Genomic DNA, 56,816 nt, shown 5'->3' with positions numbered 1-56,816 from the left:
TCGTAACGACGGCCCGCAATCGCACCTGTCCAAATCCGGCACCCCGACCATGGGTGGCGCACTGATCCTGTCGGCCATCGGCATCAGCACCCTGCTGTGGGCCGACCTGACCAACCGTTATGTCTGGGTGGTGCTGATCGTCACCCTGCTGTTCGGCGCCATCGGCTGGGTCGATGACTACCGCAAGGTGATCGAGAAGAACTCGCGCGGCCTGCCGAGTCGCTGGAAGTATTTCTGGCAGTCGGTGTTCGGCCTGGGCGCGGCGATCTTCCTTTACATGACCGCGCCGACCAGCGTCGAAACCACCCTGATCGTGCCGATGCTCAAGGATGTCACCATCCCGTTGGGTATCGGTTTCGTCGTCCTGACCTACTTCGTCATCGTTGGCTCGAGCAACGCGGTGAACCTCACCGACGGCCTCGATGGCCTGGCGATCATGCCAACAGTCATGGTCGGCGGCGCCCTGGGCATCTTCTGCTACCTGTCGGGTAACGTGAAATTCGCTGAATACCTGCTGATCCCTTATGTACCGGGCGCAGGCGAACTGATCGTATTCTGTGGCGCGCTGATCGGTGCCGGCCTGGGCTTTTTGTGGTTCAACACCTATCCGGCCCAGGTGTTCATGGGCGACGTCGGTGCCCTGGCACTGGGCGCCGCACTGGGCACGATCGCGGTGATCGTGCGCCAGGAAATCGTCCTGTTCATCATGGGCGGTGTGTTCGTCATGGAGACCCTGTCGGTGGTGATCCAGGTGGCCTCCTTCAAGTTGACCGGCAAGCGCGTGTTCCGCATGGCGCCGATTCACCACCACTTTGAACTCAAGGGTTGGCCCGAGCCTCGGGTGATCGTCCGCTTCTGGATTATCACCGTGATTCTGGTGCTGATCGGCCTTGCCACCCTGAAACTGAGGTAGAAACGCGTGTCCTTGATCGCTTCTGACCACTTCCGCATCGTTGTCGGCCTCGGCAAGAGCGGCATGTCCCTGGTTCGCTTCCTGGCGAACCGGGGCATTGCCTTTGCGGTTGCCGACACCCGTGACAACCCTCCGGAACTGGACACCCTGCGCCGTGATTTCCCGCAGGTGGAAGTGCGCTGTGGCGAGCTGGACGTCGAGTTTCTCTGTCGCGCCGACGAGCTGTATGTCAGCCCCGGCCTGGCCCTTGCCACCCCGGCCCTGCAACAGGCCGCTGCCCGCGGCGTGAAGCTGTCGGGCGATATCGAACTGTTCGCCCGCAACGCCAAGGCGCCGATCATTGCCATCAGCGGCTCCAACGCCAAAAGCACTGTCACCACCCTGGTTGGCGAAATGGCCGCCGCGGCAGGCAAACGTGTGGCGGTCGGCGGCAACCTCGGTACCCCGGCGCTGGATTTGCTCAGCGACGACGTCGAGCTGTACGTGATGGAGCTGTCGAGCTTTCAGTTGGAGACCACCGACCAGCTCAACGCCGAAGTGGCCACCGTGCTCAACGTCAGCGAAGACCACATGGACCGCTACAGCGGCCTGCCGGCCTATCATCTGGCCAAGCACCGGATCTTCCGTGGTGCGCGCCAGGTGGTGGTCAACCGCCAGGATGCCCTGAGCCGGCCTCTGTTGTCTGAAGGCCAACCGGTATGGACCTTTGGTCTGAATGCGCCCGACTTCAAGGCCTTCGGTCTGCGCGAAGAGAACGGCGAGAAGTACCTGGCGTTCGAATTCCAGAATCTGATGCCGGTGCGCGAGCTGAAGATTCGCGGCGCCCACAACCAGTCCAACGCCCTGGCGGCCCTGGCCCTGGGCCATGCGGTCGGTTTGCCGATGGACGCCATGCTCTCCAGCCTGCGCACCTTCGCAGGCCTTGCCCACCGTTGCCAGTGGATCCGCGAGCGTAACGGCGTGAACTGGTATGACGACTCCAAGGCGACCAACGTCGGTGCCGCCCTGGCGGCGATCGAAGGCCTGGGCGCCGATATCGACGGCAAGCTGGTGCTGGTCGCCGGCGGCGATGGCAAAGGTGCCGACTTCAGCGCCCTGCGCGCACCGGTTGCAGCCAACTGCCGCGCCGTTGTGCTGCTTGGCCGCGATGCCGAGCGCCTGGCGCAAGCCCTGGGCGACGACGTGCCGCAGATCCGGGTGAACACCCTCGATGAAGCCGTGCAGCAATGCGCCGAACTGGCCCAGCCTGGCGATGCCGTGCTGTTGTCGCCGGCCTGCGCGAGCCTGGACATGTTCAAAAACTTCGAAGAGCGTGGGCGCCTGTTCGCCCAGGCCGCAGGAGGGCTGGCATGATCTTCGGCATCATCAAGCCTTATCCATCGCCGCTGATCAGCGGTCGCGGCATCGACCTCGATTTCGCCATGCTCGCCGGCTGCCTGGCGCTGCTCGGCCTCGGCCTGGTGATGATCACCTCGGCGTCCTCGGAAGTCGCCGCGGCGCAGTCGGGCAACCCGCTGTATCACATGTTTCGCCACCTGGTGTACGTGGCCATCGGCGTCTTTGCCTGCATCGTCACCATGATGGTGCCGATCGCCACCTGGCAGAAGATGGGCTTCACCATGCTGGTCGGCGCCTTCGGCCTGCTGGTGCTGGTACTGGTGCCGGGCATCGGCCGCGAAGTGAACGGCTCGATGCGCTGGATCGGCTTCAGCTTCTTCAACGTCCAGCCCTCGGAAATCGCCAAGGTCTTCGTGGTCATTTACCTGGCCGGTTACCTGGTGCGTCGCCAGCAGGAAGTGCGCGAAAGCTGGATGGGCTTCTTCAAGCCGTTCATCGTGCTGTTGCCAATGGCCGGCCTGCTGCTGATGGAGCCGGACTTCGGTGCCACGGTGGTCATGATGGGCGCGGCGGCAGCGATGCTGTTCCTTGGTGGCGTCGGTCTGTTCCGTTTCAGCTTGATGGTGGTGCTGGCGGTGGCGGCGGTGTTCATCCTGGTCCAGGCCCAACCCTACCGGATGGCACGTTTGATCACCTTTACCGACCCCTGGTCGGATCAGTTCGGCTCCGGCTACCAGCTGACCCAGGCGCTGATCGCCTTCGGTCGCGGCGAGTGGCTGGGTGTCGGCCTGGGCAACAGCGTGCAGAAGCAGTTCTACCTGCCCGAAGCGCACACCGACTTCGTTTTTTCGGTACTTGCCGAAGAACTGGGCGTGGTCGGCTCGCTGGTCACCGTGGCGCTGTTTGTGTTTGTCACTGTGCGCGCGCTGTACATCGGCCTGTGGGCTGAAAAAGCCAAGCAGTTCTTTGCCGCCTACATGGCTTTCGGCCTGGCCTTCCTGTGGATTGGTCAGTTCCTGATCAACATCGGCGTGAACGTCGGCCTGCTGCCGACCAAGGGCCTGACCCTGCCGTTCCTCAGTTACGGCGGTAGCTCGCTGGTGATCTGCTGCGCCTGCGTCGGCTTGCTGCTGCGGATCGAGTGGGAGAGCCGCACGCACCTGGGCAGTGAAGAACACGAATTCGATGAAAGCGATTTTGCCGAGGAGCCGAATCATGGCCGCTAACGGCAAGAACGTATTGATCATGGCCGGCGGCACCGGGGGCCACGTGTTCCCGGCGCTGGCCTGCGCCCGTGAGTTCCAGGCGCGCGGCTTCAGCGTGCACTGGCTGGGCACCCCTCGCGGTATCGAGAATGAACTGGTGCCCCAGGCAGGCCTGCAATTGCACCTGATCCAGGTCACCGGCCTGCGCGGCAAGAGCAAGCTGTCGTTGCTCAAGGCGCCGTTCACCCTGGTCAAGGCGGTGCTGCAGGCGCGGCGGGTCATTCGTCAGCTCAAGCCGGTGTGTGTGGTCGGCTTCGGTGGCTACGTGACCGGCCCCGGTGGCGTAGCCGCCAAGCTCTGCGGCGTGCCGGTGGTGATTCACGAGCAGAACGCCCGCGCCGGTACCGCCAATCGGCTGCTGGTGCCCTTGGCTGGCCGAGTCTGCGAAGCTTTCCCCGACACCTTCGCAGCGTCGGACAAACTGCGCACCACCGGTAACCCGGTGCGCAGCGAACTGTTCATGGAAACCCTGCGCGAGCCCCTGGGCGCGCGCAGGCCTCGCTTGCTGGTACTCGGCGGAAGCCTGGGTGCCGAACCACTGAACAAGCTGCTGCCCCAGGCCCTGGCCCAGGTGCCTCAGGAGATTCGTCCCGAGGTGTTCCACCAGGCTGGCAAGCAGCACGACCAGATTACCGCCGAGCGTTATCGCCAGGCGGGTGTCGAGGCTCAGGTAGAGCCGTTCATCAAGGACATGGCCCATGCCTATGGCTGGGCTGATCTGGTGGTCTGCCGCGCGGGTGCGCTGACTGTCAGCGAGCTGGCTGCGGCCGGCTTGCCCTCGATGCTGGTGCCCTTGCCCCATGCCATCGACGACCACCAGACCCACAACGCCCATTATCTGGCCCGTGAAGGCGCTGCCTTCCTGATGCCACAAGCGACAACTGGCGCAGCGCAACTCGCTGAACGCCTGAACGAGGTGCTGATGCAACCGGAAAAACTCACCACCATGGCCGCCACTGCCCGGCGCCTGGCCAAGCCCGCTGCCACCCGCACCGTGGTCGATATCTGTCTGGAGGTGGCCCATGGTTGAGAATCAAAAAGCCATGCCACAACCGGAAATGCGCCGTATCCGTCGCATCCACTTCGTCGGTATCGGCGGCGTGGGCATGTGCGGTATTGCCGAAGTGCTGCTGAACCTGGGTTACCAGGTGTCGGGCTCCGACCTCAAGACCTCGCCGGTCACCGAGCGTCTGGAATCCTTCGGTGCGCAGATCTTCATCGGTCACCGTGCCGAGAACGCCGCCAGCGCCGATGTGCTGGTGGTCTCGAGCGCCATCAACACCGCCAACCCGGAGGTCGCCACCGCCCTTGAGCGGCGCATTCCGGTGGTGCCGCGGGCCGAGATGCTCGCCGAGCTGATGCGCTACCGCCACGGCATCGCCGTTGCCGGTACCCATGGCAAGACCACCACCACCAGCCTGCTGGCCTCGGTATTCGCCGCCGGTGGCCTGGACCCGACCTTCGTCATCGGTGGCCGCCTCAATGCAGCCGGCACCAATGCCCAGCTCGGCACCAGCCGCTACCTGATCGCCGAAGCCGATGAAAGCGACGCCAGCTTCCTGCACCTGCAGCCGCTGGTGGCGGTGGTCACCAACATCGACGCCGACCATATGGCGACCTACGAAGGCGACTTCAACAAACTGAAGAAAACCTTCGTCGAGTTCCTCCACAACCTGCCGTTCTACGGGCTGGCGGTGATGTGCCTGGACGATCCGGTGGTGCGCGAGATCCTCCCGCAGGTCAAGCGTCCGGCGGTCACCTATGGCTTCAGCGAAGAAGCCGACGTGCGCGCGATCAATGTCCGCCAGTCGGGCATGCAGACCCACTTCACCGTGCTGCGCCGCGATCGCGAGCCGCTGGACGTGTCGGTCAACATGCCGGGCAATCACAACGTGCTCAACGCCCTGGCGACCATCGCCATTGCCACCGACGAGGGCATCAGCGATGAAGCCATTGTCCAGGGCCTTTCGGGGTTCCAGGGGGTAGGGCGGCGCTTCCAGGTCTACGGCGAACTGCCGGTAGAGGGCGGCAGCGTGATGCTGGTCGACGACTACGGCCACCATCCGACCGAAGTCGCGGCGGTGATCAAGGCCGTGCGCGGTGGCTGGCCTGAGCGGCGCCTGGTGATGGTTTACCAGCCGCACCGTTACAGCCGCACCCGCGACCTCTACGACGATTTCGTCCAGGTCCTGGCCGACGCCAACGTACTGCTGCTGATGGAAGTCTACCCGGCCGGCGAAGAGCCGATCCCCGGTGCCGACAGCCGTCAGCTGTGCCACAGCATCCGCCAGCGCGGCCAGCTCGACCCGATCTACATCGAGCGCGGCATCGAGCTGGCGCCGCTGGTCAAGCCGCTGCTGCGCGCTGGCGACATCCTGCTGTGCCAAGGTGCCGGTGACATCGGTGGCCTGGCCCCGCAATTACTCAAGAGTCCGTTGTTCGCTGGTGCTGTTGCCAGTCAGGGGAAGTCGAAATGACTGATAACGCATACGCCACTTTGCACTCGACCATCGACCCGAAAGCCTTCGGCCGCGTTGCCGTGCTGTACGGCGGCAAGAGCGCCGAGCGCGAGGTTTCGCTGAAGTCCGGCGCCGCAGTCATCCAGGCGCTGACCAGCGCCGGTGTCGATGTGGTCGCCATCGACGTCGGTGACGATCTGCTGCAGCGCCTGCTGAGCGAGAAGATCGACCGCGCCTTCATCATCCTCCACGGCCGTGGCGGTGAAGACGGCAGCATGCAGGGCTTGCTGGAGTGCCTGGGCATCCCTTATACCGGCAGCGGCATCCTCGCTTCGGCACTGGCCATGGATAAGCTGCGGACCAAGCAGGTCTGGCACAGCCTGGGGATTCCGACCCCTCGTCACGCCGTGCTGAGCAGCGAAGCCGACTGTATTTCTGCAGGTGCGGAACTGGGCTTCCCTTTGATCGTCAAACCGGCCCATGAAGGTTCCAGTATCGGTATGGCGAAAGTGCAGGGTGTCGACGAATTGATCGCCGCCTGGAAGGACGCCGCTACCTACGATTCGCAAGTGTTGGTCGAACAATGGATTCATGGTCCGGAGTTCACCGTCGCGACCCTGCGTGGCCAGGTGTTGCCGCCGATTGCCCTGGGCACGCCGCACACCTTCTATGACTACGACGCCAAGTACATTGCCAACGATACCCAGTACCGCATCCCGTGCGGCCTGGACGCGGCCAAGGAACAAGAGCTGATCGACCTGACTGCCCGTGCCTGCGACGCCATCGGCATCGCCGGCTGGGGCCGCCTGGACGTGATGCAGGACGAGCAGGGGCGTTTCTGGCTGCTCGAGGTCAACACCGCACCAGGCATGACTGATCACAGCCTGGTCCCGATGGCGGCACGCGCGGCCGGCCTGGACTTCCAGCAGTTGGTGCTGGCGATCCTGGCGGCAAGCGTCGAGGCGCGAGGTTAAGCCCATGCAAGGCGCGATGTTACGTCATCAGCAACCCGCCCCCGGCCGTAACAAGCCGGTGCCGCGTGGTGCCAGCCGGATGGTGGCCAAGGAGCCACTGTCGGCGCGCCTGCCCAAGGCCAACTTCAGCGTGTTCAAGCGCCTGCTGTGGCCGGTGCTGCTGGTCGTCGCAGGTTTTGGCGCCTACGAAGGTGCCCAGCGCCTGATGCCGTACGCCGATCGGCCGATTACCAAGATCGCCGTACAGGGCGACCTCAGCTACATCAGCCAGCAGGCGGTGCAGCAACGGATCGCCCCCTACGTAGCGGCGAGCTTCTTCACCGTCGACCTGGCGAGCATGCGCGCGGAACTGGAGCAGATGCCCTGGATCGCCCACGCCGAAGTGCGCCGGGTGTGGCCGGATGAAGTGGTGATCCGCCTGGAAGAACAGTTGCCGGTCGCGCGCTGGGGTGACGAAGCCTTGCTCAATAACCAGGGCCAGGCCTTTACCCCGCGTGAACTGGCCAACTACGAGCACCTGCCGCAGCTGTTCGGGCCGCAGCGGGCGCAGCAAAAAGTAATGCAGCAATATCAGGTCCTGAGCCAGATGTTGCGGCCGATGGGCTTTTCGATTGCCCGGCTGGAGTTGCGCGAGCGCGGCAGCTGGTTCCTGACCACCGGTGCCGGTAGCGCCGGGCCAGGTATCGAACTGCTGCTGGGACGCGATCATCTGGTGGAAAAGATGCGCCGCTTCATTGCCATTTACGACAAGACACTCAAAGAACAGATCACGAACATCGCCCGCATCGATCTGCGTTATGCCAATGGCCTGGCTGTTGGCTGGCGGGAACCGAATGCACCGACGACGGCCCAACCCGCCGTTGCGAAGAATTAGAGAGAGGCAGGACCCATGGCAAATGCGCATAGCGGCAAAATGATCGTCGGGCTGGATATCGGCACCTCCAAGGTCGTGGCACTGGTGGGCGAAGTCGCCGCCGACGGCACCCTGGAAATCGTCGGTATCGGCACCCACCCATCGCGCGGGCTGAAGAAGGGCGTGGTGGTCAATATCGAGTCCACCGTGCAGTCGATCCAGCGTGCGGTCGAAGAGGCCCAACTGATGGCCGGCTGCCGGATCCACTCGGCGTTCGTCGGTGTGGCCGGCAATCACATCCGCAGCCTGAACTCCCACGGCATCGTCGCCATCCGCGACCGTGAAGTCAGCGCCGCCGACCTTGAGCGCGTGCTCGACGCCGCCCAGGCCGTGGCCATTCCGGCCGACCAGCGGGTCCTGCACACCCTGCCGCAGGACTACGTGATCGACAACCAGGAAGGCGTGCGCGAGCCACTGGGCATGTCCGGCGTGCGTCTGGAAGCCAAGGTCCACGTGGTCACCTGCGCCGTCAATGCCGCGCAGAACATCGAAAAGTGCGTGCGTCGCTGCGGCCTGGAAATCGACGACATCATCCTCGAGCAACTGGCCTCGGCCTACTCGGTGCTGACCGATGACGAGAAAGAACTCGGCGTGTGCCTGGTCGACATCGGTGGCGGCACCACCGACATCGCCATCTTCACTGAAGGCGCGATCCGTCACACCGCGGTGATCCCGATTGCCGGCGACCAGGTGACCAACGACATCGCCATGGCCCTGCGTACCCCGACTCAATACGCCGAAGAGATCAAGATCCGTTACGCCTGCGCCCTGGCCAAGCTGGCCGGCGCCGGTGAAACCATCAAGGTGCCGAGCGTCGGCGACCGTCCGCCGCGCGAACTGTCGCGCCAGGCCCTGGCCGAAGTGGTCGAGCCGCGTTACGACGAGCTCTTCACCCTGATCCAGGCCGAACTGCGTCGCAGCGGCTACGAAGACCTGGTACCGGCGGGCATCGTCCTGACCGGCGGTACCTCGAAAATGGAAGGCGCGGTAGAACTTGCCGAGGAAATCTTCCACATGCCGGTACGCCTGGGCGTGCCGCACAGTGTTCGCGGCCTTAGCGATGTGGTGCGCAACCCGATTTATTCCACCGGTGTGGGCCTTTTGACCTACGGCCTGCAGAAGCAGTCCGACGGCTTGACCCTGACCGGTATCAGCAGCAGCAACAACGGCTATGGCGATGAACCGAAGGCTCCAGCGTTCGAACGCTTCAAACGCTGGGTCCAGGGCAACTTTTAAAGTTTCAAAGCAGTAGTAGTAGGCGCAAAAACTAGAGAACTGTAAGGAGAGGGAAAATGTTCGAGCTCGTAGACAACGTCCCGCAAAGTCCGGTCATCAAAGTGATCGGCGTCGGTGGCGGCGGTGGCAACGCCGTCAATCACATGGTCAAGAGCAACATCGAAGGCGTCGAATTCATCTGCGCCAACACCGATGCTCAAGCGCTGAAAAACATCGGCGCGCGCACCATCCTGCAACTGGGTACCGGCGTGACCAAGGGCCTGGGTGCCGGGGCCAATCCGGAAGTCGGCCGCCAGGCCGCGCTGGAAGACCGTGAGCGCATCGCTGAAGTGCTGCAAGGCACCAACATGGTGTTCATCACCACCGGCATGGGCGGCGGTACCGGTACCGGTGCGGCGCCAATCATCGCCGAAGTGGCCAAGGAACTGGGCATCCTCACCGTTGCCGTGGTGACCCGGCCGTTCCCGTTCGAAGGCCGCAAGCGCATGCAGATTGCCGACGAGGGCATCCGTGCACTGGCTGACAGCGTCGACTCGCTGATCACCATCCCCAACGAGAAGCTGCTGACCATCCTCGGCAAGGACGCCAGCCTGCTGTCGGCGTTCGCCAAGGCTGACGACGTACTGGCCGGTGCCGTTCGCGGTATCTCCGACATCATCAAGCGTCCGGGCATGATCAACGTCGACTTCGCCGACGTGCGTACCGTGATGAGCGAGATGGGCATGGCCATGATGGGTACCGGCTGTGCCAGCGGTCCTAACCGTGCACGTGAAGCGACCGAGGCAGCCATCCGCAACCCGCTGCTCGAAGACGTCAACCTGCAGGGCGCTCGCGGCATCCTGGTGAACATCACCGCAGGTCCTGACCTGTCGCTGGGTGAGTACTCGGACGTCGGTAGCATCATCGAGGCCTTCGCATCCGATCACGCCATGGTCAAGGTCGGTACCGTTATCGATCCGGACATGCGCGACGAGCTGCACGTTACCGTGGTTGCCACTGGCCTGGGTGCGAAAATCGAGAAGCCGGTCAAGGTTATCGACAACACCATGCAGACCGCTGCGGCGCAGACCCCGGCTCCGGCCCCTGTACGCAACGAGTCGTCGGTTAACTACCGTGACCTGGAGCGTCCGACCGTGATGCGCAACCAGGCCCACGCCGGTGCTGCGGCGGCTGCAAAACTTAATCCGCAAGACGATCTGGACTACCTGGACATCCCGGCATTCCTGCGTCGTCAGGCCGATTAATGAAATTTATCAGGGGTATAAGGGTGATTGGTGTTCAGCAAAGGCCGGGTCTGGTATTATCCTCAGCCTTTGTTGATACCAGTTCGCAATTTGCGCTGAAGCGGCCAATGCCATGATTAAACAACGCACCCTGAAGAATATTATCCGTGCCACAGGTGTCGGCCTGCACTCCGGGGAAAAGGTTTACCTGACCCTCAAACCTGCACCTGTGGATACCGGCATCGTATTTCGCCGTGCCGACCTCGACCCCGTGGTGGAAATTCCCGCCCGCGCGGCCAACGTCGGCGAGACCACCATGTCGACGACACTGGTCAACGGCGATACCAAGGTAGACACGGTTGAGCACTTGCTCTCGGCCATGGCTGGCCTGGGCATCGATAACGCCTACGTCGAGCTCTCCGCGTCCGAAGTGCCGATCATGGACGGTAGCGCTGGGCCCTTTGTATTCCTGATTCAATCTGCCGGCCTGGAAGAACAGGACGCAGCCAAGAAGTTCATCCGCATCCTGCGCGAAGTGACAGTGGAAGACGGCGACAAGCGCGCTACTTTCCTGCCATTCGACGGGTTCAAGGTGAGTTTCGAGATCGATTTCGATCACCCGGTGTTCCGCAACCGGACCCAAAGCGCCAGCGTGGACTTTTCCAGCACCTCGTTTGTGAAGGAAGTCAGCCGCGCCCGTACCTTCGGGTTCATGAGTGACATCGAGTACCTGCGCAAGCACAACCTCGCACTCGGTGGCAGTGTGGAAAACGCCATCGTGGTCGACAAGGACGGCGTGCTCAACGAAGACGGTCTTCGCTACGAAGACGAATTCGTCAAGCACAAGATCCTCGACGCCATCGGCGACCTCTACCTGCTGGGCAACAGCCTGATCGGCGAGTTCAAGGGCTACAAGTCCGGACACGCGCTGAACAACCAGCTGCTGCGCAAGCTGATCGAGGAAACAGACGCCTGGGAAGTGGTGACTTTCGAAGATGCCAGCACGGCACCGATCTCTTACATGCGTCCGGTTGCGGCAGTGTAAGTACGAACACTCTCTTCTTTAGTTTTTTTCGGCCACCTTCGGGTGGCCTTTTTTATGCCTGAAGCCCCTGTAGGAGCGGGCATGCCCCGCGATAGCAGGTGCAACGGGGGCAAGTCGAGTCATACCCTCAAGAGTCCGCCGCATCCTTATCCCGCGCATGGCTGGCCAACCGCTCCAGCGCCGCCCGCAGCTTCGGATCGCTGATGCCTTCAGCCGTCGCCTGAATACTTTCGGCCGCCCGGCTCGACAGGTCGGCGGTGTGCCCGGCCGCGCGGCTCTGGGTGGTCGGTGGCTGTACCTTGAACACAATCCGCGTCAGGCTGGCAAAGGCTTCCAGGGTCTGCAACTGGCGTTGCAGGCGTTTTTGCTGGTAACGCAGGCGGGTGGCCCAGTGGCCGTCGGTGACGATCAACAACAGCGTGCCCTCGCGCCAGGAAGCGAGGTGGCAATGTTCGCGGGCCGCCGGCTGCAGCTGGCTGTCGAGCAGCTTCTGCAGTTGCGCCAGGCGCTGGGCCTGGCTGAACAGGGCTTTGAGCGGCCGGGCTTCGCGCAGAAGGACAGCGGGAGCGCGGGCTGGCGAGGGGCGAAAAGCCATGAAGGGACACCTGAAGTTACAGAGCTGCCATCTTAGCAGATCGCCACAGGCAGGCCCTGTTTGCGCTGCGAGGGTAAAACTTCATGTTGCAATGGCTTGAAGTTGGCGAAAAAGGCCTTATTTTAACCATGCCCCGTCAAAGCGCTGTGCCAGCATCGTGGAAATCCGCCACTTTCCTCACCATCGTTTCCGGGTAGAATGCTCGTTCGCATGCGGCCATTAGGGCTGCACGGGCGACTTACGGGGCCGCCCTCCATCCCCACGTGTGGAAGATCCTGCCGATATGTTTGCGCCTTTGTTAAAAAAACTTTTTGGAAGCAAGAACGAGCGTGAAGTCAAACGCATGCTCAAGACGGTACAGATCGTCAATGCCTTCGAAGAGCAGATGGTGGCCCTCTCGGACGAGCAGCTGCGCGCCAAGACCGCAGCGTTCAAAGAGCGCCTGGCCAAAGGCGAGACCCTCGACCAGCTGTTGCCTGAAGCCTTCGCGGTCGCCCGTGAAGCGGGCAAGCGGGTCATGGGCATGCGTCACTTCGATGTGCAACTGATCGGCGGCATGACCTTGCACGAAGGCATGATCGCAGAAATGCGTACCGGTGAAGGCAAGACCTTGGTCGCAACCCTGGGCGTGTACCTCAATGCCTTGTCGGGCAAAGGCGTGCACGTGGTCACGGTGAACGACTACCTGGCCCGCCGCGATGCCAACTGGATGCGTCCGCTGTACGAATTCCTCGGCCTGACCGTCGGTGTCGTCACACCGTTCCAGCCGCCGGAAGAGAAGCGTATTGCCTATGCCGCCGACATCACCTACGGCACCAACAACGAATTCGGTTTCGACTACCTGCGCGACAACATGGCCTTCAGCATGGAAGAGAAATTCCAGCGCGAGCTGAATTTCGCCGTGATCGACGAAGTCGACTCCATCCTCATCGATGAAGCCCGTACCCCGCTGATCATCTCCGGCCAGGCCGAAGACAGCTCCAAGCTGTACATCGAGATCAACAAGCTGATCCCGCGCCTCAAGCAGCACATCGAGGAAGTCGAGGGCCAGGTTACCCAGGAAGGCCACTACAGCATCGACGAGAAGAGCCGTCAGGTTGAACTCAACGAAGCCGGCCACCAGTTCATCGAAGAGATGCTCACCCAGGTCGGCCTGCTGGCCGAGGGCGAGAGCCTCTACTCGGCGCACAACCTGGGCCTGCTGACCCACGTCTACGCCGGCCTGCGCGCGCACAAGCTGTTCCATCGCAACATCGAGTACATCGTCCAGGACGGCCAGATCCTGCTGATCGACGAACACACCGGGCGTACCATGCCGGGCCGTCGTCTGTCCGAAGGCCTGCACCAGGCGATCGAAGCGAAAGAGAACCTGAACATTCAGGCCGAGAGCCAGACCCTGGCCTCGACCACCTTCCAGAACTACTTCCGCCTGTACAACAAACTGTCGGGCATGACCGGTACCGCCGACACCGAAGCGTTCGAGTTCCAGTCGATCTACGGCCTCAACGTGATGGTGATCCCGCCGAACAAGCCGTTGGCCCGTAAGGACTTCAACGACCTGGTGTACCTGACCGCCGACGAGAAGTACCAGGCGATCATCGCCGACATCAAGGAAAGCATGACCCAGGGCCGTCCGGTCCTGGTGGGCACCGCGACCATCGAAACCTCCGAGCACATGTCCAACCTGCTGCAGAAGGAAGGCATCGATCACAAGGTCCTGAACGCCAAGTACCACGAAAAAGAAGCCGAGATCATTGCCCAGGCCGGTCGCCCGGGTGCGCTGACCATCGCCACCAACATGGCCGGTCGCGGTACCGACATCCTCCTGGGCGGTAACTGGGAAGTCGAAGTCGCCGCCATGGACAGCCCGACCGCCGAGCAGGTCGCGCAGATCAAGGCCGACTGGCAGAAGCGTCACCAGCAGGTGATCGAGTCCGGTGGCCTGCACGTGATTGCTTCCGAGCGTCACGAATCGCGCCGTATCGACAACCAGCTGCGTGGCCGTTCCGGTCGTCAGGGCGACCCGGGTTCGAGCCGTTTCTACCTGTCGCTGGAAGACAGCCTGATGCGTATCTTCGCCTCTGACCGGGTGAAGAACTTTATGAAGGCCCTGGGCATGCAGTCCGGTGAAGCCATCGAACACCGCATGGTCACCAACGCCATCGAAAAAGCCCAGCGCAAGGTCGAAGGCCGCAACTTCGACATTCGCAAGCAGTTGCTCGAGTTCGACGACGTCGCCAACGAACAGCGTAAAGTCATCTACCACATGCGTAACAGCCTGCTGGCAGCCGACAACATTGGCGACACCATCGCCGACTTCCGCCAGGAAGTGCTCGACGTCACCGTCGCCCAGCACATTCCGCCGCAATCGCTGCCCGAGCAGTGGGACGTGGCCGGCCTGGAAGCGGCCCTGGCCAGCGATTTCGGGGTCAAGCTGCCGATTCAGCAATGGCTCGACGAAGACGACCACCTGTACGAAGAATCCCTGCGTGCCAAGCTCATGACCGAGCTGCTGGCGGCCTACAACGAGAAGGAAGAGCAGGCCAGCGCCGAAGCCCTGCGTACCTTCGAGAAGCAGATCCTGCTGCGTGTGCTCGACGACCTGTGGAAAGACCACCTGTCGACCATGGACCATCTGCGCCACGGTATCCACCTGCGCGGCTATGCGCAGAAGAACCCGAAGCAGGAGTACAAGCGCGAGTCGTTCAACCTGTTCCAGGAGCTGCTCGATTCGATCAAGCGCGACACCATCCGCGTGCTCTCGCACGTTCAGGTGCGCCGCGAAGATCCGGTCGAGGAAGAGGCCCGTCTGCGCCGCGAAGCCGAAGAGCTGGCTGCGCGCATGCAGTTCCAGCACGCTGAGGCCCCGGGCCTTGAAGCTGAACCGCAGGAAGACGGTGCTGACGTTGCCGTGGCCGCCGCGCCTGTGCGCAACGAGCAGAAGCTGGGCCGCAACGAGCCATGCTGGTGCGGTTCGGGCAAGAAGTTCAAGCAGTGCCACGGCAAGATCGACTGATCATCACGCCGTAGTACCTCGCTAACATCTGAACACCGCGCCGCGACTGGTCCTGACCGTCGCGGCGTTGTTCCATCTCAAGCGCCGGTAATCTTGTCCCGGTGCCTTTTTTCTAGGAGCGCTTTCATGGCTGTTGGTCTTGGTCCTTTGCCAACGTTGCACCCGGTTCCAGGTTTCGAACTCGGCATCGCCTCTGCGGGCATCAAGCGCCCCGGGCGCAAGGACGTGGTGGTAATGCGCTGCGCCGAAGGCTCCAGCGTCGCCGGCGTGTTTACCCTGAACGCCTTTTGCGCCGCCCCGGTGATCCTCGCCAAACAGCGCGTACAGGGTACCGTGCGCTACCTGCTGACCAACACCGGCAACGCCAACGCCGGCACCGGCGCGCCAGGCCTGGCTGCGGCCGAGCGCACCTGCGCCAAGCTGGCCGAGCTGACTGGCGTCGACGCCAGTGCCGTGCTGCCATTCTCCACCGGCGTGATCGGCGAGCCGCTGCCGGTCGAGAAGATCGAAGGCGCCCTGCAGGCAGCCATCGATGACTTGTCGGAAAACAACTGGGCCGCTGCCGCCACCGGCATCATGACCACCGACACCCTGCCTAAAGGCGCCAGCCGCCAGTTCCAGCATGACGGCGTGACCATCACAGTCACCGGCATCAGCAAGGGCGCGGGCATGATCCGCCCGAACATGGCGACCATGCTCGGTTACATCGCCACCGACGCCAAGGTGGCCCCGGCGGTGCTCAAGGACCTGATCCTCGACGGCGCCAACAAGTCGTTCAACCGCATCACCATCGACGGCGATACCTCGACCAACGACTGCTGCATGCTGATTGCCACCGGCAAGGCCGATGTCGCCGAAGTCAGCGAAGCCAGTGGTCCGCTGTTCGAAGCGCTGAAAAAAGCCGTGTTCGAAGTGTGCATGGAAGTCGCCCAGGCCATCGTCCGCGACGGCGAGGGTGCGACCAAGTTCGTCACTGTTGAAGTCAATGGCGGCGGCAACCATCAGGAGTGCCTGGACGTCGGCTATGCCGTGGCCCACTCGCCGCTGATCAAGACCGCACTGTTCGCCTCCGACCCGAACTGGGGCCGGATCCTCGCCGCGGTCGGCCGGGCCGGTGTACCGGACCTGGACGTCAGCCTGATCGACGTCTACCTGGGTGATGTGTGCATCGCCAGCCAGGGCGGGCGCAGCGCCAGCTACACCGAAGCCCAGGGCTCGGCAGTCATGGCCCGTGAAGAAATCACCATCCGTATCGAGCTGGGCCGTGGCCAGTGCAGCGAAACCATCTGGACCACCGACCTGTCCCACGAGTACGTGAAAATCAACGCTGAATACCGTACTTAACCTCATCGCCGGGCAAGCCCGCTCCTACCAAACCTGTAGGAGCGGGCTTGACCCGCGAAAAGCCCCTGATGGAGCCGAACCATGAGCTACCACCTGATCATCGGCGACAAGCTGTACTCCTCCTGGTCGCTGCGCGCCGCCCTGGCCCTTGAGCTGGCCGGTGCTACTTACGATGAAACCCTGATCAAGCTCAACCAGCCTGACACCCGCCAGCGCCTGCTCGAGCATTCGCCCACTGCCAAGGTGCCGCTGCTCAAAAGCGAGCACGGGGTGATCGCCGACTCCCTGGCGATTGCCGAATACCTGGCCGAGCGTCACCCGCAAGCCAACCTCTGGCCTACCGACGTCGCTGCCCGTGCCCAGGCCCGTTCTGCTTGCGCGCAGATGCACAGCGGCTTCTTCGCCCTGCGTGGCAACATGCCGTTCGACCTTTCTCGCGATCAAGCGCTGGAAAGCATGCCGCTGGACGTGCAGGTCGATATCGACCGCATCGTCGCGCTGTGGTCCGAATGCCGCCTGGCAGCCAAAGAGGCTGGCCCTTACCTGTTCGGCAGCCTGAGCCTGGCCGATGCCTTCTTTGCCCCGATCGCCGTGCGCCTGCGCACCTACCGGGTCGAAGTGCCGGCAGATGCGGCGGCCTATATCGAGACCATCTACCAGTGGCCAGCCTTCCAGGCCTGGCAACAAGCTGGCCTGGCGGAGCGTGAAGGGTGAAACGTGTGCATGTAGCCGCCGCGGTCATCCGCGGCACCGACGGACGCATCCTGATTGCCCGCCGCGCTGACAGCCAGCACCAGGGCGGCCTGTGGGAATTTCCCGGTGGCAAGGTCGAAGACGGCGAAGCGGTCGAAGTGGCCCTGGCTCGTGAGCTTCATGAAGAGCTGGGCATCGTTGTCACTGCGGCGCGGCCGCTGATCAAGGTCAAGCACGATTACCCCGACAAACAGGTGCTGCTGGATGTCTGGGAGGTTAACGGCTTTAGCGGCGAACCCCATGGCGCCGAAGGCCAGCCGCTGGCCTGGGTGACTGCGCGGGAGTTGCCGGACTACGACTTCCCTGAAGCCAACCAGCCAATCGTTGCCGCCGCGCGTTTGCCGGGGCAATACCTGATTACTCCCGAGGGGCTGGAAGTCCCGCAGATGTTGCGAGGCATCCAGAAGGCCATTGCCGACGGAATCAAGCTGGTACAACTACGTGCGCCGAACATGTACGACCCCAAATACCGCGATGTCGCGGTAGATGCGGTCGGTCTGTGCGCGGGCAAGGCGCAGTTGATGCTCAAGGGCCCGCTGGAATGGCTCGGCGACTTCCCGGCGGCCGGTTGGCACCTGACCTCTGAGCAGTTGCGCAAGTACGCCAGCAAAGGCCGGCCGTTCCCCAGGCAGCGCTGGCTGGCGGCGTCGTGTCATAACGCTGAAGAACTGGCACTGGCCGAGCAGATGGGCGTGGATTTCGTCACCCTGTCGCCGGTGCAGGCGACCCAGACCCATCCGGATGCCGTGCCATTGGGCTGGGAGCAGGCGCAGCAACTGATCGAAGGCTTCAGCAAGCCTGTGTATCTGCTTGGTGGCGTGGGCGCTGCCGAGCAGGAAAAGGCCTGGCAGCATGGCGCTCAGGGTGTGGCGGGGATCCGCGCGTTCTGGCCTGAGCTCTGAATTGATCGCGGGGCAAGTCCGCTCCTACAGGATCGCTACCTGTAGGAGCGGGCTTGACCCGCGATGAGGCCCTCAGGGTTTGGCCGCAGCCTGCCACAACACCTCGGCCACTCCCTGACGCCGTGCTATCAAGCGTGCCGCGACAAACAGCAAATCCGACAACCGATTGATATACGCCAGGCCCACCCCGGCCAGCGGCTCGATGCTGTTCAACTGCTGGCAGCGCCGCTCGGCACTGCGGGCCAGGCTGCGGCACACGTGGGCCTGGGCGATCAGCGCCGAACCACTGGGCAGAATGAAGTTCTCCAGCGGCCCCAGCTCTTCGTTCCAGCGGTCGATCGCCGCCTCCAGGCGCTCCACTTCAGCGCTGTTCAACGCTTGATACGCCGGCATCGCCAGTTCCCCGCCCAGATCGAACAGCCGGTGCTGACAAGGTGCGAGTACTTCAGTGAGCTCATCCAGCCGCTGTTCGGCCAACCCGGCCAGTAACAGGCCCAACTGGCTGTTGAGGCTGTCGACCTCGCCAATCGCTTCGATTCGCGGATGGTCCTTTGGCACGCGGCGGCCATCGCCCAGCCCGGTTTCACCTTTGTCGCCGGTGCGGGTGTAAATCTTCGACAAACGAAAACCCATGCTCAAGACTCCGTTTTGCTTGGGGCAAGCGGCAGGCGCAAGGTGAAGCAAGTACCCTGGCCCGGTGCCGATTGCACTTCCATCTGCCCCTTGTGATTGTTGGTGATGATGAAATACGACACCGACAGGCCCAGGCCCGTGCCCTGGCCGATTTCCTTGGTGGTGAAGAACGGCTCGAAGGTGCGTTTGCGCACCGCTTCGGGCATGCCGATGCCGTTGTCCTCGACCTGGATCTCCGCCCACGGCGGGTTGAGCCGGGTGCGCAGGGTGATGCGCCCGGGCTCACTGTCGTCGTGGCGCAGGTGAATGGCCTGGGCGGCGTTTTTCAGCAGGTTGAGCAACACCTGTTCCAGTTCGTTGGCGGTGCACGGCACCGGGCCCAGGTTGGGGTCGAACTGGCGGACGATGGCCTGGCCCTTGAAGTCGAAGCCGATGGTCAGGTCAAAGTCGTTGCCGGCAATTTCCACCGCCTGGTCGATCAGCGCCGGCAAATCGCAAGGCGCCAACTGGCGGTTGCTGCGTCGGCTGAAGCTGAGCATGTGGGTAACGATTTTTGCCGCGCGGGCGCCGGCCTGCTGGATGCCGTCGAGCAACTGCGGCACTTCGCGGCTTTGCAGGTAGCGGTTGACGGTCGGCAGGTCGATGCCGATCTCGTCGGCCTGTTCGAGGTTCTTGGCAAGGTCCGGCGATAGCCGCCGGCGAATGTTCTGCACGTTGTGCAGGATGGCGCCCAGCGGGTTGTTGATCTCGTGGGCCATGCCCGCCGCCAGGCCGCCGACCGAGAGCATCTTCTCCGACTGCACCATCATCTCTTCCAGCGACAGGCGCTGGGTGATGTCGTCGATGCGGATCACCACGCCGCGGCCGCCACCGCCCATCAGTGGGTAAAAGGTCAGGGCATAGTGGCGGGCGTCGTCGTCCTTGGTCCAGGTTACCCGCTCGATCTTCGCCACCCGGTGCTTCTCGACGCTCTCCTTGAGCTGCGGCAAAAACGGCTTGAGGGGTTCGAAGGCAAGGAAGATCGGCTGGTTCAGCGCTTCGTCTAGCGGCGTTCCAGAGAGCGCGCTGGCTTCCTGGTTCCACTGGGTGACATAGAGCTGCTCATCGAGGGCGATCAGCGCCGAGGGCATGGAGTCGATGATGCTGTTGAGATAGTTCTGAAAACCGGTGAGTTTTTTCTCGATCTTGCTGCGCACCTGGACTTCCAGCTCCAGTTTGCGGTTGGTGTGGCGGGTTTCTTCGGCCAGGCCCTGGGCCTGGTCGTAGGCGTCCTGGAATTCGTCGCGGGTGCGCTTGAGCTGCTGCTCGCGGGCTTCGATGCGCGAGAGCATGGTGTTGAAGGCGTCGGCCAGGCTGCCGATCTCGTCATCGTTGCCGCGCTTGGCGCGCAGGGCGTAGTTTTCTTCGCGGGTGACCTGGCGCGAGAGTTCTTCGAGCTGGTAGATCGGCTGGGTGATCAGGCGTTTGATCTGCCGGGCGATGATCATCCACAGCAGGATGCTGAACACCAGGATGCCCAGGCTCGCGGTCAGGGTGCCGGTGTAGAAGGCCATCGGCAGCTCGCTGCTGGCCACCAGCAGCAGATGGCCGGGCGGGCCGCCCGCGCGCGGCAGGTTCACCAGTTGCGTGCTGCGAAATTCGGTCAGGCGCCAGTTGTCGATGTTGCGGTAGCGCTTGGGCAACGGCAGGGCTTCGCCGTGCTGCAATTGCGCAAGCATCTTGCCGTCGCTGCCGTACAGGGCGGCGGCGCGCAGCGGGGTGTAGCTGTCGAGTTCCTTGAGCAGGGCCTTGGCGGCCTCCGGCGAATCGCTGGCCTGTTGCGCCAGTTGCGGGTTGGACACCAGCCGGCCAATGGTCTGCAGGGCCTGCGGGGCCATGCTCTCCTGGGAAATCCAGTAGGCGGCGCTGATAAAAGTCAGGTTGGCCACCAGCAGGATAGTGATCAGCAGCACCAGCAGGGCGGCCAGCAACTTCTGGCCGACCGGCAGGTTCTCCAGGCGTTCGCGCAAGGTCATGTGAAAGGCGTAGTCCCGGTCTGTAGGTGAAGGGGCAGGGTAGCGCCGTGCTCAGTCGCAGGGCAATCCGCGCGTGTTCAGGTGTTCGACCAGGCGCCGGTACAGCCGTTCCAGGTGCGGCAGCTGCCGGCCGTGGCGGCTGGCGGTGCGGCAGGCATGGCCGAGCAGGTAGTGGATTTCGGTGCGCCGGCCGTGGCGAACATCCTGGTACATGGAAGAGTAGTTGGCCGCCGTGGCATGGATCACCCGTTCCACTTCATCGACCAGGCCCTCGGCCGCTTGCGGCTGGCCGCAGTATTGCAGCAGCTCGGCAAGTTCGGCGCACAGGGTCGCGACTTCGCACTGATGCGCCTGCAGGCCGCCATTGCGACAGTCATGCAGCACGGTCAGCGGGTTGATCGCACAATTGAGCGCCAGCTTGCGCCACAGGCGGGTGAGGATGTCCGGGGTCCACTGGTGGGGAATGCCGGCGTCGCTCAGGTCATCGAGCCAGTCCGGGGCGCCGGGGTTGGCCGGATCGCCCAGCCAGTTGAAGCCGTGCCCGGCGAAATTCACCTGCCAGTCCTGCTCGCGGAACGCGCCTTCGGTGCTCGAGGCGGACACGCAGCGGGCGTGGGGTACGCGGTTGGCCACCGCTTCCTGGCTGCCCAGACCGTTCTGCAGCAGGATCAGCTCGGCATCTTTAGCCAGGCGCGGCGCCAGTTGCGCCACCGCCTGTTCGGCGTCGTAGGCCTTGCAGGCCACCAGCAAGCGGTGGATCGGCGTGTGGTCGTCGGCCAGTTGCGCCGGGATCGCCTGTAACTGCGCCTTGCCCTGTTCAACCAGGGTCAGGCCGCCTGCGGCTTCATAGGCCTGCAGCCGCGCCTTGTCGCGCAGGATCAGCCGGACCGGTTTGCCGGCGCGGGCCAGCCGGCAGGCCCAGAGGCTGCCCAGACTGCCGGCGCCGAGAATATGCCAGGTGCTGCTCATCAGCGTTTCGCAACCGTTATAATGATCCGGTATTTTAACCGTCAAACCCTGCGCGCTCCATCGCGCTCTTTCAGCAGAGCCGCGAGGGTGCCTTTATTTTTTGGAGAAAAGGTATGCCGTCGTTCGACGTGGTATCGGAACTGGACAAGCACGAAGTCACCAACGCCGTGGAAAACGCGGTCAAGGACCTGGACCGTCGCTATGACCTCAAGGGCAAGGGCAGCTTCGAGTTCAAGGAAAAGGAACTGACCGTCAACCTGACCGCCGAGGCCGAGTTCCAGCTCGAAGCGATGATCGAGATCCTCAAGCTGGCCCTGGTCAAGCGCAAGATCGACGTGCAGTGCCTGGAAGTGAAGGACGCCTTCGCTTCGGGCAAGGTCATGAAGCAGGAAGCGGTGCTCAAAGAGGGTATCGATAAAGAACTGGCGAAGAAGATCGTCGCCCACATCAAGGACGCCAAGCTCAAGGTCCAGGCCGCCATCCAGGGCGAGCAGGTGCGCGTCACCGGCAAGAAGCGCGACGACCTGCAAGAAGCGATCGCCGCCCTGCGCGCCAAAGAGTTCGGCATGCCCCTGCAGTTCAACAATTTCCGCGACTGAAGTCGCGGAGCCCGGAACCTTGGCGCCTTTTTGGCGTCCGAGGGCCGAGGTGCCGCTGAAACGTTTGCGGCAGGTCTTTTTCAGCTCTTTGCCGCTCGGCATCAGGAGAACATACGATGGATTTCAACGCTGAGGTCGACCAGTTGGTCAAGGCTTCGCAAACCTGGCTTCCACTGATCATGGAATACGGCAGCCGCCTGTTGCTGGCGCTGCTGACCCTGGCCATCGGCTGGTGGCTGATCAACAAAGTCACTTTCCGCCTGGGCAAACTGCTGGCCCTGCGCAATGCCGACCAGGCCCTGCAAGGCTTCATCAGCAGCCTGGCCAACATCATCCTGAAGATCCTGCTGATTGTCAGCGTGGCCTCGATGATCGGCATCGAAACCACCTCCTTCGTCGCCGCCATCGGTGCCGCAGGCCTGGCTATCGGCCTGGCGCTGCAGGGCAGCCTGGCCAACTTCGCCGGTGGCGTATTGATTTTGCTGTTCCGCCCGTTCCGCATCGGTGACTGGATCGAAGCCCAGGGGGTTGCGGGTACCGTCGACAGCATCCAGATCTTCCACACCGTGCTGCGCACCGGCGACAACAAGACCGTGATCCTGCCTAACGGCAGCCTGTCCAACGGCATCATCACCAACACCAACCGCCAGCCGACGCGCAAGGTGGTGTTCGATGTGGGCGTGGACTACGACGCCGACCTGCAAAAGGCCCGCAACGTGCTGCTGGAACTGGCCCAGGACCCGCGGGTGCACCAGGACCCGGCGCCACAGGCAGTGATTTCGACCCTGGGCGACAGCTCGATCACGGTATCGCTGCGCATCTGGGTCAACACCGCCGACTACTGGGACGTGCTGTTCATGCTCAACGAGCATGCCCGTGACCGCCTCAAGGCCGAAGGCATCGACATTCCCTTTCCGCAGCGGGTGATCCGCGTGGTGCAGGAAGCGGCGGTGCAGTAACGACTGAGGCAATCGCGGGGCAAGCCCGCTCCTGCACAATCCTGCAGGAACGGGCTTGCCCCGCGATGCTTTCAGCAGTCATTACACTTGTTCACGTCTTCGCGCTACCTGCGCCCGGTGCTTTCTGGCATATAGGCTCGCTTACTTCTGTTTGCCCGGTCTTATCATGCTTACCCCCCTGATCAACATCACGCCGTTGCGGGCGTTTTGTTTCGCCATGACCCTGGCGCTGTTCGAACTGCTCACTTACCTCGCCAGTGACGTGGTAATGCCGGCGATGCCGGTGGTGGTCGGTGACCTGAACGCCAGCCCCGAATTCATTCCCCACGCGCTGAACCTCTACCTGCTTGGCGGCGTTGTCCTGCAATGGCTGATCGGCCCGCTGGCCGACCGTTACGGGCGGCGACCGCTGCTGCTGGGTGGCTGCGCGTTCTTCTGCCTGGCCTGCATCGCTACCTTCTGGGTGCAGGGCATCGAGTTGTTCAACCTGCTGCGCCTGCTGCAGGGCATCGGCCTGGGCTTTGTCGTGACCGTCAGCTACCCGGCACTCAACGAGGCGTTCAGCGAGGCCGACGCGGTGCGGATGATGGCCTTGCTGGCCAATATTGCCTTGCTCTCGCCGCTGCTCGGGCCATTGGTCGGCACCCTGCTGCTGGAGTGGGTGTCCTGGCGCTGGCTGTTCGTGCTGTTCGGCGCGGCGGCGGTGCTGGCCTGGTTTGCCCTGTACCGGTTCATGCCGGAAACCCTTGGCGTCGAGCGCCGCGACGGCTCACGCCTGGCGTTCCAGCCGATCCACCTGCTGCCGTTGCTGGCAGGCTACGGGCAACTGCTGAGCAACCGCCGCTTTGTCGCCGGCAGCGCTGCCCTGGGTCTGGTCGGCCTGCCGCTGATCGGCTGGATCGGCCTGTCGCCGGTGCTGCTGATCCATGACGAGGGCCTGAGTACCCTGGATTACGCCCTGTGGCAATTGCCAGTGTTCGGCGGGTTGATCCTCGGCAACCTGATCATCAACCGCATCGCCGATCGCTACGCGCTGACTACCCTGGTACGGCGGGCGCTGTGGCCGTTCCTGATCGGTTTGCTGGGCATGATGCTGGGCACCTGGCTGCTGCCGTCGGTGCTGAGCCTGGTGGCTGGCTTGTCGGTGTACGCCCTGGGCCTGGGCATCGCCAACGCCGTGCTGTACCGCATGACGCTGTTTTCCAGCGAGCAGAGCAAGGGCCTGGTGTCGGCGATGCTGGGGATGATCACCATTGCCCTGCTGGGCCTTGGCGGGGCGTTGCTGGCGATGCTCGGCGCGGGTGCCAGCCTGGTGCACTTCGCCCTGGCGGCGGGCGCTGCGGGGATTCTTGCGCTATGGCCGCTGAGGGTCGTTCTGAGCGCTTCCAGCAACCTGCCAGAGGCTATCCCGGAGTAATCCCGGCGATAGCCTCAGCGCGGTTCAGGGGCGTTCTGCAACCTGGTGCTCGACCGGCTCTGGCTTGCCGCGCTCCTGACGCCATTGCAGGGCGATCAGGATCAGGGTCGGCACGCCAAGCAGGGCGGTGATCAGGAAGAAGTCGTGATAGCCGAATTTCTCGACCATGACCCCCGAGTAACCGCCGATCAGCCGCGGCAACAGCAGCATGATCGAGCTGAGCAGGGCGTACTGGGTCGCCGAGAACTTCAGGTTGGTCAGGCTCGACAGGTAGGCGACAAACGCCGAGGTGGCCAGGCCCGAGCTGAAGTTGTCCAGCGAGATGGTGACGATCAGCATCTGCAGGTTGGCGCCCATGTCGGCGAGCATCAGGAACAGGATGTTGGTCGCCGCCGACGCCACGCCGCCGATGAACAGGATCGGCAAGATGCCGAAGCGCACAATCAGCAGGCCGCCGAAACCGGCACCCACCAGGGTCATGATCAGGCCGAAGATCTTGCTGACGCTGGCGATCTGGTCCTTGGTGAAGCCCTGGTCGATATAGAACACGTTGGCCATCACGCCCATCACCGTGTCGGACATCCGGTAGGTGGCGATCAACCCGAGCAGCAGCAGGGCCTGCCAGCGATAGCGGGTGATGAAGTCGTTGACCGGCGTCAGCACCGGTGCCAGGCCGCGGCGGCCCATGGACGACAGGCACAGGGCGGTGAGGGTGATATAGAGGATTGCGCGCAGGAAGGCGCGGTCTTCGAGCAGCAAGTCGAGCAGGCTCACGCCTTCGAACAGCACGCTGGCGAAATCGGTGTTGTACAGCTGGGTGAAGGTAGCCGGTACCGACACCAGCAGGATGATCAGCACGAACACCGACACCAGCTGGTGGGCCAGGCCGTAGCGCGCCGCCGACAGCTGGGTGCGCAGTGGCACCGGCGGTTCGCGCATCAGCAGGGTGGTGATCAGCGCCGGCAGCATCATCACGCCGAACAGCACGTAGGTGCCGGTCCAGGCCTTGTGCAGGTAGCTGAAGCCGGTTGAGCCGAAGCCTTCGGCGAAGAACAAGGCACCGGCGGTAGCCAGCAGCGCGGCAACCCGGTAGCCGGCCATGTAGCTGGCGGCCAGCGCGGCCTGGCGCTGGTCATCGGCGATTTCCAGGCGGTAGGCGTCGACAGCAATGTCCTGGGTGGCCGAGGCAAAGGCCACCAGCACCGCCAGGGCAATCAGCCAGGACAGGTGCTTTTGCGGGTCGCAGAAGCCCATGCCGATCAGGCCGATAACCACCAGGATTTGCGACAGCACCAGCCAGGAGCGGCGGCGCCCGAGTTTGCCGAGCAACGGCAGGCGCCATTGGTCGAGCAGCGGCGACCACACCCATTTGAAGGCATAGGCCAGGCCGATCAGGCTGGCATAGCCGATGGTTTCACGGGCCACGCCGGCCTCGCGCAGCCATACCGACAGGGTCGAAAACACCAGCATGTAAGGCAGGCCGGCGGCAAAGCCGAGCAACAACAGCACCAGTGTCGACGGGCTGGCATAGGCAGCGAGCGCAGCGCGCCAGGTTTTACGGGGCATGGGCCAACATCTGCCTCAAGTTTACGAAAACAAAGCGCGCACTCTAACCGCTGTGCTCCATCGGGCGCCAGCCATGGCGCAACATATCCACACGATTATTGTGCAAGGTGATGCCTTCTGCGCGCAGCCGGGCCCGCTGTTCATCGCCTGAAGGGGTGCCCAGGGCCAGGCTCAGGCGTCCGCCGGCGCCCAGCACCCGGTGCCAGGGCAACTGGGTATCGCTGGGCAACTGGCTGAGGGTACGCCCGACCCAGCGCGCCGCACGGCCTAAACCTGCCAGTTGCGCCAGTTCGCCGTAGCTGATCACCTTGCCCGCAGGCACCTGGCCAAGCACCAGGTAGAGTGCCATTCGTCGGGCTTCGGCGCTTTCGGTCGGATCGCCGGGAATCCCGTTCATCGCGGGATTCGCTTATTGCGCGCTGCACGCGCAGGTTTGTTCGAGCAAATAAGAATTGAACTCATCGACATGGGGCAGGTCAGTCCTTGCTCTGATGGCGGGTATCTGGATAATGCCCGACTTTTTTCGCGAACCCGAGTCCGTTGCCGCTTATGTTTCCTAGAGCCTTGTTGTGCGTTGCCCTCGCTGCTGCCTGTTCCCCCGCCCTTGCCGACACCGTGTGGATGAAAAACGGTGACAAGCTGAGCGGCAAGATCAAGGTTTTCGATGGCGGCAAACTGTTGCTCGAAACGCCTTATGGCGGCTCCATTGCCCTGGACTGGAAGCAGGTGCAGACCCTGGAAAGCGATCAGGAGTTGCTGGTCAAGCAAGACGCCTACAGCGGCGAAAAAGCCAAGTCGCTACAGGCTGCCGAAGACGGCAAGGTCGTTCTGGCCAACGGCGAGGCCCCCAAGACTGTCGAACTGGCCAGCATCCAGCAGATCATGAAGCCAAAGCCTGTGGTCGAGGACCTGTCGTGGAAGGGCAATGTCGACCTGGCCATGGACTATAAGCGCGCCGAAACCGACAGCGACGACTACGACATCGACTTCAAGACCACCGCCCGTCACGGCCGCTGGCGCCATCAGGCCGAAGGCGAATACAACCGCGAAAGCAAGGACGAGGTCACCACCACCAACAACTGGAGCGCCGAATACGCGCTGGACCGCTTCATCACCGAGAAGTGGTTCTGGCAGGGCCGTCTGGAATACAAGCGTGACCACATCGAAGACCTCGCTCGCCAGCGCACCGTGGGTACCGGCCCGGGCTACCAGTTCTGGGATGACGAACTGGGCGCGTTCTCGCTCGGTTCGCTGGTCAACCGTACCGACTATGAATACGCCGACGGCGGCAAGGACAACTTCTACTCGCTGGCCATGAAGTGGGACTACAACCGCTACCTGATTGGCAAGCGCGTCGAGTTCTTCACCAACGGCGAAGTCGGCAAACCGCTGGGCGGCGTCGCTGAGTACGCCCTGGATGCCGAGGTCGGCCTGCGCTACAAGGTTACCGAGTGGGCCTCGCTCAACCTCAAGGCCGAGAAAGACATCATCAGCGGCACCCGCGACAGCGACCTGGACAAGACCCGCTATACCGCAGGTTTCGGTGTGGCCTGGTAAGCACGCTGGCAACACCGAGCGATAATGATTATTTTGTCGGTTAACTAGCCTGAGCGTGCGCGCATGCACGCTCGGCATTACGACGATTATCGAGCGGGGAGTCATACAGTGAGCGCTAAAGCCGCAACACAGGCACGGGAGCTGCTGCTCAAAGAGTACCGCGGGGTGCTGTCGACCCATTCCAAATCGATGCCGGGCTTTCCGTTCGGATCAGTGGTGCCCTATTGCCTGGATGCCGACGGAAATCCGCTGATCCTGATCAGCCGCATTGCCCAGCACACCCACAACCTGCAAAAAGACCCCAAGTGCTCGTTGCTGGTGGGCGAGCGCGACGCCGAGGACGTTCAGGCGGTGGGCCGCCTGACCGTGCTGGCCGAGGCGCAACAGTTGGTCGAGACCGAGGCAGTCGAAGCCGCTGCCGAGCGCTATTACCGTTACTTCCCCGAATCGGCCAACTACCATAAAGCCCACGATTTCGACTTCTGGGTGCTCAAGCCGGTGCGCCATCGCTACATCGGCGGCTTCGGCGCAATCCACTGGATCGATCACCTGAACCTGGCCAACCCCTTTGCCGGCAAGGCCGAACAGAGCATGATCGAGCACATGAACAGCGATCACGCCAACGCCATCGAGCACTACGTCCAGCTCAGCGGCCTGCCCCAGGGCGCGGCGGCGCAGATGGTCGGCATCGACAGCGAGGGCATGCACCTGCGCATTGGCCAGGCCCTGCATTGGTTGCCGTTCGCATCGTCTTGCAATACGCCGATACAAGTGCGCGAAGCCCTGGTTTTTCTGGCCCGCGCCGATCAATGGCCTCAACGGCAAGCCGCCGAGGCTTGAAATGGCGAGGGATCGCATCCATTAAAGGTCTACTGCAAGGACATCTTGCGCAGAGGAACCGTTGATGCGTGCTTTTCTATTGCTGTTTCTGATTTTTCCGGTGCTGGAGCTGTATGTGTTTTTCAAGGTCAGCACCGCGATCGGCTTCTTTCCCGCGCTGCTGCTGATCATCGCCGGCTCCGCCCTGGGCGTGCTGGTGGTGCGGGTGGCGGGCCTGGCCACCGCCCTGCGTGCCCGCGAGAGCCTGCAGCGCGGCGAGCTGCCGGCCGAGGACATGTTCCACGGCCTGATGCTGGCGCTCGGTGGCGGCCTGCTGCTGTTGCCCGGCTTCATCAGTGACGTGATCGGCCTGGTCTGCCTGCTGCCGTTCACCCGTCGCCTGCTCGGGCGCAAGATGCGCGAGCGCGCCGAGGCCCAGGCCATGCGCCAGCGCGCCTTTGGCGATGATCCGTTCATGGCGCGGCCGGGCCAGCCCGGTGGCCACCAGCCAACGGTGATCGAAGGTGAAGTGGTCGGCCGTGAAGATCCTGCTCAGCCTAACCTGCGCAATCCACGGGACTTGTAAAGGTTACCTGTGCTTTGCCAACGGCCCCTATCGGGGCCGTTTTGCTTTGTGCAGCGCCGATCGCTAAAAATTTTCACAGCCAAGCCTTGTAATTGCTCTTGGCGACCTCATGTATGGGTCACCGCAAGGTTTCTGGTGATTTGCACCAGACATTACATGTGTGGTCCGCCCCGCGGGCTACGAGCGGCTACGCCGCAAGCATCAACCCGCCGGTGTCGATACCGGCCGATGAAAACCACAATTAGGAGAGATCGACAATGAAGCTTCGTCCTCTGCATGACCGCGTCGTTATCCGTCGCAGCGAAGAAGAATCGAAAACCGCTGGCGGTATCGTTCTGCCAGGTTCGGCCGCTGAAAAACCTAACCGTGGCGAAGTCGTCGCTGTAGGTACCGGTCGCATCCTGGACAACGGTGAAGTGCGTGCGCTGGCCGTGAAAGTGGGTGACAAGGTGGTTTTCGGCCCTTACTCGGGCAGCAACACTGTGAAAGTTGACGGCGAAGACCTGCTGGTGATGGCTGAGAACGAAATTCTCGCTGTCATCGAAGGCTGATTCCGCTGGTTTCCCGTTACTCCAAAGTATTCAAGGATTAAACGATCATGGCTGCTAAAGACGTAAAATTCGGCGACTCCGCCCGTAAGAAAATGCTCGTTGGTGTCAACGTTCTGGCTGACGCTGTAAAAGCCACCCTGGGCCCGAAAGGCCGTAACGTTGTTCTGGCCAAGAGCTTCGGCGCTCCAACCATCACCAAAGACGGTGTGTCGGTTGCCAAAGAAATCGAGCTCAAAGACGCCTTTGAAAACATGGGCGCCCAGCTGCTGAAAGACGTTGCCTCCAAGGCCAACGACGAAGCTGGTGACGGCACCACCACCGCTACCGTTCTGGCTCAGGCCATCGTCAGCGAAGGCCTGAAAGCCGTTGCTGCCGGCATGAACCCGATGGACCTCAAGCGTGGTATCGACAAAGCCACCATCGCCATCGTCAAAGAGCTGAAGTCCCTGTCCAAGCCATGCGCCGACTCCAAGGCCATCGCTCAGGTCGGCACCATCTCGGCCAACTCCGACAACTCCATCGGTGACATCATCGCCGAAGCCATGGAAAAAGTCGGTAAAGAAGGCGTGATTACCGTCGAAGAAGGCTCGGGCCTGGAAAACGAACTGTCGGTCGTAGAAGGCATGCAGTTCGACCGTGGCTACCTGTCCCCTTACTTCGTCAACAAGCCAGACACCATGGTCGCCGAGCTGGATGGCCCGCTGCTGCTGCTGGTTGACAAGAAAATCTCCAACATCCGCGAACTGCTGCCAGTTCTGGAAGCCGTTGCCAAGGCCGGTCGTCCGCTGCTGATCGTGGCTGAAGACGTCGAAGGCGAAGCGCTGGCCACCCTGGTGGTCAACAACATGCGCGGCATCGTCAAGGTTGCTGCAGTCAAGGCCCCTGGCTTCGGCGATCGCCGCAAGGCCATGCTGCAGGACATCGCTGTCCTGACCGGCGGTACCGTGATCTCCGAAGAAATCGGCCTGAGCCTGGAGTCCGCTACCCTGGAGCACCTGGGTAACGCCAAGCGTGTGACCCTGTCCAAGGAAAACACCATCATCGTCGACGGCGCTGGTGTTCAAGGCGATATCGAAGCGCGCATCACCCAGATCCGCGCTCAGGTTGCCGAGACTTCCTCGGACTACGACCGTGAAAAACTGCAAGAGCGTCTGGCCAAGCTGGCTGGCGGTGTTGCCGTGATCAAGGTCGGTGCTGGCACCGAAGTCGAAATGAAAGAGAAGAAAGCCCGCGTTGAAGACGCCCTGCACGCTACCCGTGCAGCCGTCGAAGAAGGCGTGGTGCCTGGCGGTGGTGTTGCCCTGGTTCGCTCGCTGCAAGCTATCTCCGAGCTCAAAGGCGACAACGAAGACCAGAACGTCGGTATTCAGCTGCTGCGTCGCGCTGTTGAAGCGCCACTGCGTCAGATCGTTGCCAACGCCGGCGACGAGCCAAGCGTGGTTGTCGACAAGGTCAAGCAAGGTTCCGGCAACTTCGGTTACAACGCTGCGACCGGCGAGTACGGCGACATGATCGAGATGGGTATCCTCGACCCTGCCAAAGTAACCCGTTCGGCCCTGCAAGCTGCAGCTTCGATTGGCGGTCTGATGATCACCACCGAAGCCATGGTTGCTGACGCTCCAGTGGAAGCTGGTGCTGGCGGCGGCATGCCAGACATGGGCGGCATGGGTGGTATGGGTGGCATGGGCGGCATGATGTAAGCCAGCCTTACCCGCTCGATAAAGAGCCCCGCCTAGTGCGGGGCTTTTTTTTGGCTCTTCACGGAATCCCGGGTTGGGATGTTGAGGCTGCGAGTTTATCCATTCAGTGTGGGGCTGCTGCTGGCCCCTTCCGCCTTTACGGCGGCCTACTTTTCTCTTGGGAAGAAGTAGGCAAAACCGCTTGCTCCTGCATACGGCCCTACGCTGCGCTTCGGGTCCCCTCGCTACGGCACCTTCCGGGGCATCGCGGCCTACGACTTGCTTCGCAAGTCTACATCTCGCGTCTTCGGCTGCCGCCGAAGGTGCTGCGCACCGCCCCTACAGGCACCTCCGCTCGGCCTCCTGAAGTCGCTTTTCGCGGCGTCTGGAAGTGCGTGCATGACTATCAAGATCACGTTGGTGCTCGTTTTATCAGCGGGCTGTCCCGCTCCTGCGTCAGCATGGCTTCGCCAACATCTGCTTTCGCAGATACGTCAGTGCAGGCGCCGCCCGTAACTTCGCGACTTCAGGAGGCTGAGCGTAGGTGTCTGGAGGGGGCTGGTGCGTAGCACCCTTCGGCCGAGGCAGAAGTCGCGAGACGTAGACTTGGCGAAGCAAGTCGTAGGCCGCGATGCCCCTGGAAGGCACCGTAGCGAAGGAACCCGGAGCGCAGCGTAGGGCCGTATGCTGGAGCGAGCGGTTTTGGTTCCTTTTGCCAAGAACAAAAGGGACCCGCCGTAAGGGCGGAAGGGGCCAACAGCGGCGCCACACCGAATGGATAAGCCCGCAACCCAACCCAAGAATCATAGCCCCCGGGATTCCGTGAAGAGCCTTTTTTATGCCTGCCTTTTTACTTTGCAGCAACCAGCGCGTCCTGCTTGACCTCAACCGGCCGGCGGTACAGCACCCAGTAGTAACAGCCAAGGCTGATCAGCCAGCAAAACACCGCCGTCCATACGTTGTGCGAAAAGAAGTGCGCGCCCTGCAGCATGCGCCCCACCGAAAACAGCGTACCCAGGCCAAAGGCGAATACCAGCGCGGCCCTGGCCAGGCGCGGGCGCCGATCACGCAAAACAAAAAACAGTGCAAACAGGGTAAAACCGGTTGCCGCATGGCCGCCTGGCCAGCAGCGTCCGGGCTTGTCGGTAGCCGGGCGCGGGCTGAGCAGCTCGCTGTAGGTTTCCTTGCCACCAAACTCGCTCAGGCTCCACGGGCACTGCACCTCAGTTACTGCCTTGACCGGGGTGACAAAGCTGGTCGACAAACCCATGGCCAGCACCAGGCAACCCAGTTCCCGCCGCCAGCTGAACAGCCGCGACCAGAAGAAACTCACGGCGAAGGCGACAATCGCTAGCAAACCGAGGGCGATTACCGCCTGTTTGACCCGGTCGTGCAGGATATCTTCGAGAAAATAGCTGTGCCGGCCGATGAACTGCCCGGCTACCGGATCGAACGCCATCTTGGCCAGGTCCATGTCCAGCGAGGTCAGTTCCAGCAGGATCAATATGAGTGCGGTAATGGCGGGAATGCCCAGGGCGATCCAGAAATTCAGCGGACGGGAGTAGGCGGGTAGTGACATGGCAAGTCCAGGCAGGTCAAAGGGGAGTCCGACCGGCAATTCTCGGGCAGCCGCCATCACCTGTCCGTGAAGGCTCGGTGAAAAAAACGTTAACCTGCAATAAAGTCGCGCCGACCTAGCCTGGCGGCGCTGATGGCCTTAAGCTGCGCCTGCCAAGCAGGCAAAAGCGTCGGACCGGAGACACCCCAATGCGAATTCTACTGGTTGAAGACAACCGCGATATCCTGGCCAACCTGGCCGACTACCTGGGCCTGAAGGGCTACACGGTGGATTGTGCCCAGGATGGCCTGTCCGGCCTGCACCTGGCCGCTACCGAGCACTACGACCTGATCGTGCTCGACATCATGCTGCCCGGCATCGACGGCTACACCCTGTGCAAGCGTCTGCGCGAAGATGCCCGGCGTGATACCCCGGTGATCATGCTCACCGCCCGAGACCAGCTCGATGACCGCTTGCAGGGTTTTCGTTCTGGCGCTGACGATTACCTGCTCAAGCCGTTTGCGCTGTCGGAGCTGGCCGCGCGTATCGAGGCAGTACTGCGCCGGGCCCAGGGCGGCGGTCGCCGGACCTTGCAGATCAGCGACCTGATCTACGACCTGGACACCCTGGAAGTGACCCGCGAAGGCAAGCTGCTCAAACTCAACCCGGTGGGCCTCAAGCTGCTGGCTGTGCTGATGCAGAAGAGCCCGCACGTACTGCGCCGCGAAGTGCTCGAAGAGGCGCTGTGGGGCGATGACTGCCCGGACAGCGACAGCCTGCGCAGCCATGTTCACCAGTTGCGCCAGGTGATCGACAAACCCTTCGAAAAACCCCTGCTGCATACCGTCCACGGCGTCGGCTATCGTCTGGCCGAGGGCCGTGATGGAGTTTAGACAGAGCCTTGCCCAGCGCATCATCATTGCTTTTGCCCTGATGAGCGCACTGGTGGCCGGGGCGTTTGCCTTTGGCATTGTCGCCACCGTGCACCTGGTCGAGGAGCGGCTGATTTCCGCGGTACTGGGCGGCGATCTGCAGCGCTTGCTGCGCATGGACAGCGTCGGCGACTGGAGCCACCGGCCACGGCCGGACCAACTGTTCTATTTCAGCGGCGGGCGCGACGAATTCGAACTGCCCAAGGATTTGCGCCATCTCGAACGAGGCTTTCACGAAGTGTTTCGCGAAGACTTGTCCTACCACGCGATGGTCGAAATCGTTGATGGCCGGCGCTATGTCCTGCTCCAGGACCAGAGCGATTTCGAAGAACGCGAGCGGGTGCTGTTCGCCGTCGTGGTGGTCGGCTTCGTGTTGAGCCTGGCGCTGGCAGTGTTCCTCGGCTGGGTTCTGGCCCGCCGGGTTATGGCGCCGGTGATTCGCCTGGCGCGCCAGGTTCGTCACCGCGACCAGTTGCTCGGCCTGGCACCACCTTTGGCGCCAGATTACGCCGCGGATGAAGTCGGCCAGCTGGCGGTGGCCTTCGACGACACCCTTGGGCGTCTGCGCGATGCCCTGACCCGTGAACGCCTGTTTACCAGCGACGTCAGCCACGAGCTGCGTACGCCGCTGATGGTGCTGGCCAGCTCCTGCGAGCTGTTGCTGGTCAACCCCAACATGGAGCCCCGGGCGCGCTCCCAGGTCGAACGTATCGCCCGCGCCACCGAAGAGATGCAGGAACTGGTGAAAACCTTCCTGATGCTTGCCCGTGCCCAGCGCGACGAAGGCGCAGTGGCCTCGCAGGCAACCATGAAGGAAGTCGCCGATGACCTGATTGGCGTCTGGCGCGACACCATCGAGCAGAAAGGCCTGACCTTGCTGTACGACCCCAAGGCCGCAACCTCGACCTTGTACAACGCCACCTTTCTGCAGGCGGTGATGGGCAACCTGCTGCGCAACGCCGCGCACTACACCGACCAAGGCTTTATCCGCCTGACCCTGGAGCCTGCCGGGTTTCTGGTCGAGGACAGTGGCGTGGGGATTCCCGAAGAGCAGCGCGAAGCCATGTTCCGGCCGTTCGTGCGCGGCGACGAACGGCGTGGCGAAGGCCTGGGCCTGGGTTTGTCGCTGGTGCAGCGGATCTGTGACGATCAGGGCTGGTCGGTCAGCCTTAGCGCCATGGTGCCCCATGGCTGCCGCTTCCATGTCGACCTGAGCCTGGCACCCGAGCGGCCGCTCGAGGGGTAACAGGGCATTGGCCGGTGTGAAAGTTTGTAATTTGTTGAAACCTTTACCGCGAAAACTAACAAATTTTTCACACCAGCATGACCTGACGCCAACGCTTGCCTGCCTAAGGTGAGCGCATTGGAGTCAGGAGATGCACAATGCGTAGCCCTATCAAACTCGAGTTTTCGGAAAAGTACGACCAGCAGCACGCCCAGGAATACTTCCTCAAGCACCAGGATGGCCTGGCGCGGCGGATGTCCCACCAGCGTGACGAGCAATTGGCCCGTCGCGCCCTGGCGCTGGCTGGCGAGCCCGGGCTGGTCCTCGACCTGCCGTGCGGCGCCGGGCGTTTCTGGCCGTTGCTGGCAGAAAAACCCAACAGGGTGATCATCGGCGCCGACAACTCCGAAGCCATGCTCGAAACTGCACGCGCCTCGCAGCCGGCCCATGTGGTGGAACGGGTACGTACCTTGCAGACATCTGCCTTCGCCATCGATTTACCGGATAACTCGGTCGACAGTATTTTTTGCATGCGGCTGATGCATCACATCGGTGAAGCCGCCCATCGCAAGACATTACTCTCGGAATTTCAACGAGTTACCCGCGACAGCGTGATCGTTTCGCTGTGGGTGGATGGCAACTTCAAAGCCTGGCGGCGCAAAAAGCTCGAGCAACGGCGTTACGCCGAAAGCGGGCAGGGCAGTTACCAGAATCGTTTTGTGTTACCAGCTGCTACGGTTGAAGAAGAATTCGAAGCCGCAGGGTTCCGCATTCAGGAACGATTGGACTTCTTGCCGTTCTATGCCATGTGGCGAGTCTATCTATTGCGTAAGGGGTGAGCGGGGCATGGGGTTTGAGCGCACAGCAGCAACGACGAACAAGGATCAGTTCGATCATTTCTGGCAGCAGCAGGGTGAATGGGTCGAGGAGCCCAACCAGCGTCGCGGCGGCGAGAGTGGTGTACAACGCCTGAGCGACGACACGGGCCATACGTTCTATGCCAAGCGTCAGATCGGCCATATCTACCGCAGCCTTTTGCACCCCTTCGGCCGGCCCACCGTGCTCCGTGAGTACGAGGCCCTGAACAGTTTCGAGCAGCTTGGCGTGCGGGTGCCGCATATCGTCTATTGCGGCGTCGAGCGCGATGCCGAGCACCAGTGGCGCGCGTTGCTGGTCAGCGAGGCGCTGGAAGGTTTCGAGGACATCGACAGCTGGTTCGCTGCCGGCGCCCGTGAGCGCTATCACCCGGCATTGCACGAGCGGGTCCTGCTGGACCTGGCGCAGAACCTGGTGCGTATGCACCGTGGTCACTGGCAGCATGGTTGCCTGTATGGCAAGCACGTGTTCGTCAAGGTCGTTGGCGAGGGCGCCGAAGCCAGGGCCGAGGTGGCATTGCTGGACCTGGAAAAATGCCGCCGGCGCATCAGTTGCCAGCGCGCTGCCGCCAATGACCTTAAACAATTGCGCCGCCATTCGTCTTTCACTGACGCAGAGTGGCAAAAACTGCTCTATTTTTACCAGATGGCGTTTGGCAGCGCTGTCAAAGGTTTAGAGTAATGAAACTAGAAATAGCTCGAGGTGTGTTCCTGCTGATGGCGCTGGGCGTGGCAACTGTCGCCGTGGCCGCGTGGGAAGAGCCACGCCCGCAAATAGTCAGCAAGGTCGATGCCGGTGCGCAATGTCCGTTGCCCCGGGTGGTCAAGCCCCAGGTCGATGCCAAACCCGATCACGATCTGCTGTTGTTGCTGTTCGGGTTGAGCCAGGGCGTACGCGCCAGCGGCTGAAACCTTGCAAGGCGTTCGGGCAAAGGCCTCGTCATCGACGAGGCCTTTTGCATTTCATACCGTTTGCGTGGCGGCTTGCGGCGCATCGGCCTTGGCCAGCAAGGTATAGATGCACGGCAGCACGAACAGGGTGAACAAGGTGCCCACCGACATGCCGGTGGCGATCACCGTGCCGATGTCGAAGCGGCTGACCGCGCCGGCGCCGGTGGCAAGGATCAGCGGCACCATGCCAAATACCATCGCCGCAGTGGTCATCAGCACCGGGCGCAGGCGGATGGCTGCGGCTTCTTCCACCGCTTCGCGGGCGCTCAAGCCTTTTTGCTGGCGCAACTGATTGGCAAACTCGACGATCAGGATGCCGTGTTTGCTGATCAGCCCGATCAGGGTCACCAGACCTACCTGGGTGTAGATGTTCATGCTCGAGATCCCCAGGAACAGGGGAATCAACGCCCCGCAGATCGACAGCGGCACAGTCACCAGGATCACCAGCGGGTCGCGGAAGCTTTCGAACTGTGCCGCCAGCACCAGGAAGATGATTGCCAGCGCCAGGCCGAAGGTTACCCACAGGGCGCTGCCTTCCTGAACGAACTGACGCGCCGCGCCGCCATAGTCAAAGCCGTAGCCCTCCGGCGCTTCCTCACGGGCAATCGTGCGCACGGTATCCAGCGCCTCGCCCATGCTGACCATCGGGAAGCCCTGGATGATTGCCGAGTTCAGCTGCTGGAACTGGTTGAGCTGACGCGGGCGGGCGCGGTCGCTGATGCTGATCAGGGTCGACAGCGCCAGCATCTGCCCCTGCTGGTTCTTCACGTAGTAGTTGTTCAGCCAGTCGGGGTTGTCGCGGTAGGGCCGCTCGACCTGGGCAATGACCTTGTAGCTGCGCCCGTCGATGGTAAAGCGGTTGATCTCCGCCTCGCCCAGCAGGGTCGCCAGGGTGCCGCCCAGGGCGTCCATGGACACGCCCATCTGCGCCGCCTTGGCGCGGTCGATATCGACCACCACCTCGGGCTTGTCGAAGGCCAGGTCGATGTCGAGGAAGGCGAACTTGCCCGACGCCTGGGCACGCGCCTTGACCCGTTCGGCCACCTCCAGCAACGAGGCGTAGTCGTTGGCGGTGTTGATCACGAAGGCGAACGGCAAGCCTTCACCGGTGCCCGGTAGCGAGGGCAGGTTGAAGCCGAAGATCTGCAGGCCGCTGATGCCTTCGAGCTTGGCCTGTACCAATGGCAGCAGCTGCATCTGGGTGCGCTCGCGTTCGTTCCACGGCTTGAGCAAAAAGCCGCCGATGCCCGATTGCACGCCGTTGAAGCCGTTGATCTGGAACGACGAATAGTACTCGGGGAAGTCCTTGAAGATCTTGATGAACTCGTCGGTGTAGCTGTTCAGGTAATCGAGGTTGGTTGGCTGCGGGGCGGTGGCCATCATGAAGATGATGCCCTGGTCTTCATCGGGCGCCAGCTCGTTCTTGGTGAACATCAGAAACACCGGAATCAGGCACAGCACGATCAGCGCGAACACCAGCACCACTGGCCGGGTGTTGAGGGTGCCATGGAGGGTTTTCTGGTAGTGCAGTTTGAGCCGTTCGAAGAGTACATCCAGACGGTGGGCCAGGCCGCTGGGGTTCTGCTCGTGCCGCAACAGCAGGGCGCACATCATCGGTGACAGGGTCAGGGCGACGATCCCGGAAATCACCACGGCGCCGGCCAGGGTCAGGGCGAACTCCTTGAACAGCGCGCCGGTGAGCCCCTGCAGAAAGCCGATAGGGGCGTACACCGCCGCCAGGGTGATGGTCATCGACACCACCGGCATGGCAATTTCGCGAGCGCCTTCCAGGGCCGCATCGTAGGGCGATTTACCTTCTTCGATATGACGGTGGATGTTTTCCACCACGACGATAGCGTCATCGACCACCAGGCCGATGGCCAGGACCATGGCCAACAGGGTGAGCAAGTTCAGCGAATAGCCCATCAACTGCATGAAAAACAGCACGCCGATCATCGACAGCGGGATGGTAATGACCGGGATCAGCACCGAGCGCAAGGCGCCGAGGAACAGGAAGACCACGACGATGACGATCAGCACCGCTTCGACCAGGGTCTTGACCACTTCGTCGATCGAGGCCTGGATGAACAGCGTGGCGTCGTAGGCGATCGAGGATTTCAGGTTCGGCGGTAGCTGGCTTTCAAGCTCGGGCATGAGCTTGCGCACCTCCTTGATCACTTCCAGCGGGTTGGCCCCGGGGGTGGCCTTGATGCCGATGTACACCGACGGCGTGCCGTCGAAGGAGCTCACGGTGTCGTAGTTCTCGGCGCCCATTTCAACCCGCGCCACGTCGCCGAGCAGCACCCGGCTGTCGCCACTGGTCTTGAGCGGGATATTGGCGAAGGCTTCGGCGCTCTTGAGCTCGGTGGTGGCGTTGATACTGGTGACGATGTACTCGCCCTTGAGCTCGCCGGCCGCCGAAAGGAAGTTGTAGCCGCGCACCGCCTGGGTCACGTCGTTGGCGCTCAGGCCGTAGCCGGCAAGCTTTACCGGGTCGATCCACAGGCGCATGGCGAACAGCTGGTTGCCGAGGATCTCGGCTTCGGCCATGCCCGGCAGGGTCGCAAGCTTGGGCTGGATGACCCGCGACAGGTAATCGGTGATCTGCGGGTTGCTCAACTCGCTGCTGTAGAAGCTTACGTACATCAGCGCCGAGGCGTCGGCGGCCTCCTTGCTCAGCACCGGGTCTTCGGCGTCCTGGGGCAGCTTGTTCTTGACCTCGTTGGCCTTGGCCAGCAACTCGGTGAACAGCCGGTCGCTGTCCGAGCCGATGCGCGCATAGATCGAAATCACCGAGAAGTTCTGCCGGCTCACCGAGGTCATGTAGTCGATGCCTTCGGCGCTGGCCAGGCTTTGCTGCAGCGGCTGGGTGATGTAGCCCTGGATGGTTTCGGCGTTGGCCCCGGGGTAGGCGGTGGTCACCGTGATCAGGGCGTTTTCCATTTGCGGGTATTGGCGGATCGGCAACTTGCTCCAGGCCTGGAAGCCCAGCAGCACGATCAGCAGGCTGACCACGCTGGCCAGCACCGGGCGGCGGATGAACGGATCGGTAAAGGCCATGACGGTTCCTTGATCAGTTGCTGCGCGGCGGGCTGTCGGGGGCTTGCAGGGCTTTGTCCGGGCTGATGCTGATCGGCGCGCCCTGGGTGAGTTTCAACTGGCCGGCGGTGACTACCGTTTCGCCGGCCTTGAGCCCCTTGCTGATGATCACCAGGCCATCGCGGCGCTCGCCGGTCTCGACGAAGCGGCGTTCGGCAATCAGGGTTGGCTGGGCGTCGGCGTTGTCTGGCACTTTGCCGTCTTCAGGCTTTTTCGCCGTGGCGACATACACCGAGTTGCCATACAGGGTGTAGGTCACCGCGCTTTCCGGCACCACCACCTGTGGCTGCGGGTCGGGCAGCAAAACCTGCAGGCTGGTGAACATGCCGGGCAGCAGCTTGCCGTCGGGGTTGGCCAGGGTGGCGCGGACCTGCACGTTGCGGGTGCTGTCCTCGACCTTGGGGTTGATCGCGCTGATGCTGCCGGGGAAGTGCTCTTGCGGGTAGGCGGCGACGCTGACCAGCACTTGCTGGCCAATGCTCAGCTTGGGAATCGACTGTTCGGGGACGAAGAAATCGACGTAGAGGCTGCTCAGGTCTTGCAAGGTGGCGATCACCGTGCCGCTGGCCAGGTAGTCACCAACGTCCACCTGGCGGATGCCGATGGTGCCGCTGAAGGGCGCATTGATGCTCTTTTTTGCCAGCGCCGCCTTGAGTTGATCGACCACCGCCTTGTTGCGCTTGAACTGGGCGCTCAAGCGATCGAACTCACCCTTGGAAATCGCCTGGCTGCCGACCAGCTGGCTGCCGCGGTTGTAGTCGACCTGGGCCAGGCCCAGGTCGGCGAGGGCGGTCCCCAGCAATGCGGTTTCGACATCGCTGTCCAGTTGCAGCAACAACTGGCCCTTGCTGACTTTCTGCCCGGACTCGAACTGCAGGGCCTTGACCGTGCCGGCGATCTCCAGGCTCAGGTCGACCCCTTGCAGCGCCTTGAGGCTGCCCACGGCCGGCAGGCGGTTCTGCCAGGCACGTTCGCTGGCCTCGGTCGCCGCCACGCTGATCGGCGGCTTGGGGGCCGAGAACATCTGGATCTGCTGATAGATGGCAAAGGCCTTGTAGCCCCCCAGGATCAGCACGAGCAGCAAGACAACACCCAACATGATCAGCATGCGGCGGCGCAGCATAGTCCAGTTCCTTGGAGACGAATTGTGGTTCGCTTGGCACGACGACGGGCGATCCTGCCCACGTGCGATGTAGCCGAATATTACTCTGTTGACCGGGCCTGGGAAGCCTGTGTTCCCGGCTATTTTCAGGCCAGGTGCAGGTGGTTGTCCCAGAGCCCGGACGGCAATTGCAGGGGCTGGCCGATCAGTTCGGGCTTGCGGCAATCGTACAGGCGGCAACGGCCTTGGCCTGAGGTCACGACAAAACCGTCGGCCACTGCGCCGACACCGGCGCAATCGGGCATCGGTGCATCAAGGCGTACCTGAGCGCTGTCCAGGTCCCAGATAAACAGCCGGTTGGCCCGTGGCGCGGTCAGGGCCACCAGGCGCAGCTCGTTGTGAATGGCGACGCTGGCGGTGTAGTGGGCCATGGACTGCAATTGCTGCTCGGGCACCGGGAAGGCTTCAAAGGCCTGGCCCGGGCGCTTGATCGCCAGCAGCTCGGCAGTCTCGTGGCTGGCGCCCATGAACTGCTGGCCGGCGACGATGGTGCCGTCGGCGGCAATCGCCAAGTGGCGCACGCTGTTCATCTGCTGGCTGAGCACTTCTTTGCTTAACAGCGTGCCGTCGCGCTGCATCAGCACCAGGCTTGGCTGCATGGCATCGAGGTTCATCTCCACCCGGCTTTCGGCTTCGGTGCGAATGCCGCCGTTGGCCACCACCAGGGTTTCGCCATCGGGCATCCACGACACCTGGTGCGGGCCGATGCCGTGGGTCGAGATTTCGCCAGCATGGCTCAGGCGCTCGCCGTCGAAACGGTAGACACCGAGTACGCCACGGCCAGGGTCGGTGGTGTCGTTCTCGGTAGCGTAGAGCCATTCGCCGCTCTTGTGGATCACCGCATGGCCGTAGAAATGCCGGTTCGGCTGCGAGGTGATGGTCTGCAGCAAGCGGCCATCGCGCAGGTCGATCAGGTAGCTCTCGGTGCCGGGGCGGCGGGCGACGAACAGGGCAATTGGCTGTTCGGGATGGTTGATGATGTCATGGCAACGCTGGCCCACCTCGGTGGCGAACACCTGGGTGCCGTCCAGGCGGTAGCCGACGGCGTAGTGCTTGCCGTCGCCATCGTCACGCGCCGAGAGCAGCAGCGGCGTGCCGGCCTTGTTGCGAAACAGGGTCCAGCCGCCGAGGGTGAGGGCGCTGAGCACAACGCTACCGAGTTTGAGAGCCTGGCGTCGCAACATGATCAGTCACCGTCGTTGGCGTTGAAGCCCAGCTGGATGCCCAGCGCCTTGGCCAGCTCGCCTTCGTGCAGGCGGTGAACGGCGTTGAGGCTGTCGTAAATAGTGTTCAGCTGCTGGCGACCGGCTTCGTCGTCGAGCAACTCGCCGAGGGTTTTCTGGTTGCCGGCCAGCAGCTTGGAGGCGTTGGCGTAGGCGGCGTCGATCTTGTCCGCCAAGGCTTGCTGGTCTTTGCCCAGCAGGCCGCGCAGGCCTTTGTTGTCGACCCCGACCCAGACGGTCTGGGCAGCATTGAGGCTGGCTTCCAGGCTTTTCAGCGAGGAGTGGCTGCGCCAGGCCTCGGCCTGCAGCGGCTGCGGGATACCCTTGCTCAGGCGGCCCATGGGCGCGCCGAGTTTCTTCTTCAGGGTATCCAGGGCGGTAACCTGGGCCCGCAGCAGGTCGGCGATGGCCTCGTGGGAATCGGCGTAGCGCTGGTTGGGGAACTTGGTCATCTGCGCGAGCATGCCGTCGGTGCTGTTCCAGCCTTTGAGGATTTCCTCGGCCAGGGCCTTCTGGTGCTCGCCGATGGCCACCAGCAGCGGGCAGTAGCGGGCTTTCTGTTCGGCGTTGGCGGCATCCGGCTTGCTATCGAAGAGGATGTACTCGTAGGCCGACAGCCCGCGCACGACGACACTGGATTTGCCCAGGGTTTCGGCGTCGAGTGGCTTGTCACCGTTGACCAGTTGCTCGACCTGACGGCCAACCAGGTTCTTCTTGTCGGGCCAGAACTGCACCTGCCAGGCACGGTTGCCTTCGGCCAGCGGGCCGATCAACAGGGGCTGCAACTCGGCCCAGGCTTTTTGCGCATGGAGAAAATCGGCGCGGGCAGTGGCCAGGTCCGCCTTGCCTTCACAGAAGGCCAGGGCGCTGACGGCCAGCTGGCGGTCGGCTTCGACCCAGCGGCTGTAGGTCGGCAGGATTACCTGTTTGGCGATCGCCGCCGAGGTCACCGCTTGCGGGTCTTGCGGCGAGCAGGCGCCGAGGGCGAGGGCGGCAAGGCTGGTGAACAACAGTTTGGGACGGAACATGCCCGGCTCCTTTGCTTAAAGTGAATTCAGGAAAGCCAGCAACGCGGTGCGTTGCCCGGCGTTGAAGCTCAAGACGTACTGTTTGGCCGCTTCGGCTTCGCCACCGTGCCAGAGCACAGCTTCGAGCAGGTTGCGGGCGCGGCCATCGTGAAGAAACTGGGTGTGACCGCTGACGGTCTCGTTCAGGCCGATACCCCACAGCGGCGCGGTGCGCCAGTCCTGGCCGCTGGCGGCGAACTCGCTGCGGTTGTCGGCCAGGCCCGGGCCCATGTCATGCAGCAGCAGGTCGCTGTAGGGGCGGATCAGCTGGTTGGCCAGCTCCGGCTCGGCGGCGTCGCTGGCGGTGGTGAACTGTGGCGTGTGGCAGCCTTGGCAGCCGGCCTGGTGGAACAGGTTCTTGCCGGCCAGCACCTGGGGCGAATCGACGTCCTTGCGCACCGGCACTGCCAGGTTGCGGGTATAGAACAGCACCAGGCGCAGGATGTTGTCGCTGACTTCCTGCTCGCCGTTGGCACCGTTGCCGTTGGCGGCGTTGAGGCAGTCGGTCTGCGCCGGGGTGCAGTCGTCCATTGGCCGCAGGCTGGTGGTCAGGCCCATGTCACCGGAAAACGCATGGACGTTCTGCTGATTGAGGTTCGGCTGCCCGGCCTTCCAGCCGAAGCGGCCGACCACGGTCTTGCCTTGAGCATCGTCCCAGACCCGGTTGGCGCGGCCGCGGATGCCATCGCCGTTGCGGTCGTCGGGGTCGGCATTAGCCAGCAGCGCCGCCTCGGGGATGGCCTCGAGCAGACCCAGGCCGATCATCGGCGGGGCGACCCGGGCCGAGAAGCGCGTATCGGGGTGCATCGGCCCGTAGCCCAGCTGGGTGATCTGCAGGCGCGGCTTGCGCAGTTCGACCTGGGTGCCGTCCTTGAAGGTGACCTGTTGCGTATCGTATTCGACCCGCACCTTGCCTTCGGGGGCGACACCCGGCACCGCCATGTCCTGCAACTGACCGCCATACACCGGCTCCGGGACGATGCCCAGTTGCTCGATAACCTTGGCGTACTGCGGCTGATCGGGGATCGACAGGCGCACCAGCATCGACACCGCGTTGGCGGCGTTGGGTCCGGGCGGGTGGCCGCGGCCGTCCTTGATGTGGCAGTTCTGGCAGGCATTGGTATTGAACAGCGGGCCCAGGCCGTCGCGGGCGGTGGTGGTCGACGGGGCGATCACCCAGGGGCTGCGGAAAAAGCTGTTGCCGACGCTGAAATCCAGGCGCCGGCTTGGCGGCAGGTTGGCCGAAGGCATGGAGTAGGCGTTCTGGTCGCGCTTGTTCACCGTCGCCTTGCCACCGGCCAGCGCTTCACCGGGCTCGGCCTGGGTGAATCGCGGGGCGTCGTCGCAACCGGCCAGAACGGCGACCAGAAGCAGGGGGCTGAGACGGGGAAGCAACGAGGACATCAATAATCCTGGGGCTTGGGCAAAAAACCGGCGTGCAAGCTTAGCAGGCTCGGGGTAATTGAATAAGAGGGATTTGCGTTTGCTCGATGAAATCTATCGCGGGGCAAGCCGGCTCCTCCAGTGGACATGCCTGCACCAATCCTGTGGGAGCGGGCTCGACCCGCGATGATGCGCATAAAGAAGGCGACCCGAAGGTCGCCTCTATCAAGCCGCCGCTGAATCAGAACTCGTGATCAGCGGTGTCCGGTGCCAGGTTGGCGATGCCCAGTTTGCTTGCGGCCTGTTCGATCGCACCGGTCTGCTTGACCAGGGCGGCGATGGCGTCACGCACGATCTGGTTGCCGGCAGCGTTGTCGGCCGCGATCAGCTGGTCGTAGTGCTCGCCTTTGGCGGCATGGTCGACCATCACCTGAATCTTGGCTTCGGTTGCTTGCAGGTCGGCCTTGAGGGTGGTGTCGGTGGCGGCGTCGATCTTGGCCACCAGCGACGACAGGCTCGGGCCGCTCAGCTTGGTGCCGTCGGTGCGGGTGTACTCGCCCAGGTAGACGTTGCGGATGCCCTTGGCGTCATAGAAGTGCGAGTTGTGGGTGTTGTCGCTGAAGCAGTCCTGCTCGTCTTCAGGCGAATTGGCTTCCAGGGAAACCTTCATGCGCTCACCAGCCAGTTCGCCCAGCGACAGGCTGCCCATGCCGAACAGCATCTTGCGCAGGCCGTCGGCCACTGGCTCGGCTTCGAGGGTGGCACGGTAGTTGGTGGCAACGTTCGGTGCCCAGTTGCCGACCATTTCCTCGAGGTCGTTGACCAGCAGTTGGGTCACGGCTTTGAGGTAGGCACGGCGGCGCTCGTTGTGGCCGCCGGTAGCGCCCTGGCCTTCCAGGTAGTCGGAGGCAGGACGGGCGCCGGCGCCCGGGCCGGTGCCGTTGAGGTCCTGGCCCCAGAGCAGGAATTCGATGGCGTGGTAACCGGTGGCAACGTTGGCTTCGGAGCCGCCCAGCTCGTTCAGGCTGGCGAGCTTCTCCGGGGTGATGTCCTTGACGTCAACCTTGTCTTCGCCGACCTGAACCTGGGTATTGGCGATGATGTTGGCGGTCGCGCCAGGGTTGCCCAGAGCATGCTCGTAGCTCTTGTCGACATAGTCGATCAGGCCTTCGTCCAGCGGCCAGGCATTCACCTGGCCTTCCCAGTCGTCGATGATGGTGTTGCCGAAGCGGAACACTTCGCTCTGCAGGTATGGCACACGGGCAGCGACCCAGGCGGCTTTGGCAGCGTTCAGGGTTTCGTCGCTGGGCTTGGCAAGGAAGGCGTCGATCGCGGTTTGCAGGGTCTTGGCGGTGCTCAGCGAGTCGCTGTAGACGGCGTGGACCATGTCGGCGTAATGCTTGACCACGGCCTTGGCCGCTGCTTCGTCGACGGCGCCAGCGGCAGCAGGGGCGGTAGCCGAGGTGGTGGCCGGGGCTTGCGGTGCGGCGGCTTTGTCCTTGTCCTTGCTGTCGCCGCAACCGGCGAGAGAGATGGCAATGGCCAACAGACTGGCGGTGGCCAGAGGCATACGAATCATGGCGAATTCCTGCGTCGAGAGGTTGGACAGGCGTACCGGGGGCACGCAAAACTGCAACATAATGCGAAAGATTTGCATTTTGTGTAAAGGGGCAGTCACGTAAATATTCAAATGCGTGGGTTGACCGCTTCGAGCAATGCGTACAGGGGTTAGAGAATCGAAACCTGGTTGCGCTGGGCCTGTTTGAGGAACGCAGTCAGCTCCCGGGCCGGCAAGGGTTTGCTGTAGTGGTAGCCCTGACCTTCATGGCAACCCTGGGCGATGATGTAGGCTTCCTGTTCCGCCGTCTCGACCCCTTCGGCAATGACTTGCATGCCCAGGCTCTTGCCCAGCTGGATGATGGCGCGGACGATGGTGGCATCGTCGTCGTCATCGAGCAGGTCCTGGACGAAGCTCTTGTCGATCTTGATCTTGTCCAGCGGCAGCGACTTCAGGTAGCTGAGCGACGAGTAGCCGGTGCCGAAGTCGTCAATGGCAATCAGCGCCCCGGAGCGGCGCAGGCTCAGCAGGTGCTGGGCAGCGGTGCTGATGTCTTCCATCAGGCCGGTCTCGGTGACTTCCAGCTCCAGGCTGCGCGGCGGCAGGCGGTAGATCTGCAGCAGGTTGTTGACCACTCGCGGCAACTCGTTGTGGTGCAGTTGCACGGTCGACAGGTTGACCGCCATGCGCAGTTCGCTGAAGCCCTGGTCGTGCCAGTCGCGTAGTTGCCGGCAAGCCTGGTCGAGCACCCATTCGCCGATGCTGATGATGTTGCCGTTCTGCTCGGCCAGGGGGATGAACTGGTCCGGCGGGACCATGCCCAGTTCCGGATGCTGCCAGCGCAACAGCGCCTCGACACCGACCACGCGATGGTCGCGGTAGCTGATCTGTGGCTGGTAGACCAGGAACAGCTGGTTGCGCGGCAGCGCTTCGCGCAGGTCTTTTTCCAGCTCGCGGCGCCGGCGCATCTCGCTGTCGACACTGGCGATGTAGAACTGGTAGCGGTTGCGCGAGCGGGCCTTGGCCAGAGTCATGGTCTGCTCGGCCTTTTGCAGCAACTTCTCGGTGCTGTCGCCGTCTTCGGGGAACAGGGTGATGCCGATGGTCGCGCGCAGGCGGATTTCCTGGTGGTCGAGGGCGAACGGCGCCTCGAGGTCATCGAGAATGCTCTGGGCCAGCTCCGCCGCTTCGTAGGGCTGCTCGATATCGGCCTGGACCAGGGCGAACTGGTCGCCGCCCAGGCGGGCCAGGGCACCGAGGCGGCCACTGTGGGCGCGCAGGCGGTCGGCCAGGGCCAGCAGCAACTGGTCGCCGGCCTGGTAGCTGAACTGCTCGTTGATGCCCTTGAAGTCGTCAAGGCCCACGCACAGTACCGCCACCCGGCGTTGCAGGCGCCCGGCGTCGACGAGGATCTTGTCCAGTTGCTGCTGCAGTTGCTGGCGGTTCGGCAGGCCGGTGAGAAAGTCGTACTGGGCCATGCGCAACAGGCTGTTCTCGGCTTCATGGCGCAGGTGGGTATTGCGCTCGATCGAGGCCAGCAACTGGTTGGCGGTATTGACCCACAGGCCCAGCTCGTTCTTTTCGTGGCCCTTGATCAGCGGCAACTGGTGCTGGCTGGGACGGTCGGGGTTGATCTGGGTGAGGTGCTCGATGATCTTCGACAGCGGCTTGGTCAGCATCCAGTGATAGACCAGGTACAGCACCAGGCCCATGGCCAGGGCGCGCAGCACGCCAGAAATGAAGATGATCACTGAACTGACCAGGAAGCCCTCGCCGTAGGAGGCGGTGTCGAGGGTGATGCTCAGGTCGCCGTAATATTCGCTATAGGGGCCACGGCCGACCAGCTGGGTGGTGAAGTTGCGCTCCTGGCCGAGAATCAGGTCGGTCAGCCAGCGGCTGGAAACCTCCTGCAGCGGGCGGGATTTTTCCGCCAGCATGGTCTCGTTGGGATGGCCGATGGAGGCCATGCGCACGGACTCGTCCTGGAACAAGCCCTCCATGACCTGCATGCCCATTTCCTTGTCCAGGCTGTACACCGCCTGGGTCGAAGGGTCGCGGAACATGTCGAGGATCCGTTGGGCGTCATTGGCGACGGCCTGGCGGGTCTTGTAGGCATCAAAGACGATCTGCGCACAACTGAGAACTACACCGACGACCAACGCCGAGAGCAGTACTACCCTGAGCAACTTGACCGATAAGCTGTTCTTGAGTTCCAGCTTCAATGGGGTTTCCTTAATCCATGCGCATGGCATCATTTTGCCATCAAACTTGGCAATCCACTATCGGCCGTCAACAGGACTTCTCCAGCTCCTTGACGGTGCATTTTGCACCAGGAGCAGGTTGGCTGCCTGCCGTCACTGTATCGGTTGCCCGGCCTCGCGACTTTAATCCGTGGCAACGAGTTTCCCAACGTTTGATGTTAGCGTGCTCTGCGTGCGCGGCAAGATGCACGGCGCCTGAATAGGATGAAAAATGTTGCAGCGCAGACGCGCATAAAAAAGCCCACCGCTAGGGTGGGCTTTTCGCGCGCTCAATACCTTGTGCAAGGTATTGCTCAGCAGCCGGCTCAGGCAGTGAAGGTTTTGCCTTCGAACTGCTCGGCGACGAACTTCCAGTTGACCAGGTTCCAGAACGCCTCGACGTACTTCGGACGCACGTTACGGTAGTCGATGTAGTAGGCGTGTTCCCAGACGTCGCAGGTCAGCAGCGGAGTGTCGCCGTTGGTCAGCGGATTGCCGGCGCCGATGGTGCTGGCCAGGGCCAGGGAACCGTCGGATTTTTTCACCAGCCAGCCCCAACCGGAACCGAAGGTGCCGACCGAAGTCTTGGTGAACTCTTCCTTGAACTTGTCGAACGAACCGAACGCGGCGTTGATGGCTTCAGCCAGGGCGCCGGTTGGTTGGCCGCCGGCGTTTGGCGCCAGGCAGTTCCAGTAGAAGGTGTGGTTCCAGACCTGAGCGGCGTTGTTGAAGATACCGCCCGAGGAAGTCTTGACGATCTCTTCCAGGGTCTTGCCTTCGAACTCGGTGCCTGGCACCAGGTTGTTCAGGTTCACGACATAGGTGTTGTGGTGCTTGTCGTGGTGGTATTCCAGGGTTTCCTTGGAAATGTGCGGCTGCAGGGCGTCGTGGGCGTAAGGCAGCGGCGGCAATTCAAAAGCCATGGTGATTCTCCTAATCAGGTCTGTTGCGGTGAGCGCAAGGCCGATCACGGGCGGCCGGTGTGCGTCGGCGAGTTTGTACTCTTTGCGACGCAAGGGCTGGATCATAGCACCGGGCCCGGTGCATAACCACGCAACAAGTGTACGGGAAAGAGGTTCCAGAGCCTTTGCCGGTGCCGGACGAGCGGCGCCTCAGGTAAAGATCAGCTGCGCCGCCACGGCAAACATCATCACCGCCACCATCAAGTCGAGCAGCCGCCAGGTGCCTGGGCGCGCCAGCCACGGGGCCAGCCATGCGGCGCCCAGGGCGAGGGTGAAAAACCACAGCAGCGAGGCGCTGGCGGCGCCGGCCACGTAAGCGCCGGGCACGGTCTGCTGGGCGCCCAGCGAGCCGATCAGCAATACCGTGTCGAGGTATACGTGGGGGTTGAGCAGGGTCACCGCCAGGGCGCTGAGCAGCACCGCCCGACGCGAACGCAAGCCCTGGCCTTCGCCCTGTTGCAGGCTTTGTTGCGAGCAGGCGCGCAGCAGCGCCTTGGCGCCGTACCAGATCAGAAACACCGCGCCACCCCAGCGCGCCACCGCCAGCAGGGTCGGGTTTTGCGCCAACACCGTGGCCAGGCCAAACACGCCCGCGGCCACCAGGATGGCATCGCAGACCACGCACAGCGCCGCCACCGGCAGGTGATGTTCGCGGCGCAGGCTCTGTGCCAGGACAAAGGCGTTTTGCGTGCCGATCGCCATGATCAGGCCGAAGGCGACCAACAGGCCGTTCAGGTAGCTTTGCCACATAAGGGGAACTCCACAAGACACCCGCAGGGCGCGGGCGCAAATACAAAGAAGATGCTGGCCATTGTGGGGATTTCCTCTGTATAAGAAAAACAAATAAAGCTGATCTGGCATTAGGAAAAATAATGTTCGATTACAAACTGCTGTCTGCCCTCGCCGCCGTGATCGAACAGGCCGGTTTCGAGCGCGCCGCCCAGGTGCTGGGCTTGTCGCAGTCGGCGATTTCCCAGCGCATCAAGTTGCTCGAGGCGCGCGTTGGCCAGCCGGTGCTGGTGCGCGCCAATCCGCCGAGCCCCACCGATGTCGGCCGGCGCCTGCTCAACCATGTGCAACAGGTGCGCCTGCTTGAGCGCGATCTGCAGAGCCAGGTGCCGGCGCTGGATGCAGAGGGCATGCCCGAGCGCCTGCGCATCGCCCTCAATGCCGACAGCCTGGCGACCTGGTGGGCAGGCGCTGTGGGCGAATTCTGTGCCGATCAGCAGGTGTTGCTCGACCTGGTGGTCGAAGACCAGGAAGTCGGCCTCAAGCGCATGCGCGCCGGCGAAGTGGCAGCCTGCCTGTGCGGCAGCGAACGGCCGGTGGCCGGCGCACGCAGCCTGTTGCTCGGCGCCATGCGTTACCGGGCGCTGGCCAGCCCGGCGTTCATGGCGCGCTACTTTCCAGCCGGTTTCGCTGCCGCGCGGCTGTCGCGCACGCCGGCGCTGGTGTTCGGGCCGGATGACTTTCTTCAGCACCGTTACCTGGCCTCGTTAGGTATTCAGGACGGTTTCCTCCATCACCTGTGCCCGTCATCCGAAGGCTTCTTGCGCATGACCGAAGCGGGCCTGGGCTGGGGCCTGGTGCCGGAACTGCAGGTGCGCGATCAGCTGGCCAGCGGGCGCCTGGTAGAAATATCCGCGGATAAACCCATCGACGTGCCCTTGTACTGGCATCATTGGCGCAATGGCGGGCAGTTGCTCGGCCAACTGACGGATCACCTGCGCCTGACGGCCGGGCAGTGGCTGGTGCCCTTGTAGGCATTGGCGGCGTCAGCAGTATCTGAAAAACCTGTTTTAGGCGGAGTGCTACATGCAAATTCTGGTCACCGGCGCGAGCGGCTTCATAGGCGGGCGCTTTGCGCGCTTTGCCCTGGAGCAGGGCTTTGACGTTCGGGTCAACGGCCGCCGCGCCGAAGGCGTCGAGCACCTGGTGCGACGCGGCGCGCAGTTCATCCCGGGTGACCTTGGCGATCCGGACCTGGCCCGACGCCTGTGCCAGGGCGTCGAGGCGGTGGTGCATTGCGCCGGTGCGGTGGGCAACTGGGGGCGTTACCAGGACTTTTACCAAGGCAACGTGGTGGTCACTGAAAACGTTGTCGAGGCTTGCCTGAAGGAGCATGTACGGCGCTTGGTGCACCTGTCTTCGCCGTCGATCTATTTCAATGGCCGCTCGCAGCTGGGCATTACTGAAGACCAGGTGCCACGGCGCTTTCATGACCATTACGGGGCCACCAAGCACCTGGCCGAACAGAAGGTCTTCGGCGCCCAGGAGTTTGGCCTCGAAGTGCTGGCCCTGCGTCCGCGCTTTGTCACCGGCGCGGGTGATGTGAGCATCTTCCCGCGCTTGCTGCAGATGCAACGCAAGCGGCGCCTGGCGATCATCGGCAATGGCCTGAACAAGGTCGACTTCACCAGCGTGCAGAACCTCAACGAAGCGCTGATCAGTGCCTTGCTCGCCGATAACGCGGCGCTTGGCCAGGCCTACAACATCAGCAACGGTCATCCCTTGCCGCTGTGGGATGTGGTCAATTATGTGATGCGGCAAATGCACCTGCCGCAAGTCACCCGCTACCGTTCCTACGGCCTGGCCTACAGCCTTGCAGCCTTGAACGAAGGCGCCTGCCTGCTCTGGCCGGGCCGCCCGCAGCCGACCCTGTCACGCTTGGGGATGCAGGTGATGAGCAAGGACTTCACCCTCGACATCAGCCGCGCCCGGCAGTTTCTTGATTACCGCCCCAGCGTCAGCCTGTGGTCGGCACTGGATGAGTTCTGCGGCTGGTGGAAAGCCCAGGACCTTGCGTCCGGCCAGCACTGAACCCGATCACGGCTTTGCGGTCGATCAGTGCGCAGATCAGGCTTTATACTAATGACCATTTGCTATCACCGTGGTTGAAGGGATCCCATGCGTAACAATGCCCCAGATATTTTCGATAACGTACCGACCTTGAGTGCCGGTAGCCGTGACGACGATGATGTTGTCCCGGTTGCCGGCGTGCGTCGTGGCGGTGCGGCGGCTGTGCATGCTCAGCCCAAGGCGGCCAGCAGCGGCCCGTTGTGGGCATTGCTCGGCGCCTCGTTCATTGCCCTGGCGGGCCTTGGCTGGTGGAGCTTTCAGCAGATTTCGCTGATGGAGCAGCAACTGGTTGCCACCCAGGAGAGCTTTGCCCGCATCAGTGAAGAAGCGGCGGGGCGCCTGCAGGCGATCAGCGGCAAGGTGGCGGCCAGCGAGAGCAGTGTCAGCACCGACAGCGAAGCCCTGAAGCTGCAGATCAGGCAGTTGCAGGCGAGCCTGACCGAGCAGGGCAAGCAACAGCAGGGTGTAGCCGGGCAGACCGGTGACCTGGGTAAACGCCTGGAGCAAGTGCTGGCGCAGGCCAGCGAACAGCAAGCGGCCAATGCCAAATTGCAGGAGCAGTTGCAGGCCCAGCTCAAGCGTGTGAACGAGGAGCTGGCCGCATTGAAGACGGCCCAGGTGGATGGCGGCAAGCTTGAAGGTGAGCTCAAGAGCCTGAACGCTGATGTGGCGGCGTTGAAGAAGCAGGGCAACCCTTCAGCGGCGATTCAGCGCCTGGAGCAGGACCTGATCGTGCTCAAGAGCGAGCAGGAGAACCGCCCGGCGCCGGCGGCCAGCAGCGGTGCCTCGACGGCGGAGTTTGATGCGTTTCGTGGCCAGGTGACGCGCAATATCAATACCCTGCAAAGCCAGGTGCAGAACCTGCAACAGCAGATCAACGCCCGGCCTTGAGGGCCTCATCGCGTTCAGCACCTACAGCCGCGGATAATCGATGTAACCCACTGGCCCCTTGCCATAGAAGGTCTCCGGATGCGCTTCGTTCAGTGGCGCATCCGCCGCCAGCCGCGCCGGCAGGTCCGGGTTGGCAATGAACGGAATGCCGAAGGCCACCGCATCGGCTTTACCGCTGGCCAGCGCTGTGTTGGCGCTGGCCTTGGTGAAGCGCTCGTTGACGATATACGGGCCGCCAAAGGCTTGTTTGATCAGTGCGCCGATGCTGTCGTCGGCTTCCTTCTCCCGCGAGCAGATGAAGGCGATGCCGCGCTTGCCCAGTTCGCGCGCCACATAAGTGAAAGTCTCGGCGCGGTTGGCGTCGCCCATGTCATGGGAGTCGGCGCGCGGTGCCAGGTGTACACCCACCCGTTGCGCGCCCCAGACTTCGCTCACCGCGTCAGTCACTTCCAGCAACAGCCGAGCACGGTTCTCCAGCGAACCGCCGTACTGGTCATCGCGCTGGTTGGTGCTGCTCTGCAGGAACTGGTCGATCAGGTAGCCGTTGGCCGCGTGCACTTCAACGCCATCGAAACCGGCCGCCTTGGCATTCTCGGCGCCGGTACGGTAAGCCTCGACAATGTCGGCGATTTCTGCGGTTTCCAGTGCCCGCGGGGTCGGGTAATCGGCCAGTGGACGCACCAGGCTGACATGGCCTTTGGGCTGGATGGCGCTCGGCGCGACCGGGGTTTCACCATTGAGGTAGCTGGGGTGGGAGATCCGCCCTACGTGCCACAACTGCAGGAAAATCCGCCCGCCGGCGCCATGCACGGCCTTGGTCACGTTGGTCCAGCCGCGCACCTGGTCGTTGGACCAGATGCCCGGGGTGTCCGGGTAGCCGACGCCCATGGGCGTCACCGAGGTCGCTTCGCTGAGGATCAGGCCGGCGCTGGCGCGCTGCACGTAGTACTCGGCCATCAGTGCGTTGGGCACCCGGCCTTCATCGGCGCGGCAGCGGGTCAGTGGGGCCATGATGATGCGGTTCGGCAGCACGAGGTCGCCGAGGGTGATCGGATCAAAAAGCGTCGTCATAAATACCTCAAGGCTTATCAGTGAGTGGCAGATGCCAGTTCGGCTTTTTTGCCGCTCTGGCTGAAGGTGATCAGGGTGACGATCAGCGCCAGTACCGCCAGCGCTGCGGCGGCCAGGGGCACGCGGGTCAGGCCCAGGCCCTGGGCGATGACGGTGCCGCCGACCCAGGCGCCAAGGGCGTTGCCCAGGTTGAAGGCGCCGATGTTCAGGGTCGAGACCAGGTTCGGCGCGGCCTTGCCGAAGGTCACCACGTTGACTTGCAGGGCAGGCACGGCGGCAAAGGCGGCGGTGGCCCAGAGGAACAGGGTGATTTCGGCCGGAATCAGCGCGACGCTGGTCCAGCTCAGCACGGTGGAGACCACCGCCATGCTAGCGAATACGCCGACCAGGGTGGCGCCCAGGCGCTTGTCGGCCAGCTTGCCGCCGACGATATTGCCCAGGGTTAGGCCGACGCCGATCAGCAGCAGGGTCCAGGTCACGCCCCGTGGCGAAACGCCGGTAACGTCGCCAAGCAGCGGCGCGACGTAGGTGAACAAGGCGAACATCGAGGCTGAGAACAGTACGGTCATCGACAGCGACAGCCAGATGCCGGCGCCTTTGAGCGCAGCCAGTTCGGCGCGCATGTCGAGTTTTTCTTCGTCATGGCGAAACGGCAGGAAGCGGATCAGGCCGATCAAGGCAATCACGCCGATCACGGTTACCGCCCAGAAAGTCGAGCGCCAGCCGTATTCCTGACCCAGCGCGGTGCCCAGCGGCACGCCTAGCACGTTCGCCAGGGTCAGGCCGGTGAACATCAAGGCCACGGCCGAGGCGCGGCGGTTGGCCGGCACCAGGCTGGCCGCGACCACCGAGCCGATTCCGAAGAAGGCACCGTGGCACAGGGCGGTCACCACCCGGGCGAACATCAGCAGGTTGTAGTCGCTGGCCACCGCACACAGCAGGTTGCCGACGATGAACACGCCCATCAGCGCAATCAGCGCCGCTTTACGCGGCAGGCGCGAGGTGGCCAGAGCCATGAACGGCGCACCGATGGCCACGCCCAGGGCGTAACCGGTGACCAGCCAGCCGGCACCGGGAATCGACACACCCAGGTCTGCCGCCACGTCGGGCAGCAGACCCATGATGACGAACTCGGTGGTACCGATGGCGAAGGCGCTAAGCGCCAGGATTATCAGCGAAAGGGGCATTGCAAGGTCCTTGTCAGAGTTCTTGGCTCATCTGCTGGAGGAAGGCTTGGATGGTTTCCTCGTTGCGTTTGAAAAAATGCCACTGGCCAATCTTCTGGCTGCTGATCAGGCCCGCGCGCTGCAGGGTCGCCAGGTGGGCAGAAACGGTCGACTGCGACAGGCCGCAGCGTTGATCGATCTGCCCGGCACACACACCGTGTTCGGTGCTGTGGTGCTGGTCGGGGAACTGCGCGTCGGGGTCCTTCAGCCAGTTGAGGATTTCTCGCCGTACTGGGTGGGCCAGGGCTTTTATTATTTCGTCGAGATCGAGAGGCATGGTTGGGCTCGTGGTTGTGTAGCGGTATATCGCGATGTGGCGAAATATAAATCGGTATTTCGCGATATACAAATATGATGTGGTTCTGAGCTCAGCGTAAATCGCTATATCGGGTTATAACGATATAGATGCCGGGGTGCTAGAATCCCAGTCCATGAACTACCTCGCACACCTTCACCTCGGCGGTCAGCAGCCCGAGCAATTGCTCGGCAGCCTCTATGGCGATTTCGTCAAAGGTCCGTTGCAGGGGCGCTTTGCCCCATCGCTGGAAGCGGCGATTCGTTTGCACCGGCAGATCGACGTCTACACCGACAGCCATCCACTGGTGCTGGCGGCGCTGGCGCGTTTTCCGCGGCAGCGGCGGCGTTATGCCGGGATCATCCTCGATGTGTTTTTCGACCACTGCCTGGCCTTGCACTGGCAGGATTACGCTGAGCAGCCATTGGGTCAGTTCACCGACCGGGTCTACCAGGTCCTCGCCGCCGAGCCGGCCTTGCCTGGGCGCCTGGCGCAAATCGCGCCGTACATGGCCGCCGATGACTGGCTGGGGTCTTACCGCGAATTCGCGGTGCTCGAACAAGTGTTTCGCGGCATTGCCCGGCGCCTGTCACGGCCCGAAGGCATGGACGGTGCGATAGAGGAGGTGACGGCGCTGTACCAGCCATTGCTGAATGACTTTCGCAATTTCTACCCAGAGCTTCAGCGCTTTGCCAGGGCCAATACCTAGGCGGCCCTGGCCCGGCGTTGTGGTTGGGCAACCGGTTCGCTGCCGAACAGTGTCTGCTGGATTACCTGCTGCGCCTTGAACGCCAGGGCGGCGCGTTCTTCGCCGGCGCTGGCAATTGGCGCGAGCAGATGGATCTCGACCTCGGCGCAGTCATTGGCAAACAGCCGGAACAGGTGCGAGAGCAAATCGTCATTACCGATAAAC

51 protein-coding genes (2 of these 51 cut by a window edge) are annotated in these 56,816 nt (G+C 62.9%); 31 read left to right on the top strand and 20 right to left on the bottom strand.

Translation table 11 applies throughout. The features are described 5' to 3' along the window. The 10 genes from mraY to lpxC form a co-directional block, all read left to right on the top strand. Positions 1-913, top strand: the 3' portion of a protein-coding gene (gene mraY / locus LOY54_RS22435) for a phospho-N-acetylmuramoyl-pentapeptide-transferase (RefSeq protein WP_036996790.1). It extends 170 nt beyond the left edge of the window; only the last 913 of its 1,083 coding nucleotides appear in the window; its start codon lies off the left edge, out of view; it ends in the stop codon at positions 911-913. Between the two features lie 6 nt (positions 914-919). Further along, on the top strand, positions 920-2,266 hold the full coding sequence (gene murD / locus LOY54_RS22430) for a UDP-N-acetylmuramoyl-L-alanine--D-glutamate ligase (RefSeq protein WP_258607962.1): 1,347 nt from the start codon (positions 920-922) through the stop codon (positions 2,264-2,266). After that, positions 2,263-3,477, top strand: a complete 1,215-nt coding sequence (gene ftsW, locus LOY54_RS22425) for a putative lipid II flippase FtsW (RefSeq protein ID WP_045197333.1) — start codon at positions 2,263-2,265, stop codon at positions 3,475-3,477. Before murD ends, ftsW begins: the two co-directional genes overlap by 4 nt. Continuing rightward, complete coding sequence (gene murG / locus LOY54_RS22420; protein WP_258607961.1) at positions 3,467-4,546, top strand: undecaprenyldiphospho-muramoylpentapeptide beta-N-acetylglucosaminyltransferase; 1,080 nt, start codon at positions 3,467-3,469, stop codon at positions 4,544-4,546. Before ftsW ends, murG begins: the two co-directional genes overlap by 11 nt. Then, positions 4,539-5,993: a UDP-N-acetylmuramate--L-alanine ligase gene (gene murC, locus LOY54_RS22415; RefSeq protein ID WP_045197336.1), complete on the top strand. Its 1,455-nt coding sequence runs from the start codon at positions 4,539-4,541 to the stop codon at positions 5,991-5,993. The genes murG and murC overlap by 8 nt, the downstream gene beginning before the upstream one ends. Beyond that, positions 5,990-6,949 (top strand): D-alanine--D-alanine ligase, encoded by a 960-nt coding sequence (locus LOY54_RS22410; RefSeq protein ID WP_258594788.1) that lies wholly within the window; start codon positions 5,990-5,992, stop codon positions 6,947-6,949. Before murC ends, LOY54_RS22410 begins: the two co-directional genes overlap by 4 nt. Before the next feature lie 4 nt (positions 6,950-6,953). After that, positions 6,954-7,823 carry a cell division protein FtsQ/DivIB gene (locus tag LOY54_RS22405; protein ID WP_038998876.1) on the top strand — a complete coding sequence of 290 codons (870 nt, stop codon included), beginning with the start codon at positions 6,954-6,956 and terminating at the stop codon, positions 7,821-7,823. 15 nt (positions 7,824-7,838) lie between these two features. Further along, on the top strand, positions 7,839-9,098 hold the full coding sequence (gene ftsA / locus LOY54_RS22400; RefSeq protein WP_010220793.1) for a cell division protein FtsA: 1,260 nt from the start codon (positions 7,839-7,841) through the stop codon (positions 9,096-9,098). Positions 9,099-9,154: 56 nt separating this feature from the next. Continuing rightward, entirely contained in the window at positions 9,155-10,342 is a 1,188-nt protein-coding gene (gene ftsZ, locus LOY54_RS22395; protein WP_045197340.1) for a cell division protein FtsZ, read from the top strand. A gap of 112 nt (positions 10,343-10,454) precedes the next feature. Further along, entirely contained in the window at positions 10,455-11,366 is a 912-nt protein-coding gene (gene lpxC, locus LOY54_RS22390; RefSeq protein WP_028943297.1) for a UDP-3-O-acyl-N-acetylglucosamine deacetylase, read from the top strand. Between the two features lie 127 nt (positions 11,367-11,493). On the opposite strand, the gene LOY54_RS22385 is transcribed toward lpxC, so the two are convergent. Continuing rightward, positions 11,494-11,961, bottom strand: coding sequence for a DUF721 domain-containing protein (locus tag LOY54_RS22385; protein WP_093379832.1), 468 nt, complete (start codon positions 11,959-11,961; stop codon positions 11,494-11,496). Positions 11,962-12,244: 283 nt separating this feature from the next. On the opposite strand from LOY54_RS22385, the gene secA reads away from it, so the two are divergent. The 4 genes from secA to LOY54_RS22365 all read left to right on the top strand — a co-directional run bounded on the left by secA (position 12,245) and on the right by LOY54_RS22365 (position 17,976). Beyond that, positions 12,245-14,977, top strand: coding sequence for a preprotein translocase subunit SecA (gene secA / locus LOY54_RS22380; RefSeq protein ID WP_258607960.1), 2,733 nt, complete (start codon positions 12,245-12,247; stop codon positions 14,975-14,977). Positions 14,978-15,103: 126 nt separating this feature from the next. Beyond that, positions 15,104-16,321 carry a bifunctional glutamate N-acetyltransferase/amino-acid acetyltransferase ArgJ gene (gene argJ / locus LOY54_RS22375; protein WP_045197349.1) on the top strand — a complete coding sequence of 406 codons (1,218 nt, stop codon included), beginning with the start codon at positions 15,104-15,106 and terminating at the stop codon, positions 16,319-16,321. Positions 16,322-16,402: 81 nt separating this feature from the next. Beyond that, positions 16,403-17,035 carry a glutathione S-transferase gene (locus LOY54_RS22370; RefSeq protein WP_093379836.1) on the top strand — a complete coding sequence of 211 codons (633 nt, stop codon included), beginning with the start codon at positions 16,403-16,405 and terminating at the stop codon, positions 17,033-17,035. After that, the gene (locus tag LOY54_RS22365; protein ID WP_258607959.1) at positions 17,032-17,976 is read left to right on the top strand and encodes a Nudix family hydrolase; all 945 of its coding nucleotides are present in this window, start codon (positions 17,032-17,034) and stop codon (positions 17,974-17,976) included. The genes LOY54_RS22370 and LOY54_RS22365 overlap by 4 nt, the downstream gene beginning before the upstream one ends. A 72-nt stretch (positions 17,977-18,048) precedes the next feature. On the opposite strand, the gene LOY54_RS22360 is transcribed toward LOY54_RS22365, so the two are convergent. From LOY54_RS22360 to LOY54_RS22350, 3 genes are read right to left on the bottom strand one after another with little or no spacing between them, the layout of a single operon-like run. Continuing rightward, positions 18,049-18,609: a cob(I)yrinic acid a,c-diamide adenosyltransferase gene (locus LOY54_RS22360; RefSeq protein ID WP_093379841.1), complete on the bottom strand. Its 561-nt coding sequence runs from the start codon at positions 18,607-18,609 to the stop codon at positions 18,049-18,051. 2 nt (positions 18,610-18,611) lie between these two features. Then, a complete protein-coding gene (locus tag LOY54_RS22355; RefSeq protein WP_258607958.1) occupies positions 18,612-20,624 on the bottom strand; it encodes an ATP-binding protein in 2,013 nt (670 codons plus the stop codon). Positions 20,625-20,675: 51 nt separating this feature from the next. Continuing rightward, complete coding sequence (locus LOY54_RS22350; protein ID WP_258607957.1) at positions 20,676-21,593, bottom strand: putative 2-dehydropantoate 2-reductase; 918 nt, start codon at positions 21,591-21,593, stop codon at positions 20,676-20,678. A gap of 113 nt (positions 21,594-21,706) precedes the next feature. Between LOY54_RS22350 and LOY54_RS22345 the strand changes: the two genes are divergently transcribed. The 3 genes from LOY54_RS22345 (at position 21,707) to LOY54_RS22335 (ending at position 24,568) form a co-directional block, all read left to right on the top strand. Beyond that, positions 21,707-22,192 carry a YajQ family cyclic di-GMP-binding protein gene (locus LOY54_RS22345; protein WP_045197363.1) on the top strand — a complete coding sequence of 162 codons (486 nt, stop codon included), beginning with the start codon at positions 21,707-21,709 and terminating at the stop codon, positions 22,190-22,192. A gap of 116 nt (positions 22,193-22,308) precedes the next feature. Next, on the top strand, positions 22,309-23,151 hold the full coding sequence (locus LOY54_RS22340) for a mechanosensitive ion channel family protein (RefSeq protein WP_045197365.1): 843 nt from the start codon (positions 22,309-22,311) through the stop codon (positions 23,149-23,151). A gap of 166 nt (positions 23,152-23,317) precedes the next feature. Continuing rightward, complete coding sequence (locus tag LOY54_RS22335; RefSeq protein WP_045197366.1) at positions 23,318-24,568, top strand: MFS transporter; 1,251 nt, start codon at positions 23,318-23,320, stop codon at positions 24,566-24,568. Between the two features lie 24 nt (positions 24,569-24,592). Here the strand turns inward: LOY54_RS22335 and LOY54_RS22330 are convergent, their stop codons facing one another. Together LOY54_RS22330 and LOY54_RS22325 are read right to left on the bottom strand one after the other, a co-directional pair. Then, positions 24,593-26,134: an AmpG family muropeptide MFS transporter gene (locus LOY54_RS22330; protein WP_045197368.1), complete on the bottom strand. Its 1,542-nt coding sequence runs from the start codon at positions 26,132-26,134 to the stop codon at positions 24,593-24,595. Positions 26,135-26,177: 43 nt separating this feature from the next. After that, a complete protein-coding gene (locus LOY54_RS22325; RefSeq protein ID WP_045197370.1) occupies positions 26,178-26,531 on the bottom strand; it encodes an MGMT family protein in 354 nt (117 codons plus the stop codon). Positions 26,532-26,683: 152 nt separating this feature from the next. Here LOY54_RS22325 and LOY54_RS22320 point away from each other — a divergent pair, with 152 nt between their 5' ends. The 5 genes from LOY54_RS22320 to groL all read left to right on the top strand — a co-directional run bounded on the left by LOY54_RS22320 (position 26,684) and on the right by groL (position 31,347). Further along, positions 26,684-27,691, top strand: a complete 1,008-nt coding sequence (locus LOY54_RS22320; RefSeq protein WP_045197889.1) for a DUF481 domain-containing protein — start codon at positions 26,684-26,686, stop codon at positions 27,689-27,691. Positions 27,692-27,799: 108 nt separating this feature from the next. Further along, the gene (locus LOY54_RS22315) at positions 27,800-28,531 is read left to right on the top strand and encodes a HugZ family protein (protein WP_258607956.1); all 732 of its coding nucleotides are present in this window, start codon (positions 27,800-27,802) and stop codon (positions 28,529-28,531) included. A gap of 64 nt (positions 28,532-28,595) precedes the next feature. After that, positions 28,596-29,096 carry an FxsA family protein gene (locus LOY54_RS22310; protein WP_045197374.1) on the top strand — a complete coding sequence of 167 codons (501 nt, stop codon included), beginning with the start codon at positions 28,596-28,598 and terminating at the stop codon, positions 29,094-29,096. Between the two features lie 257 nt (positions 29,097-29,353). Beyond that, complete coding sequence (locus tag LOY54_RS22305; protein WP_003260750.1) at positions 29,354-29,647, top strand: co-chaperone GroES; 294 nt, start codon at positions 29,354-29,356, stop codon at positions 29,645-29,647. Positions 29,648-29,694: 47 nt separating this feature from the next. Beyond that, positions 29,695-31,347: a chaperonin GroEL gene (gene groL / locus LOY54_RS22300; protein ID WP_045197377.1), complete on the top strand. Its 1,653-nt coding sequence runs from the start codon at positions 29,695-29,697 to the stop codon at positions 31,345-31,347. A gap of 829 nt (positions 31,348-32,176) precedes the next feature. Here groL and LOY54_RS22295 read toward each other — a convergent pair. Then, positions 32,177-32,905 carry a phosphatase PAP2 family protein gene (locus tag LOY54_RS22295; protein WP_258607954.1) on the bottom strand — a complete coding sequence of 243 codons (729 nt, stop codon included), beginning with the start codon at positions 32,903-32,905 and terminating at the stop codon, positions 32,177-32,179. Positions 32,906-33,093: 188 nt separating this feature from the next. Here LOY54_RS22295 and colR point away from each other — a divergent pair, with 188 nt between their 5' ends. The 5 genes from colR to LOY54_RS22270 all read left to right on the top strand — a co-directional run bounded on the left by colR (position 33,094) and on the right by LOY54_RS22270 (position 36,825). Next, positions 33,094-33,777: a two-component system response regulator ColR gene (colR, locus tag LOY54_RS22290; protein WP_045197381.1), complete on the top strand. Its 684-nt coding sequence runs from the start codon at positions 33,094-33,096 to the stop codon at positions 33,775-33,777. Next, the gene (locus LOY54_RS22285) at positions 33,767-35,062 is read left to right on the top strand and encodes a HAMP domain-containing sensor histidine kinase (RefSeq protein ID WP_045197383.1); all 1,296 of its coding nucleotides are present in this window, start codon (positions 33,767-33,769) and stop codon (positions 35,060-35,062) included. The genes colR and LOY54_RS22285 overlap by 11 nt, the downstream gene beginning before the upstream one ends. A 137-nt stretch (positions 35,063-35,199) precedes the next feature. Then, positions 35,200-35,880, top strand: coding sequence for a class I SAM-dependent methyltransferase (locus tag LOY54_RS22280; RefSeq protein ID WP_045197385.1), 681 nt, complete (start codon positions 35,200-35,202; stop codon positions 35,878-35,880). A 7-nt stretch (positions 35,881-35,887) separates the two neighbouring features. After that, positions 35,888-36,598: a lipopolysaccharide kinase InaA family protein gene (locus LOY54_RS22275; protein WP_045197386.1), complete on the top strand. Its 711-nt coding sequence runs from the start codon at positions 35,888-35,890 to the stop codon at positions 36,596-36,598. After that, the gene (locus tag LOY54_RS22270) at positions 36,598-36,825 is read left to right on the top strand and encodes a hypothetical protein (protein ID WP_045197388.1); all 228 of its coding nucleotides are present in this window, start codon (positions 36,598-36,600) and stop codon (positions 36,823-36,825) included. Before LOY54_RS22275 ends, LOY54_RS22270 begins: the two co-directional genes overlap by 1 nt. Before the next feature lie 54 nt (positions 36,826-36,879). On the opposite strand, the gene LOY54_RS22265 is transcribed toward LOY54_RS22270, so the two are convergent. The 9 genes from LOY54_RS22265 to LOY54_RS22225 all read right to left on the bottom strand — a co-directional run bounded on the left by LOY54_RS22265 (position 36,880) and on the right by LOY54_RS22225 (position 50,311). Next, positions 36,880-39,927, bottom strand: coding sequence for a multidrug efflux RND transporter permease subunit (locus LOY54_RS22265; protein WP_258607952.1), 3,048 nt, complete (start codon positions 39,925-39,927; stop codon positions 36,880-36,882). Positions 39,928-39,940: 13 nt separating this feature from the next. After that, positions 39,941-41,089, bottom strand: a complete 1,149-nt coding sequence (locus tag LOY54_RS22260) for an efflux RND transporter periplasmic adaptor subunit (protein WP_045197392.1) — start codon at positions 41,087-41,089, stop codon at positions 39,941-39,943. Positions 41,090-41,214: 125 nt separating this feature from the next. Further along, positions 41,215-42,312: a DUF1513 domain-containing protein gene (locus tag LOY54_RS22255; protein WP_045197394.1), complete on the bottom strand. Its 1,098-nt coding sequence runs from the start codon at positions 42,310-42,312 to the stop codon at positions 41,215-41,217. Positions 42,313-42,314: 2 nt separating this feature from the next. Beyond that, positions 42,315-43,379 carry an imelysin family protein gene (locus LOY54_RS22250; protein WP_045197396.1) on the bottom strand — a complete coding sequence of 355 codons (1,065 nt, stop codon included), beginning with the start codon at positions 43,377-43,379 and terminating at the stop codon, positions 42,315-42,317. Between the two features lie 15 nt (positions 43,380-43,394). Beyond that, complete coding sequence (locus tag LOY54_RS22245) at positions 43,395-44,822, bottom strand: di-heme oxidoredictase family protein (RefSeq protein WP_045197399.1); 1,428 nt, start codon at positions 44,820-44,822, stop codon at positions 43,395-43,397. A 220-nt stretch (positions 44,823-45,042) separates the two neighbouring features. Then, positions 45,043-46,380 carry an imelysin family protein gene (locus LOY54_RS22240; protein WP_093387302.1) on the bottom strand — a complete coding sequence of 446 codons (1,338 nt, stop codon included), beginning with the start codon at positions 46,378-46,380 and terminating at the stop codon, positions 45,043-45,045. Positions 46,381-46,529: 149 nt separating this feature from the next. Beyond that, positions 46,530-48,611, bottom strand: a complete 2,082-nt coding sequence (locus LOY54_RS22235) for a putative bifunctional diguanylate cyclase/phosphodiesterase (RefSeq protein ID WP_404944436.1) — start codon at positions 48,609-48,611, stop codon at positions 46,530-46,532. Between the two features lie 314 nt (positions 48,612-48,925). After that, positions 48,926-49,522, bottom strand: coding sequence for a superoxide dismutase (locus LOY54_RS22230; RefSeq protein ID WP_045197403.1), 597 nt, complete (start codon positions 49,520-49,522; stop codon positions 48,926-48,928). A gap of 189 nt (positions 49,523-49,711) precedes the next feature. Next, complete coding sequence (locus LOY54_RS22225) at positions 49,712-50,311, bottom strand: LysE/ArgO family amino acid transporter (RefSeq protein WP_045197405.1); 600 nt, start codon at positions 50,309-50,311, stop codon at positions 49,712-49,714. A gap of 122 nt (positions 50,312-50,433) precedes the next feature. Here LOY54_RS22225 and LOY54_RS22220 point away from each other — a divergent pair, with 122 nt between their 5' ends. From LOY54_RS22220 to LOY54_RS22210, 3 genes are all read left to right on the top strand, one after another. After that, entirely contained in the window at positions 50,434-51,324 is an 891-nt protein-coding gene (locus LOY54_RS22220; protein ID WP_045197407.1) for a LysR family transcriptional regulator ArgP, read from the top strand. A gap of 52 nt (positions 51,325-51,376) precedes the next feature. Then, positions 51,377-52,381 carry an NAD(P)-dependent oxidoreductase gene (locus LOY54_RS22215; RefSeq protein WP_045197409.1) on the top strand — a complete coding sequence of 335 codons (1,005 nt, stop codon included), beginning with the start codon at positions 51,377-51,379 and terminating at the stop codon, positions 52,379-52,381. An 87-nt stretch (positions 52,382-52,468) separates the two neighbouring features. Then, positions 52,469-53,311, top strand: coding sequence for an ATPase (locus LOY54_RS22210; protein WP_258607949.1), 843 nt, complete (start codon positions 52,469-52,471; stop codon positions 53,309-53,311). A gap of 21 nt (positions 53,312-53,332) precedes the next feature. Here the strand turns inward: LOY54_RS22210 and LOY54_RS22205 are convergent, their stop codons facing one another. The 3 genes from LOY54_RS22205 to LOY54_RS22195 are packed head-to-tail and all read right to left on the bottom strand — an operon-like array spanning position 53,333 to position 55,885. After that, the gene (locus LOY54_RS22205) at positions 53,333-54,382 is read right to left on the bottom strand and encodes an alkene reductase (RefSeq protein ID WP_258607947.1); all 1,050 of its coding nucleotides are present in this window, start codon (positions 54,380-54,382) and stop codon (positions 53,333-53,335) included. Positions 54,383-54,399: 17 nt separating this feature from the next. Beyond that, positions 54,400-55,569 (bottom strand): MFS transporter, encoded by a 1,170-nt coding sequence (locus tag LOY54_RS22200; protein WP_258607945.1) that lies wholly within the window; start codon positions 55,567-55,569, stop codon positions 54,400-54,402. A 13-nt stretch (positions 55,570-55,582) separates the two neighbouring features. Next, on the bottom strand, positions 55,583-55,885 hold the full coding sequence (locus LOY54_RS22195; RefSeq protein WP_038998919.1) for a helix-turn-helix transcriptional regulator: 303 nt from the start codon (positions 55,883-55,885) through the stop codon (positions 55,583-55,585). A 154-nt stretch (positions 55,886-56,039) separates the two neighbouring features. Between LOY54_RS22195 and LOY54_RS22190 the strand changes: the two genes are divergently transcribed. Then, positions 56,040-56,612 carry an ACP phosphodiesterase gene (locus LOY54_RS22190; RefSeq protein WP_093379886.1) on the top strand — a complete coding sequence of 191 codons (573 nt, stop codon included), beginning with the start codon at positions 56,040-56,042 and terminating at the stop codon, positions 56,610-56,612. On the opposite strand, the gene LOY54_RS22185 is transcribed toward LOY54_RS22190, so the two are convergent. Further along, positions 56,609-56,816, bottom strand: the 3' portion of a protein-coding gene (locus LOY54_RS22185; protein ID WP_258607943.1) for a 1-acyl-sn-glycerol-3-phosphate acyltransferase. Its footprint extends 578 nt past the window's final position; only the last 208 of its 786 coding nucleotides appear in the window; its start codon lies beyond the right edge, outside the window; its stop codon occupies positions 56,609-56,611. The genes LOY54_RS22190 and LOY54_RS22185 overlap by 4 nt on opposite strands.

Source organism: Pseudomonas sp. B21-032 (genome assembly GCF_024748965.1).
Taxonomy (GTDB): Bacteria; Pseudomonadota; Gammaproteobacteria; order Pseudomonadales; family Pseudomonadaceae; genus Aquipseudomonas.
Note: the sequence above shows the minus strand (reverse complement) of the source record. Positions and strands in the feature narration are given on the sequence as shown.

Coding starts and splice junctions, on each gene's coding strand:
- ftsZ (WP_045197340.1), top strand. CDS start 9,155: ATGTTCGAGCTCGTAGACAACGTCCCGCAAAGTCCGGTCATCAAAGTG.
- LOY54_RS22295 (WP_258607954.1), bottom strand. CDS start 32,905: ATGTCACTACCCGCCTACTCCCGTCCGCTGAATTTCTGGATCGCCCTG.
- ftsA (WP_010220793.1), top strand. CDS start 7,839: ATGGCAAATGCGCATAGCGGCAAAATGATCGTCGGGCTGGATATCGGC.
- LOY54_RS22255 (WP_045197394.1), bottom strand. CDS start 42,312: ATGTTGCGACGCCAGGCTCTCAAACTCGGTAGCGTTGTGCTCAGCGCC.
- groL (WP_045197377.1), top strand. CDS start 29,695: ATGGCTGCTAAAGACGTAAAATTCGGCGACTCCGCCCGTAAGAAAATG.
- LOY54_RS22385 (WP_093379832.1), bottom strand. CDS start 11,961: ATGGCTTTTCGCCCCTCGCCAGCCCGCGCTCCCGCTGTCCTTCTGCGC.
- LOY54_RS22270 (WP_045197388.1), top strand. CDS start 36,598: ATGAAACTAGAAATAGCTCGAGGTGTGTTCCTGCTGATGGCGCTGGGC.
- LOY54_RS22370 (WP_093379836.1), top strand. CDS start 16,403: ATGAGCTACCACCTGATCATCGGCGACAAGCTGTACTCCTCCTGGTCG.
- LOY54_RS22310 (WP_045197374.1), top strand. CDS start 28,596: ATGCGTGCTTTTCTATTGCTGTTTCTGATTTTTCCGGTGCTGGAGCTG.
- LOY54_RS22195 (WP_038998919.1), bottom strand. CDS start 55,885: ATGCCTCTCGATCTCGACGAAATAATAAAAGCCCTGGCCCACCCAGTA.
- LOY54_RS22225 (WP_045197405.1), bottom strand. CDS start 50,311: ATGTGGCAAAGCTACCTGAACGGCCTGTTGGTCGCCTTCGGCCTGATC.
- LOY54_RS22335 (WP_045197366.1), top strand. CDS start 23,318: ATGCTTACCCCCCTGATCAACATCACGCCGTTGCGGGCGTTTTGTTTC.
- LOY54_RS22265 (WP_258607952.1), bottom strand. CDS start 39,927: ATGGCCTTTACCGATCCGTTCATCCGCCGCCCGGTGCTGGCCAGCGTG.
- LOY54_RS22245 (WP_045197399.1), bottom strand. CDS start 44,822: ATGTCCTCGTTGCTTCCCCGTCTCAGCCCCCTGCTTCTGGTCGCCGTT.
- LOY54_RS22250 (WP_045197396.1), bottom strand. CDS start 43,379: ATGTTCCGTCCCAAACTGTTGTTCACCAGCCTTGCCGCCCTCGCCCTC.
- LOY54_RS22330 (WP_045197368.1), bottom strand. CDS start 26,134: ATGCCCCGTAAAACCTGGCGCGCTGCGCTCGCTGCCTATGCCAGCCCG.
- LOY54_RS22205 (WP_258607947.1), bottom strand. CDS start 54,382: ATGACGACGCTTTTTGATCCGATCACCCTCGGCGACCTCGTGCTGCCG.
- LOY54_RS22360 (WP_093379841.1), bottom strand. CDS start 18,609: ATGGGTTTTCGTTTGTCGAAGATTTACACCCGCACCGGCGACAAAGGT.
- murC (WP_045197336.1), top strand. CDS start 4,539: ATGGTTGAGAATCAAAAAGCCATGCCACAACCGGAAATGCGCCGTATC.
- LOY54_RS22345 (WP_045197363.1), top strand. CDS start 21,707: ATGCCGTCGTTCGACGTGGTATCGGAACTGGACAAGCACGAAGTCACC.
- LOY54_RS22240 (WP_093387302.1), bottom strand. CDS start 46,380: ATGATTCGTATGCCTCTGGCCACCGCCAGTCTGTTGGCCATTGCCATC.
- LOY54_RS22320 (WP_045197889.1), top strand. CDS start 26,684: ATGTTTCCTAGAGCCTTGTTGTGCGTTGCCCTCGCTGCTGCCTGTTCC.
- ftsW (WP_045197333.1), top strand. CDS start 2,263: ATGATCTTCGGCATCATCAAGCCTTATCCATCGCCGCTGATCAGCGGT.
- LOY54_RS22280 (WP_045197385.1), top strand. CDS start 35,200: ATGCGTAGCCCTATCAAACTCGAGTTTTCGGAAAAGTACGACCAGCAG.
- LOY54_RS22285 (WP_045197383.1), top strand. CDS start 33,767: ATGGAGTTTAGACAGAGCCTTGCCCAGCGCATCATCATTGCTTTTGCC.
- murG (WP_258607961.1), top strand. CDS start 3,467: ATGGCCGCTAACGGCAAGAACGTATTGATCATGGCCGGCGGCACCGGG.
- argJ (WP_045197349.1), top strand. CDS start 15,104: ATGGCTGTTGGTCTTGGTCCTTTGCCAACGTTGCACCCGGTTCCAGGT.
- LOY54_RS22200 (WP_258607945.1), bottom strand. CDS start 55,569: ATGCCCCTTTCGCTGATAATCCTGGCGCTTAGCGCCTTCGCCATCGGT.
- colR (WP_045197381.1), top strand. CDS start 33,094: ATGCGAATTCTACTGGTTGAAGACAACCGCGATATCCTGGCCAACCTG.
- LOY54_RS22305 (WP_003260750.1), top strand. CDS start 29,354: ATGAAGCTTCGTCCTCTGCATGACCGCGTCGTTATCCGTCGCAGCGAA.
- LOY54_RS22340 (WP_045197365.1), top strand. CDS start 22,309: ATGGATTTCAACGCTGAGGTCGACCAGTTGGTCAAGGCTTCGCAAACC.
- secA (WP_258607960.1), top strand. CDS start 12,245: ATGTTTGCGCCTTTGTTAAAAAAACTTTTTGGAAGCAAGAACGAGCGT.
- LOY54_RS22355 (WP_258607958.1), bottom strand. CDS start 20,624: ATGACCTTGCGCGAACGCCTGGAGAACCTGCCGGTCGGCCAGAAGTTG.
- LOY54_RS22235 (WP_404944436.1), bottom strand. CDS start 48,611: ATGCCATGCGCATGGATTAAGGAAACCCCATTGAAGCTGGAACTCAAG.
- LOY54_RS22410 (WP_258594788.1), top strand. CDS start 5,990: ATGACTGATAACGCATACGCCACTTTGCACTCGACCATCGACCCGAAA.
- LOY54_RS22210 (WP_258607949.1), top strand. CDS start 52,469: ATGCGTAACAATGCCCCAGATATTTTCGATAACGTACCGACCTTGAGT.
- lpxC (WP_028943297.1), top strand. CDS start 10,455: ATGATTAAACAACGCACCCTGAAGAATATTATCCGTGCCACAGGTGTC.
- LOY54_RS22325 (WP_045197370.1), bottom strand. CDS start 26,531: ATGAACGGGATTCCCGGCGATCCGACCGAAAGCGCCGAAGCCCGACGA.
- LOY54_RS22230 (WP_045197403.1), bottom strand. CDS start 49,522: ATGGCTTTTGAATTGCCGCCGCTGCCTTACGCCCACGACGCCCTGCAG.
- LOY54_RS22260 (WP_045197392.1), bottom strand. CDS start 41,089: ATGCTGCGCCGCCGCATGCTGATCATGTTGGGTGTTGTCTTGCTGCTC.
- LOY54_RS22190 (WP_093379886.1), top strand. CDS start 56,040: ATGAACTACCTCGCACACCTTCACCTCGGCGGTCAGCAGCCCGAGCAA.
- LOY54_RS22215 (WP_045197409.1), top strand. CDS start 51,377: ATGCAAATTCTGGTCACCGGCGCGAGCGGCTTCATAGGCGGGCGCTTT.
- LOY54_RS22350 (WP_258607957.1), bottom strand. CDS start 21,593: ATGAGCAGCACCTGGCATATTCTCGGCGCCGGCAGTCTGGGCAGCCTC.
- LOY54_RS22405 (WP_038998876.1), top strand. CDS start 6,954: ATGCAAGGCGCGATGTTACGTCATCAGCAACCCGCCCCCGGCCGTAAC.
- LOY54_RS22220 (WP_045197407.1), top strand. CDS start 50,434: ATGTTCGATTACAAACTGCTGTCTGCCCTCGCCGCCGTGATCGAACAG.
- LOY54_RS22275 (WP_045197386.1), top strand. CDS start 35,888: ATGGGGTTTGAGCGCACAGCAGCAACGACGAACAAGGATCAGTTCGAT.